The organism is Halalkalibacter sp. HAAS-P014 (assembly GCF_056619965.1).
In genome coordinates this window covers 1-56664 of sequence record NZ_JBWQTV010000026.1, presented here as the reverse complement: position 1 = coordinate 56664, position 56664 = coordinate 1, and the positions used below count along the sequence as shown (strand labels likewise).

Sequence of the window (56664 nt, the reverse complement as noted above, 5' to 3'; positions counted from 1 at the left end):
GATGGGAGAGTAAATAAAATGGAACTACAGGTTTAAAATGTTGCTCAACATTTGCTTTGAGATCTTTCAAAGACAAGCTCTTTAAAAGCTTGCGTTCAAATTTCCATTGCTTCTCTCTGCGTATATCTGACAGCACAGTTACACTCATTACTTTCCTCTCCTTTCATACGTTTTCTTTTCCTTTAGTATGACTTCCATCAAATCTAAGCATGCAGTGGAAAAGCTTCCGAAATTGTCCAAGTAAACTTAAGCGTAAGCTTGATTTAATAACTTGAATAATATCAACACTCGGGAACACACTAAAAACGGCAACACTAGTAGATATTTCAAATTACAATGTATACCTAATTTCTAAATGAGGTTTCTATCCAGGAGGAAAAAATTATCTAGAATCAAACGCAAACGAATTACTAAAGAGATTATAGACGTCAAAAATGAAGAGCTGTCCACAAACATTGACGATAATCTACATAACATTAAACAGTATCCAAGTAGCGACCATTTTCTATGATCCAGCCTACTTACTAGTAAGGCAAATTAGAGTTACCGATTTCCTAGATCGAATGGATATTATCATAGCAGCACTTTGGATTCCTACTATTTTTGTCAAAATAGTCTTTACTCTTTTTGTAATTTGCAAGGGGATAGAAAAATTGTCTACAAATATCTCTGGAAAATTACTAGTTCCTCCAGTTGGAGTTTTTAGTTTTGTGTGCAGTATATGGTTTTTCGAGTACTCTACTCAACTCATTCACTTCGACAGAGTTAAGCCCTTATTCATTCTGATTACGGCTTTTATCATTCCACTGTTTCTTTATTTCTATTTAGATAAAGCTAAGCAAGCTACACCAACTACTAAAAGTGTATAAACACGTCACTTATCCTATCTACTACTATCTAGTAGATAGGATTTTTCATTCAAAACAAACACAAAAAAAGACCCCCAAGTATATAGCCTTGAGAGCCTTCCAAACGCAAGTATATTAACGTTTTGAGAACTGAGGTGCACGACGTGCTGCTTTAAGACCGTATTTCTTACGCTCTTTCGCACGTGCATCACGAGTTAAGAAGCCTGCAGATTTAAGAGCAGGACGGTTATCAGGGTCTACTTGAAGTAGAGCACGAGCAACACCATGACGGATAGCACCCGCTTGTCCTGTGTAACCACCACCATCTACATTAACGTTTACGTCATATTGACCTTCTACGCCAATCTCAACAAGTGGTTGTTTAACAATAAGCTTTAAAGTTTCAAGATTAAAGTATTCATCTAATTCGCGACCGTTAATAACGATACGGCCGTCACCTGGTAATAGGCGTACGCGAGCAACAGAGTGCTTACGGCGACCTGTACCATAATATTGTACTTGTGCCAAAATAATACCCTCCTATCGATTAACCACGAAGTGTGTAAGCTTCTGGTTTTTGTGCTTGATGTTTGTGTTCGTTACCTGCATATACATGAAGTTTCATACCTTGTGCGCGTCCAAGAGTGTTCTTTGGAAGCATACCTTTGATTGCAAGCTCAAGCATGCGCTCTGGCTTGTTAGCACGCATATCAGCAGCTCTAGTTGCTTTAAGACCACCTGGGTGCATTGTGTGACGGTAGTAAATCTTATCATTTAATTTATTACCTGTTAATTGAATTTTCTCAGCGTTAATGATGATAACATGATCACCAGTGTCAACGTGAGGAGTAAAAGTTGGCTTGTGCTTACCACGTAAGATTGAAGCAACTTCTGAAGATAAACGACCAAGCGTTTGGCCTTCAGCGTCTACTACATACCACTTACGCTCAACTTCATTTGGCTTTGCCATATATGTTGTACGCATGAATTTCCCTCCTAAAAAACGATCACTTTCGTATTTTCAATCATTCAAATCTAAAAAAATTTAAAACCAATGTCTAATGTAACATTCCGAACCCGGGGCTAGTGGGTTTTGGAATTACCGTCTATCATCATATAATATTCAAACCGTAATGTCAACAAAATGTTACACGAGGCCTCGTTGTCATATCATGTTTTTTTAAAATAAATTGTTTCCCTCTAATACAACTCGCTAAAAATGGATGAGTCATAGGATACTCTCCATAAGTATAACCCTTTTCCTGGTGCTGTTTTCCCAGCAACTGTCCGGTCTTTTGCCTCTAAAATTGTCGCAAGTTCACCTATTTCTCGTTTCCCAGCTCCAATTTCAAGCAATGTTCCTACAATAATACGAACCATATTATATAAGAAGCCATTTCCTACTAATTTAAATACCAGTTCATCCCTATCAAGCTCTATCGAGACATCATATATCGTTCGAACTTTATCGACCACACTCGTATTGGCAGCACAAAAGGAAGAAAAATCATACGTTCCTATTAAAGAGCGCGACGCTTCTTGCATCAATACAATATTAACAGGAGTCGCTACATGATGGGTCAAGTTACGCCTAAATACATCACCTTTTGCATTTAATAAAACACGATAGTGGTATTCCTTTTGAACGGCATGATAACGAGAATGAAAGTCTTCAGTCACATAGTTAGCTTCATTAATACGAATATCATCAGGAAGACACGCATTTAATGCTTTGGGCCACCGATCTACTGGAATCGTCAATGTCGAGTCAAAGTGCACGACTTGTCCTCTAGCATGGACTCCCGCATCTGTACGCCCGGATGAATGAATTCGAATATGCGTGCCCTTATGAATCCTAGAAAGAGCCTTCTCGATTTCTTCTTGAACGGTTCGGCCATTTGGTTGAACTTGGTATCCAGAGAATTGCGTACCATCATAGCTAACCCATAAAGCAACTCGTTTCATCTTCAACATCCTTTCATAGGAAACGTAACACGACAATTACAGCACCAAATAGAAAACTGACAAATAAAGCAAGAAAATCTTTCACGCCCCAAATAAGCTGTCTATATTTTGACCTTCCTTCACCACCACGATACCCTCGTGACTCCATTGCAAGGGCAAGGTCTTCGGCTCGATTAAAGGCACTAATAAACAACGGTATAAGTAGTGGCAATAACGCTTTAATCCTTTGTCTCCATGGCCCTGTTGTGAAATCAACTCCGCGTGCCATTTGAGCTTTCATGATCTTTTCAGTTTCTTGCATAAAGGTCGGTATAAATCTAAGCGCGATTGACATCATTAATGCTAGTTCATGCGCAGGAAGTCCCACCTTTTTTAACGGGGTAAACAAACTCTCTAAACCATCTGTTAAATCAATAGGTCTAGTTGTTAGAGTTATGAGCGATGTTAGTAAAATAATCGTAATCAAACGAATTGCGATCATTACCCCTTGCCGAAGTGCTTCCTCATAAAGAGTGAAAAAACCAAACTGAAAGAGAATATCCCCTTCTCGTGTTAAAAATAAGTGCAAGATAAATGTAAATAAAACCAACCATAAAATCGGTTTAATCCCTCTATATATGAACGATAAAGGAATTCTCGATAAAACGACCATTGCTATCGTAAACAAGACAATAAAAGCATTTGCTAACCAATTATCGGCAAGAAATATAACAATAACTAATAGAAATACACCTACTAGTTTTGAACGTGGATCTAAACGATGTAATAACGAAGAAGTAGATACATATTGTCCAATGATGACATTTTGTAACATCGATCTACTCCCCTTTTTGCTTAATAAGATTTCCTAAGAAACGGGATGTGCCAGTCAGATCAAATTCCATAGGTACCTCGTTAAGACCAAACTTTGCTTTAACGTTCTCTAAGAAGCGCACGGAGTTAGGCAAATCTAGGCCTATTTCTTTCAGACGTGAAGCCCTCTCAAAAATCAGCTCTCTACCACCTATCATCTCAACACTTCCTTCATGCAGAACGATGATTTGATCAGCGTATTTCGCCGCATCTTCCATATGGTGAGTCACGAGTACAGTAGTTGTCCCATTATCCTTGTGGTAGTTATAAAACAAATTCATCATTTGTTCACGACCCTCAGGATCAAGACTCGCAGCAGGTTCATCTAAAACTAAAACAGAAGGTCGAACAGCAAGTACACCAGCTATGGCAACTCGTCGCATTTGGCCTCCACTTAATTGAAAAGGAGAAGAAGACAAGACCTCTTCGTTTAATCCAACAAGTGGCAATAATTCTTTTGCTCTTTTCACCGCTTTTTCTTTTGGAAGCCCGAAATTAATTGGGCCAAAACAAATGTCTTTTTCAACCGTTTCTTCAAAAAGCTGATGTTCAGGATACTGAAAAACTAACCCAACCTGCTGACGCAAGGCCTTTAAATTTGTTTTCTTTTCTCCAGCTTTAATTTCATACTTCCCAACCTTAACTGAACCTGTTGTTGGACGGAGTAAGCCATTTATATGCTGGATAAATGTTGATTTCCCCGAGCCTGTATGACCAATAACTGCAGTGAAAGAACCCGATGGAATCGTTACGGAGAAGTCATTTAACGCAACCTTCTCAAACGGACTGCCTAGCATATAACAATGACTCACTTTTCTAAATACAATGTCCATAATTCATTGATCAGCTCCTCTTCTGTTAGGCACGTTTTCGATAATGAAACCCCTATCTCCTCAAGCTGTTGCTGTAAGGCAATCGAAAAAGGCAAAGACAAACCCACATCACGTAACGTCTCTACTTGAGAAAAGATATAGGATGGTGGCCCTTCTAAAGCGAGGGTTCCATTTTGAAAAATAAGAAGCCGATCTGCTAAAACAGACTCATCCATATCATGCGTTATAGAAATAATCGTTACGCCACGTTTATGCAGCATTTGAATGGTATCAAGCACTTCTTTTCTTCCAACAGGATCTAACATTGATGTTGCTTCATCAAAGACAATTACCTTTGGTTCCATTGCCATGATTCCAGCAATGGCAACTCTTTGTTTTTGGCCACCAGATAAGCGATGTGGTTCTGCTTCTAACAGATGAGTAACTCCTATTAATGATGCGTACTTCGTAATTCTTTCTTCCATTACCTCACGATCAAGTCCTAAGTTCTCTAAACCAAAAGCAAGGTCGTCTCGAACGGTTGTTGCGACGAATTGATGATCTGGATTTTGAAAAACCATTCCTACCATTTTTCGAATTGGCCATACATCTTCCTCATTATGAGTAGAAAAGCCATCAATGACAACCGTACCCTTTTCTGGTAACAGTAATCCGTTTAATAAACGACCAAAAGTAGATTTTCCAGAACCATTTCGACCTAACACAGCAATCCATTCATTAGAATTAATTGAGAGAGTGATGTCCTCTAATGCAGGAACTTTCGTATTTTCATATTGAAAAGTCACGTGTTGCAATGCGATTAAAGCTGACAAAGACTCACCCCCATAAATAGAAAAGTATAGAAGCATCAAGAGTTGAAAGAAAAAATAGGCAAACAAAAAAGGGCCCAGAGTCAGAGCATACGTGCTCAGATCTGATTTGCCCTTTGTCGCCTCATCTATTCACTCATGTATCAATTCAATTATACAAGTTCAATAATAGCCATAGGTGCACCGTCACCACGACGAGGACCTACTTTAAGGATACGTGTATAACCACCTTGACGCTCTTCATAACGAGTTGCAATATCAGAGAAAAGTTTTTGGATAGCGTCTTCGCCAGTTTCTTCGTTTGCTACTTCTCTACGGATGAATGAAGCAGCTTGACGACGTGCATGTAAGTCACCACGCTTACCAAGTGTAATCATTTTCTCAACGATTGAACGAAGCTCCTTAGCTTTCGCTTCAGTTGTTTCGATACGCTCGTTAATGATAAGATCTGTTGCTAAATCACGGAATAGAGCCTTACGACCAGCGCTATCACGACCTAATTTTGCGTATGCCATGTTCGTTTCCCTCCTTTGTTACCTGCTCGTATATCGAGCAACAATATTAACCGTAAAAGAAAAGTAAGGGGTAGAACTATTCTTCATTACGAAGACCAAGTCCTAATTCACCAAGCTTCTCTTGTACTTCTTCTAATGACTTACGACCAAGGTTCCGAACTTTCATCATGTCTTCTTCAGACTTATGAGTTAATTCTTGAACAGTATTAATACCCGCACGCTTTAAGCAGTTGTAAGAACGAACTGATAGATCAAGTTCTTCAATCGTCATCTCAAGAACTTTTTCTTTCTGATCTTCTTCCTTTTCAACCATAATTTCAGCATTTTGAGCTTGATCTGTCATTCCAACAAAAATATTTAAATGCTCAGTTAAGATTTTAGCACCTAAAGAAACAGCTTCTTCAGGACGGATGCTTCCGTCAGTCCAGACATCAAGAGTTAGTTTGTCATAGTTGGTTACTTGACCGACGCGTGTATTCTCAACTTGATAATTTACACGAGATACAGGTGTGTAAATCGAATCAATAGGAAGAACTCCGATTGGTTGATCGTCATTCTTATTGCCCTCTGCTAGGACATAGCCACGACCACGTTTAGCAATAAGACGCATACGAAGATGTGCACCTTTTGCAAGTGTTGCAATGTGAAGATCTGGATTTAAAACTTCAACATCACTGTCATGTGTTAAATCATTAGCCGTAACAACACCTTCACCTTGGAAATCGATCTCAAGGGTCTTCTCTTCATCTGAATAGACTTTAAGAGCAAGCTTTTTTAAGTTCAAAATGATTGTTGTTACATCTTCTACAACACCTTCGATAGTAGAGAACTCATGTAACACAGAATCTATTTGAACTGATGTTACAGCAGCGCCTGGTAAAGAGGAGAGAAGAATACGACGTAAGGAGTTTCCTAATGTGGTACCATACCCACGTTCAAGTGGTTCTACCACAAATTTCCCATACTTAGCGTCTTCACTTACTTCAACCGTTTCAATATTTGGCTTCTCAATTTCTATCATTTAACAAACCCTCCTTCAAAACGTCGAACTCCGGTAGACTGCAAGGATTGCCTAACCGGATAACCAGCAGGCAATACCTAAGCTTTACACCAATTTTGCCAACAGGACTGTTATCGCTCTATCCAGTATTGACAAGGTCAGGAAAATCTATACAAAGATTATTTTCCGTTATACTCTACGACGTTTTGGCGGACGACAACCGTTGTGAGGAACTGGAGTAACATCTTTAATCATGTTAACTTCAAGGCCTACTGCTTGTAACGAACGGATTGCCGCTTCACGACCAGCTCCAGGTCCCTTAACAGAAACCTCGATAGTCTTCATACCGTGCTCCATAGCAGTCTTCCCAGCTGTTTCAGCAGCCATTTGAGCAGCAAAAGGAGTTGACTTACGAGAGCCTTTGAATCCTAATCCGCCAGCACTAGCCCAAGAAATTGTATTACCATGCGTATCTGTAATTGTCACGATCGTGTTGTTGAAAGTTGAACGAATGTGAGCAATTCCAGCCTCAACATTTTTACGTTGACGACGCTTTGGACGAGTATTCGTTTTCTTAGCCATCTTTTATGCGACCTCCTTTACTATTTTTTCTTGTTTGCTACTGTACGACGAGGACCTTTACGCGTACGAGCATTGTTTTTAGAATTTTGTCCACGAACAGGTAGACCACGACGGTGGCGAATACCACGATATGAACCAATTTCAATTAGACGTTTAATATTTAGTGAAACTTCACGACGAAGGTCACCTTCTACTCTATAACCTTCAACTGCTTCACGAATGCGTCCTAATTCCTCTTCAGTTAGATCACGAACGCGAGTATTTTCAGATACTCCAGCCTTCGCTAGAATTTCAGACGACTTAGCTTTACCGATACCATAGACATACGTAAGTGAAATCACAACTCGTTTGTCACGTGGAATATCGACGCCTGCAACACGTGCCATGTACAGCACCTCCTTGTTAATTAACCTTGTTTTTGCTTGTGTTTAGGGTTTTCACAAATTACCATTACCGTTCCCTTACGGCGAATTACTTTACACTTTTCACAAATAGGCTTGACTGATGGTCTTACCTTCATTATTTTTACCTCCTATATGGTACGGAGTGCACCGATTAGAGTCCTAATCAGATTAAAGCAGGACAATCCGAAATTATCTTGCTAGTCGCTCTCGCAACGTATTATTTGTATCGATATGTGATGCGACCACGTGTTAAGTCATAAGGCGATAACTCGACTGTCACCTTATCACCAGGGAGAATTCGAATGAAATGCATACGAATCTTTCCAGAAACGTGGGCAAGAATCTTATGACCATTTTCTAGTTCAACACGAAACATTGCATTTGGGAGTGGTTCAATAACTGTACCTTCTACCTCAATAACATCTTCCTTAGCCATGGGTTCACTCTCCTTCCTTCAGTAAATCAGAGTGTTGCTCCAAAAAATTCGTTAACGCGTAACGTAACTTTCCGTTAGTAACACGTCCTGTTTCTATAAAGCTGTTGCGAACTTCATCAGCAATGTAATCAATTAAATCTAAGTGACTAATGTTCTTTCTCTTCATCCGGTCAACTTTACGTTTATCACCATCAGCGATTTTTACAAATCGATCGTCGATTAACTCGACTATAATTCCTAACTGACCTTGGTCACGGCCTTTAGTAACTACAACGACTTGACCAATCTCCGGGGTAGAACCAGAGTCTTGCATAGACATCATCACCTACATTTAAGCTTTTGTTAAGATTTCATAACCTGAATCCGTAATAGCAATTGTATGCTCAAAGTGTGCACAATTCTTCCCGTCAACAGTTACAACAGTCCAGTTGTCGGAAAGAGTCCGTACATAACGTGTACCAGCATTAATCATCGGTTCAATTGCCAAAACCATTCCTGGTTTTAGTCTTGGGCCCTTTCCAGGTGGACCATAGTGAGGAATTTGTGGGTCCTCATGCAAGTCTTGCCCAACACCGTGCCCAACATACTCCCGAACAATTGAATAGCCAAATGGCTCTGCATATGTTTGGATTGCATGAGATATATCAGATAAACGATTGCCAGGTTTAGCAAACTCTAACCCTTTGAAAAGAGAAGCTTCTGTAACATCAAGTAATTCTTGATCTTTCTCACTAATCTTTCCGACCGCATACGTCCAAGCTGAATCCCCATGATAACCATTATAATAAGCTCCGATGTCTAAGCTAATGACATCCCCTTCTTTAAGCACTCGCTTCCCAGGAATCCCGTGTACTAATTCCTCATTTACCGAAGCACAGATGCTACCTGTAAACCCATTATAGCCTTTGAATGAAGGAGTTGCGTCATGTGAACGAATCACCTTTTCTGCAATCTCATCCAATTCTGCAGTTGATATACCGGGTTGAATATGTTCTTTAATCGCTTGATGCGTTAATGCAACAATCTTCCCAGCTTCTCTCATAATTTCAATTTCTCGTTCTGTCTTACAAATGATCATGTACGAAGTCCTTTCAATAACTGATCGATATCTTCGAACACTTTATTTATATCCTGATCACCGTTCACTTCACGTAAGTAGCCTTTCTCAGTGTAGAAATCAATGAGTGGCTTCGCTTGTTTTTGGTTAACCTCAAGACGTTTTTTAACCGTTTCTGGCTTATCATCATCGCGTTGGATTAACTCTTTTCCGTCGACATCACAAACCCCTTCCACTTTAGGTGGGTTAAAGATTACATGATATGTTCTTCCAGAAGTAGGAGAAACACGGCGTCCAGTTAAACGATCCATTAATAGCTTTTCAGGAACATCAACATTAAGCACATAGTCAATTTTGCGTCCCAATGAATTAAGTAAATCTTCTAGTGCTTCTGCTTGAGCAACTGTTCGTGGGAAACCATCTAACAAGAAGCCTTTTTCACAATCGTCTTCTGCTAAACGCTCGCGTACGATTCCAATAGTCACTTCATCAGGGACTAACTCCCCAGCATCCATAAAAGACTTTGCTTTTAAACCAAGTTCAGTTTCGCCTTTAATTGCCGCACGAAACATATCGCCTGTTGAAATATGAGGAATCTCATACTTCTCAACAATTTTCTCAGCTTGTGTACCTTTACCAGCACCGGGTAACCCCATTAAAATTAGATTCATTCCAATCTCCCTCCATCGCTCCGATTTAACAACAGAAGGCGAACGGGAAGTACTACTTCCCAGATCCCCTTGCTACTTAATAAACCCTTTATAAGAACGTTTAATTAGCTGACTTTCAATTTGCTTCATCGTGTCTAATGCTACACCAACAACGATTAATAATCCAGTACCACCTATTTGAACAGCAGGAGGTAATCCCATCCAGGCTGTAAAGAAAACAGGTATTATGGAAACAGTAGCTAGGAAGAGTGCACCAACAAACGTTAATCGATATAAAATGCGTGTTAAGTATGTCTGTGTTGTCTTACCGGGACGAATGCCTGGAATGTACCCACCTTGCTTTTTAAGGTTGTCGGCCATTTTTTCAGGATTAACTTGAATGAACGTATAAAAATACGTAAATCCAATAATTAAAAGTGCATAAACAACCATTCCGATAGGCTGAGTATAATCAAATACTCTTGTCACCCAAGCTGCAATCTCATTATCTGTTCCAAAGAAACCAGCAACGGTAGGTGGAAAGATGAAAAGAGAAAGTGCAAAGATGACCGGAATAACACCAGCAGCATTAACTTTTAATGGCAGGTGCGTGGATTGGCCACCAACAGGACTGCGTCCTACTAAACGCTTAGCATATTGTACAGGAACTTTTCTTAATGCTTGTTGAACGAAGATAACTACTACAATAATGGCTAATACAGCAAGTGCAATAAGAAGGACTGTAACAATACTTAAGAATAGCTGTTCACCAGCACCTTCAATTTGAGTAGCGTAAAGCTGATTGATTCCACCAGGGATCCCTGCAGCAATACCTGCAAAGATTATAATAGAAATACCATTTCCAACACCCTTAGCAGTTATTTGCTCACCAAGCCACATTAAGAAAGCTGTACCTGCAGTCAATACTAGAGCAATAAACAAATATGTTGGAATACTAGGATTTGGAATTAACCCCGGAAACAAAGAGTTAAAACCAATAGACATTCCTAACGCTTGAATAAAACCTAACACAATAGTTCCGTAACGGGTAAACTGAGCTAATTTCCGTCGACCAGCTTCCCCTTCTTTTGCCCATTCTGCAAACTTCGGTACTACATCCATTTGCAATAACTGCACCACGATAGAAGCAGTGATGTATGGCATAATACCCATTGCGAAGATCGAAAAGTTCCCTAAAGCTCCACCACCAAACGTATTTAAAAATCCAAATGCATTTGCTTGATCATAGAAATTTAGTACATCCTTGTTCGAACCTGGAACAGGAATAAAACTTCCGATACGAAACACAATGAGCATAAGGAGGGTGAATACAACCTTTTTGCGTAAATCACCCACTCGAATAATGTTGGAGATAGTCCGGAACATTAAATCACCTCAGTTTTTCCGCCAGCAGCTTCGATTGCTTCTACTGCAGACACTGAAAACTTATGTGCTTTAACAGTTAAGTTTTTATCAAGTTTGCCATTACCTAGGATCTTAATTCCATACTTTACGTTTTTCACAGTACCTGATTCGATAAGAAGTTCTGGAGTAACCTCTGTTCCCGCATCAAAGCGGTTAAGTGTTTCAAGGTTCACTACTGTAAACTCCTTACGAGTTGGATTTGTGAAACCACGTTTAGGTAAACGACGGTATAATGGGTTTTGACCACCCTCGAATCCTGGACGTACTCCACCACCAGAACGAGCGTTTTGCCCTTTATGTCCTTTTCCAGCTGTCTTTCCGTTACCAGATCCGATACCACGTCCTACACGGTTACGTACTTTACGTGATCCTTCTGCAGGTTTCAACTCATGAAGTTTCATGTCGACACCTCCTCGTATTTAAAATTAATCTATTACGCTTCGATTTCTTTAACAGTTACAAGGTGAGAGACCTTGTTTACCATACCGCGGATCGCAGCGTTATCTTGTTGAACAACCGATTGGTGCATTTTACGTAGACCAAGTGTGTTAACAGTAACGCGTTGGTCCTCCGGGCGTCCGATAAGACTACGAGTGAGGGTAATTTCTAATTTCTTAGCCATTTACTTTCCCTCCTTAACCTAACAGTTCTTCCACGGATTTGCCGCGAAGTTTAGCAACCTCTTCAGCACGTTTTAAACCCTTTAATCCTTCCATAGTTGCACGAACCATGTTGATTGGGTTATTTGAACCAAGAGATTTTGATAGAATATCGTTGATACCAGCAAGTTCTAATACCGCACGAACTGGTCCACCAGCGATAACCCCAGTACCTTCAGAAGCATTCTTTAATAGAACGCGACCAGCACCAAAGTGTCCAACAATCTCATGTGGAATTGTTGTGCCAACAACAGGTACTTCAATAAGATTTTTCTTTGCATCTTCTACAGCCTTACGAATAGCTTCAGGTACTTCTTGAGCTTTACCCATACCGAATCCAACGTGGCCATTTTTATCGCCAACAACAACTAATGCAGCAAAGCGGAAACGACGTCCACCTTTAACTACTTTTGCTACACGATTGACAGCTACTACTTTTTCTTCAAGTTCCAACGTATTAGGGTCAATACGACGCATTCGTTTTCCCTCCTTTGTTTCTTAGAATTGTAAACCAGCCTCGCGGGCTGCTTCAGCAAGTGTTGCTACACGTCCGTGATACAAATAACCACCACGGTCAAATACAACTACTTTGTGTCCATTTTCGATCGCACGCTTTGCTACGAGTTCACCTACAAGCTTTGCCGCATCTGTTTTCGTTGCATCATTAGCAACTTCTGAGTCTAGCGTAGAAGCAGAAGCAAGTGTTACACCATTTACATCATCAATTAATTGAGCGTAAATATGTTTAGATGAACGGAAAACGTTAAGACGAGGACGTTCAGGAGTTCCTGTAATCGCACGACGAACATGTGCATGTCGCTTCTTACGAGCTACGTTTTTATTACGCTTCGTAATCATTGAACGTCATTCCTTTCCGTGAGTTAGTGATTATTTACCAGTTTTACCTTCTTTACGACGAATATATTCGCCTTCATAACGGATACCTTTTCCTTTATAAGGTTCAGGTAAACGAACCGAACGAATGTTAGATGCAATCGCACCTACTCGCTCTTTATCAATTCCTTTAACAGTTACTTTTGTGTTAGAAGGAACATCGATCTCAATTCCTTGCTCAGGAACGATTTCAACAGGATGAGAGTAACCAACGTTTAGAACTAACTTCTGACCTGACTTAGTAGCACGGTAACCGACACCGACAAGCTCAAGTGTACGTTCAAAACCTTTTGTTACACCTTCAACCATATTGTTAATTAGACTACGAGTTGTACCGTGAAGTGCACGGTGTTCCTTGTTATCAGAAGGACGCTCAACTGTAACTAAATTCTCTTCGATACTTATTTTCATATCTTCGTGAAGATTACGCTTGAGTTCGCCTTTTGGACCTTTCACAGTCAATAGCGTACCATCAAGTGTAATTGTTACTCCACTTGGAACTTCTACTGGTTTTTTACCAATACGAGACATTCTTGTACACCTCCGTTCAATTCAAGGATCTTACCAAACGTAAGCTAATACTTCGCCACCAACTTGTTGTTGACGCGCATCCTTGTCTGTCATTACACCTTTAGATGTTGAAACTAATGCGATACCAAGACCACCTAATACGCGAGGTAGTTCACCAGCTTTCGCGTAAACGCGAAGACCAGGTTTACTAATACGCTTAAGTCCAGTAATTACACGCTCATTTGTAGCACCATATTTTAAGAAGATGCGGATTACACCTTGCTTGTTATCTTCAATATATTCGTAATCACGGATGAAACCTTCACGTTTAAGGATATCAGCGATTTCTTTTTTCACCTTTGAAGCAGGTAACTCAAGCTTCTCATGGTGTACCGTGTTAGCATTACGAATACGAGTAAGCATATCTGCAATTGGATCTGTCATGACCATAATATTTACCTCCTTCCCGTTCTTGGGATTACCAACTAGCTTTTTTCACACCAGGAATTTGCCCTTTGTGAGCAAGTTCTCTGAAGCAAATTCTGCAAAGTTTAAACTTACGTAATACTGAATGAGGACGACCGCAACGTTCACAGCGTGTATATTCTTGTACTTTATACTTTTGTGTGCGTTGTTGCTTTGCAATCATTGATTTCTTCGCCAACGTTTTCCCTCCTCTTCGAAACGACTTCGATTATTTTTGAAATGGCATTCCCATTTGAGTTAAAAGTTCACGAGCTTCTTCATCCGTGTTAGCAGTTGTTACGATAACAACGTCCATCCCACGAACTTTGTCGACTTTATCATAATCAATTTCAGGGAAAATTAATTGTTCTTTTACACCAAGTGTGTAGTTTCCGCGACCGTCAAATGCTTTCTTCGAAACACCACGGAAGTCACGTACACGTGGTAGTGATACCGAGATTAGTTTATCAAGAAACTCATACATACGCTCACCACGAAGTGTTACTTTCGCACCAATCGGCATACCTTCACGTAATTTAAATCCTGCGATTGATTTTTTTGCTTTCGTTACTAAAGGTTTTTGACCTGTAATTTCAGCTAATTCTTCAACAGCTTTATCAAGTGCTTTCGCATTCGATACAGCATCACCAACACCCATGTTCACAACGATCTTTTCAAGTTTTGGAACGCCCATTACTGATGAATAGTTAAACTTCTCAACAAGAGAAGGAACGATTTCAGTTGAATACTTTTCTTTTAAACGACTCATACGGTTGACCTCCTTTCACACTCTGACTACTTATCTAAAGCTTCGCCAGACTTCTTAGCAATACGTACCTTTTTACCGTTATCTACCTTATATCCTACACGAGTAGGTTCACCAGACTTAGGGTCGATCGGCATAACGTTTGAAGAGTGAATTGGTGCTTCTTGGTTCAAGATTCCACCTTGTGGATTATCTTGAGAAGGTTTAGCATGCTTTTTCACAATGTTTACACCTTCAACAAGTACGCGACTCTTCTTTGGAAATGCCTCAAGGATTACTCCTTGTTTCCCTTTGTCTTTACCAGAGATGATCTTTACAGTATCACCTTTTTTGACATGCATATTTGCCATGTTCGCACCTCCTTGACAGGGCCTTTCAATAATCTTCTATTAAAGAACTTCAGGAGCAAGAGAAACAATCTTCATGAACTGATTTTCACGAAGTTCACGTGCAACTGGTCCGAAAATACGAGTACCACGAGGACTCTTATCATCACGAATAATTACTGCAGCATTCTCGTCAAATTTGATATATGAACCATCTTTACGACGAGCACCGCTCTTACTACGTACAATAACAGCTCTTACAACGTCACCTTTCTTGACAACGCCACCTGGTGTTGCTTGTTTTACCGAACAAACAATAACATCACCAATATTAGCTGTTTTACGACCAGAACCACCTAGTACTTTAATACAAAGTACTTCACGAGCACCAGAGTTATCAGCAACTTTTAAACGGGATTCTTGTTGAATCATACAAACTTACCTCCCTTCAAACCATTCTTCTATTAGATAATAATCGCTTCTTCTACGATTTCTACTAAGCGGAAACGTTTGTCTTTAGAAAGCGGACGAGTTTCCATAATTTCTACGATATCGCCAGTTTTAGCGCTATTGTTCTCATCATGAGCTTTCAATTTCTTAGAGTACTTAACGCGCTTTCCGTATAGACGATCTTTCTTATAAGTTTCAACAAGAACAGTGATTGTTTTGTCCATTTTGTCAGAAACAACACGTCCTCTGTAAACTTTACGTTGGTTGCGTTCCATTTGAGCAAACCTCCTTTTTAGCCGTTGTTAATTCCAAGCTCACGTTCACGCAAAACTGTTTTCGCGCGAGCAATTGCTTTACGAACTTCACGAATACGGGCTGGATTATCCAATTGACCAGTCGCTAGTTGAAAGCGAAGGTTAAACAACTCTTCTTTAAGTGATTTCGTCTTTTGCTCAATTTCAGCAGTGGTTAAGTTACGAATATCATTAGCTTTCATTTGCGTCACCACCCACTTCATCGCGTTTTACGAATTTACATTTAACTGGTAATTTATGAGAAGCTAGACGTAAAGCTTCACGAGCAACTTCTTCTGAAACACCAGAGATTTCAAACATAATCTTTCCAGGTTTGACAACTGCTACCCATCCTTCAGGAGCACCTTTACCAGAACCCATTCGAACTTCTAAAGGTTTAGCTGTGTATGGCTTAGAAGGGAAAATTTTGATCCAAACCTTACCACCACGCTTCATGTAACGAGTCATCGCAATACGAGCAGATTCGATTTGACGGTTTGTAATCCAAGAAGCATCAACCGCTTGTAAACCATATTCACCGAAATGTACTTCAGTACCGCCTTTCGCACGACCGCGCATGTTTCCACGGTGTTCGCGACGATATTTAACACGTTTAGGCATTAACATAATTAGTTGCCTCCTTCCTCATTTTTCGTTCCTTTCGTTGGAAGGACTTCACCACGATAAATCCAGATTTTGATACCTAGCTTACCGTATGTTGTATCAGCTTCAGCTGTACCATAGTTGATATCAGCACGAAGTGTGTGAAGTGGAACAGTTCCTTCGCTGTAATGTTCTGCACGAGCAATATCAGCACCACCAAGACGACCAGATACTTGAGTTTTGATACCCTTAGCACCAGCACGCATTGTACGTTGGATAGCTTGCTTCATCGCACGACGGAACGAAATACGATTTTCTAATTGACGAGCAATATTCTCAGCAACAAGCTTCGCATCTAAGTCTGCTTGTTTAATTTCAAGAATGTTAATATGAACTCTCTTACCTGTCAAAGCATTAAGAGCTTTACGTAACGCTTCAACTTCTGAACCGCCTTTTCCGATCACCATACCAGGCTTAGCAGTAGAAATTGTAATGTTAACGCGGTTTGCAGCACGTTCGATTTCTACTTTAGAAACAGAAGCATCTTTTAAACGTTTTTCTACATAATCACGAATTTTAATATCTTCGTGTAATAAATCAGCGTAATCTTTATCTGCGTACCATTTTGACTCCCAGTCTTTAATGACACCAACTCGAAGTCCAGTAGGATTCACTTTTTGACCCACGTTTTATCCCTCCTTCTTTTCAGTTACAACTAATGTAATATGACTAGTACGTTTGTTGATACGGCTTGCGCGTCCCATTGCACGTGGACGGAAACGTTTTAACGTTACACCTTCATCTACATACGCCTCGCTAATTACAAGGTTGTTTGGCTCCATTTCATAGTTGTGCTCAGCATTCGCAATTGCAGAGTTTAAAAGCTTTTCTACAACTGGAGAAGCAGCTTTTGGTGTGTGACGTAGAATAGCAACAGCCTCACCAACTTGCTTTCCGCGAATTAAATCAACAACTAGACGTACTTTACGAGGAGCAATACGAACTTGTTTTGCTACCGCTTTAGCTTGCATAGGATTGACCTCCTCTCTTACTCACCTATTAACGTCTTGTTTTCTTATCATCAGCAGCATGACCTTTATACGTACGAGATGGTGCGAATTCACCTAGTTTGTGACCAACCATGTCCTCAGATACATATACAGGTACGTGCTTACGGCCATCATATACCGCGATTGTGTGACCAATGAACTCAGGGAAAATCGTTGAACGACGAGACCAAGTTTTAATAACTCGCTTATCGTTAGTTTCGTTCATTGCTTCAACTTTTTTCATCAAGTGATCATCGACAAAAGGTCCCTTTTTCAAACTACGACCCATGAGAAAACCTCCCTTCGTGATTACCCACGGTTCTAATTAGAACCGTAGTGCAACCCCGTTATTTTTTACGACGACGTACAATATACTTATCAGAAAGCTTGTTTTTCTTACGAGTTTTGTAACCAAGAGTTGGTTTACCCCAAGGTGACATTGGTGACTTACGTCCGATAGGTGATCTACCTTCACCACCACCGTGTGGGTGATCGTTAGGGTTCATTACAGAACCACGAACCGTAGGACGTTTACCTAACCAACGAGAACGACCAGCTTTACCGATGTTAACTAGTTCGTGTTCAATATTACCAACTTGGCCAATTGTAGCACGGCAAGTTGCTAAAATGTAACGAGTTTCGCCAGAGTTAAGACGTACAAGTACATAGTCGCCTTCTTTACCTAATAGTTGTGCTTCAGTACCAGCAGAACGGACTAATTGTCCACCTTTGCCAGGCTTAAGCTCGATGTTATGAATTACAGTACCAACTGGGATGTTTTTAAGTGGTAAAGCATTACCAACTTTAATATCCGCTTCTGCTCCTGATTCAATCATCATATCAACTTTAAGTCCTTTTGGTGCTAAGATGTAACGTTTTTCTCCATCAACATAGTTGATAAGAGCGATGTTCGCCGAACGGTTTGGATCGTATTCGATCGTAGCAACGCGTCCTGGAATTCCATCTTTGTTACGTTTGAAGTCAATCACACGATATTGACGTTTGTGACCGCCACCTTGGTGACGTACAGTTAATTTACCTTGGTTGTTACGTCCACCTTTTTTGTGTAATGGTGCAAGTAACGATTTTTCCGGTTTATCCGTTGTGATTTCTGCATAGTCTAATACAGACATACCACGACGACCGGCACTGGTTGGTTTATACTTTTTAATCGCCATTTTCAGTTCCCTCCTTCGCTAGTATTTTTTATACACCTTCAAAGAACTCAAGTTCTTTGCTCTCAGGTGATAATGTAACGATCGCTTTTTTACGACGAGCAGTGTAACCCGTGTAACGACCAAAACGTTTTGATTTTCCTTTGTAGTTCATTGTGTTTACACGATCAACTTTCACTTCAAAGATTTCTTCAATCGCATCTTTGATTTGAGTTTTGTTAGCACGAACATCCACTTCAAAAGTGTAACGTTTTTCACTCATTAGATCAGTTGAACGTTCAGTAATCACAGGGCGCTTAATGATATCACGAGCGTTTGACATTACGCAAGCACCTCCTCTACCTTTTCAACGGCATCTTTCGTAATAACAAGTTTATCATGCTTAAGCACATCAAGCACGTTTACACCTTGAGCTGTAACGAACGTTACACCAGGTAGGTTACGCGCAGATAGAGCAACAGCTTCATTATAATCAGCCGTCACAACTAATGCTTTACGGTCAGCAGATAGACCAGAAAGAACTGCAGCCATTTCTTTAGTCTTTGGCGTCTCAAATGCTAAGTTATCTAAAACAACGATTTCCTCAGCTTGCACTTTACTAGAAAGAGCAGATTTGATTGCTAATCGACGAACTTTTTTAGGTAGTTTGTAGCTGTAGCTTCTTGGTGTTGGACCAAAAACTACACCACCACCAACCCATTGAGGTGAACGGATCGACCCTTGACGTGCACGACCAGTTCCCTTTTGACGCCATGGTTTACGACCACCACCACGTACTTCAGAACGTCCTTTTGTTTTGTGTGTTCCTTGACGAAGAGATGCTTGTTGCATAACTACTGCGTCGTGAAGCACACTTTCGTTTGGTTCAATTCCAAATACAGAATCATTTAGTTCGATATCTCCAACTTGAGAACCTGTTTGGTTAAATAATGCTACTTTCGGCATGATGTGTCCTCCTTTCTTTTAATCTTTATTTTACTTTAATCGCAGATTGGATAGACACATAACTCTTCTTAGCACCAGGTACGTTACCTTTTACTAATAGAAGATTACGTTCTGTATCTACTTTTACGATTTCAAGGTTTTGAACTGTGATTGTTTCTCCACCCATACGTCCAGGAAGTAATTTCCCTTTGAATACACGGTTTGGAGCAACAGGACCCATTGAACCTGGGCGACGGTGGTAACGAGAACCGTGAGACATTGGCCCACGTGCTTGGTTATGGCGTTTGATAGCACCTTGGAAACCTTTCCCTTTAGATGTTCCTGTTACATCTACTACATCACCTTCAGCAAATGTATCTACCTTAACTTCTTGACCTACCTCATACTCGTCAAGATTTACGTTACGGATTTCCTTGATGAAGCGCTTAGGAGCCGTATTCGCTTTTGCAGCGTGGCCTTCAGCTGGTTTGTTGAAGTTTGCTTTCTTTTGGTCAGCAAATCCAACTTGGATTGCTTCGTAACCGTCAGAATCAACAGTTTTCTTTTGAAGAACAACGTTAGGTTCCGCTTCAATTACTGTTACTGGGATTACTTCACCGTTTTCAGCAAATACTTGAGTCATACCAATTTTTCTACCTAAGATTCCTTTGGACATCCGTTACACCTCCTAATAAAAATCATATTTTTATGCCATTTTTCATATCATAATAATGAGCCATTGCTCATTAGTTTAAATTAAATGTAAGTACTAAAGCTTAATTTCGATATCGACACCAGATGGTAAATCCAAACGCATTAAAGCATCCACTGTTTGTGGTGTTGGATTCACAATGTCGATTAGACGCTTGTGAGTACGCATTTCGAACTGTTCACGAGAATCTTTGTACTTGTGAACCGCGCGAAGAACTGTATATACAGACTTTTCAGTTGGAAGTGGTATCGGACCCGATACACTAGCACCTGAACGTTTTGCTGTTTCTACAATCTTTTCTGCAGATTGATCAAGGACTCTATGATCATATGCTTTCAAACGAATGCGAATCTTTTGCTTTGCCATTATAGCCCCTCCTTTTTCGTCCATTTTGATAAACAGACATACTCCGTAGAAATTTCCTACACCCTGCCATGGCAATGGGGCCGGGTGTGTCAGCAACCTTCTACTTCATCGCTGTCAATGACCAACATTCCACATTATACACAAAAAGAAAAATCAGTGCAAGTGGAATACCTACGCTGATCACACTTTTACTATTATATAGGTCTTTTTATTAAAAATCAACTTCTTTATTTAATCTCTTATACTTATTCCTATAGAAAATGTTGTAAACTATGAATTAGCAATATGTTATATCTTTATAGGAGGATTTATGTCACAACCAAACCGTTTATTATGGACACTTGCTTTAGCACAATTCTTAGTTATGCAAGTCTGGTTCAATTATTCTTCTATTATTCCTATAATAGAAGCTGAATGGAATTTAACATCTAGTGAGTCTGGTTTTATATTAGCTTTTTTCCATTTAGGATATGTTATAGCTATCATCTTTTATAGTTTTTTAATCACAGCATATAATCCAAAGTATTCCTTTGTATTTGGAGCTTTGCTTGCGGGCGGTTCCGGGGTCGCATTTGCATTATTTGCTGAAGGTTTTGTATCTGCTTTATTTCTCAGAACTTTATCGGGCATTGGCGTCGCAGGGATTTACGTACCAGGAATGAAAATGGTTGCTGAACTCTTCCCAGTTGAAAGGCGAGGAAGGGCTCTTGGTATCTATGTTGGTTCCTTAGTCGTCGGTTCAGGAAGCTCCTTATTAGTTTCTGGTTTATTTATTAATTTGGTAGGCTGGCAGGGAATCATTTTGCTAACTTCTTCATTCAGTATACTTGCAGCCGTACTAATTATAGTAACACCCATTCCTCCTTCGATTAAAATAAAAGGTACTACGCTGACATTAGAAAAGCTAAAAAATGTTTTTAAAAAGAGAAATTTGTTAATCAATGGAGGTTATACTGGTCACTGCTGGGAATTATATGCAATGTGGTCATGGATTGGTCCATTTTTAGTGTTCTATTTCAGCACTCATGGTTTTGAAGGAGACAACGCTATTCAACTAGGGAACATGACAGGTGCATTAATTATAATTATTGGTGGTATTGCCACTTATATTGGTGGTCGTCTTTCTGATAGATTTGGTCGCAGTCAAACGGCGACAGTTTTTCTTTTTATTAGTATTACATGTTCGCTTTTAATTGGTTGGCTTACATTTGTACCTATTATAATCATGTTGGTTATATCGTTCGTTTATGGTTTTTCTATTGTAGCAGATTCTCCTATTTACAATACTGCCATCAGCGAGGTGACAGATCCTGAATTATTAGGAATCGCTCTAGGCATTCAGTCAGTATTGGGATTTAGTGCAACCATTTTTGCTCCACTTATTTTTGGAATTTTATTAGACTACTACTCCTGGGGAATTGCATTTTCAACTGTTGGTATTATAACGATAATTGCACCGATCTGTATGCTTGTTTTAGTTAAAGATCGAAAAAATAAGGATGCTTACATTAGCTGAATAAAAAGCCGTTCATATGGATTTTGGAGAATCTTAAAGGGAGGTTGGTGCTTTCCTTTATACAGCATACCTCCCTTTACTCTTTCACTACACTCAAACACTATGATTAATGAAATCTATAAAACGGTATATAATCCTAAAAAACCACCTTGGAATTTCCAAGGTGGTTTGATATGTTATTTATTACTTTTGGATTGATGCAACAACGCCGGCACCAACAGTACGTCCACCCTCACGGATAGAGAACTTAGTACCTTCTTCGATAGCGATTGGAGCGATAAGCTCAACAGTCATCTCGATGTTGTCACCAGGCATTACCATCTCAACGCCTTCTGGAAGTTGAACGATTCCAGTTACGTCAGTTGTACGGAAGTAGAACTGAGGACGGTAGTTTGAGAAGAATGGAGTGTGACGTCCACCCTCTTCTTTTGAAAGAACATAAACTTCAGCTTTGAAGTTAGTGTGTGGAGTGATAGTACCTGGCTTAGCAAGTACTTGTCCACGTTGTACTTCATCACGAGCAACCCCACGAAGAAGTGCACCAATGTTATCGCCAGCTTCAGCATAGTCAAGAAGCTTACGGAACATTTCTACTCCAGTACAAGTAGTAGATTTAGGCTCTTCAGTGATACCGATGATGTCGATAGTGTCACCAACGTTAAGTTGTCCACGCTCAACACGACCAGTAGCAACTGTACCACGACCAGTGATTGAGAATACATCCTCAACTGGCATCATGAATGGCTTTTCTTTATCACGCTCTGGAGTTGGGATGTACTCATCAACAGCATTCATAAGCTCGATGATTTTTTCTTCCCACTCAGCTTCTCCTTCAAGTGCTTTAAGAGCAGAACCTTGGATAACTGGAACGTCATCACCAGGGAAGTCATACTCAGAAAGAAGGTCACGTACTTCCATTTCTACTAATTCAAGTAGCTCTTCATCGTCTACCATGTCACATTTGTTTAAGAATACAACAAGGTAAGGTACACCTACTTGACGAGATAATAGGATGTGCTCACGAGTTTGTGGCATTGGACCATCAGCAGCAGATACTACTAAGATACCACCATCCATTTGTGCAGCACCAGTGATCATGTTTTTAACATAGTCAGCGTGTCCTGGGCAGTCAACGTGTGCATAGTGACGGTTATCAGTTTCATACTCAACGTGTGCAGTTGAGATTGTGATACCACGCTCACGCTCTTCTGGAGCACCATCAATAGCGTCATACGCCATTGCAGCACCTTTACCAGATTTCTTAGCTAATACTGTAGTGATTGCAGCAGTTAAAGTTGTTTTACCGTGGTCAACGTGTCCAATTGTACCAATATTGGCATGTGTTTTGGAACGGTCGAATTTTTCTTTAGCCATGATTCATTTCCTCCCTTAATTGAACATAAGTATAATTTAAGTATTTTTTATGGATAAGAAAGGTGTACTACCCATACAAGCTTAACACCTTCCTTAGCTTACAACAAAATATTATCAGAAACAATTACTAACAAATATTATTGTCCAGTTTGTTTCTTAATAATTTCTTCAGCTACGCTCTTAGGAACTTCTTCGTAGTGATCAAAGAACATAGAGTATGTTCCACGTCCTTGAGTACGAGAACGAAGTGAAGTCGCATAACCAAACATTTCAGCAAGTGGAACAAATGCTTTAACGATTTGAGCGTTACCACGAGCTTCCATACCTTCAACGCGTCCACGACGTGCTGTAACGTCACCCATAACGTCACCCATGTACTCTTCAGGAACTACTACTTCAACTTTCATTAGTGGTTCAAGAAGTACTGGACTACATTTTGTTTTCGCGTTCTTAAGTGCCATTGAAGCGGCAATTTTAAACGCCATCTCACTTGAGTCAACATCATGGTATGAACCATCATAAAGTTTAGCTTTAATGTCAATTACTGGGTAACCAGCAATCATACCATTTTGCAATGATTCTTCGATGCCTTGTTCAACAGAACCGATGTATTCACGAGGAACTGAACCACCGACAATTGCATTTGTAAACTCAAAGCCTGCTCCTTCTTCATTAGGAGAGAACTCAACCCATACGTGACCAAATTGTCCACGACCACCAGATTGACGAACGAACTTACCTTCAACCTGTGCAGTTTGACGAATTGTTTCACGGTATGATACTTGAGGAGCACCAACGTTAGCTTCAACTTTGAACTCACGCTTCATACGGTCAACAATGATATCAAGGTGAAGCTCACCCATACCAGAAATAATTGTTTGACCAGTTTCTTCGTTAGTCTCAGTACGGAACGTTGGATCTTCTTCTGCAAGCTTCGCTAAAGCCATACCCATTTTATCTTGGTCAGCCTTAGATTTCGGCTCAACAGATAAAGAGATAACTGGCTCTGGGAATTCCATAGATTCAAGAATTACAAGATTCTTTTCATCACATAGAGTATCACCAGTTGTCGTATCTTTCAAACCTACTGCAGCAGCAATATCCCCAGAATAAACTGTAGAGACCTCTTCACGAGAGTTTGCATGCATTTGTAGGATACGTCCAACACGCTCACGCTTGCCCTTTGTAGAGTTCTTAACATATGAACCTGAATCTAATGTACCAGAGTACACACGGAAGAATGTTAGCTTACCAACGTAAGGGTCAGTCATAACTTTGAATGCTAACGCAGAGAATGGAGCTTCGTCGCTAGATTCACGAGTTACTTCCTCTTCAGTTTCAGGGACAATACCGTTAATTGCAGGAACATCTAAAGGGGATGGTAAGTAATCAAGAACAGCGTCAAGCATAAGTTGAACACCTTTGTTCTTGAATGCAGAACCACAAATTACAGGATAGAATTCAACGTTACAAGTTCCTTTACGGATTGCAGCCTTGATTTCTTCTATTGTTAATTCTTCACCTTCAAGATATTTCATCATTAATTCTTCATCAAGTTCAGCTACTGCTTCAACAAGTTGCTCATGTAATTCTTGAGCTTTCTCTTTATACTCAGCTGGAATTTCTTTTGCTTCCGTACGAGTACCAAGATCATCCTCATAGAAGTATGCAACCATTTCGATTAAGTCAATGATACCATTGAATTCATCTTCAGCCCCAATTGGTAATTGGATTGGGTGTGCGTTCGCTTGAAGACGATCACGTAATGTACCAACTGAATAAAGGAAATCTGCACCTGTCTTGTCCATTTTGTTAACAAATACAACACGTGGTACACCGTAAGTAGTAGCTTGGCGCCAAACTGTTTCTGTTTGAGGCTCAACGCCAGATTGAGCATCAAGTACTGCTACAGCTCCGTCCAATACACGTAATGAACGTTCTACTTCTACTGTGAAGTCTACGTGTCCAGGTGTATCGATGATATTAATACGGTGATCTTTCCATGCAGCTGTTGTTGCAGCAGAAGTGATTGTGATACCACGCTCTTGCTCCTGTGCCATCCAGTCCATTTGAGATGCACCTTCATGAGTTTCACCAATCTTGTGGATACGTCCTGTGTAGAAAAGAACACGTTCAGTTGTTGTTGTTTTACCGGCATCAATGTGAGCCATGATGCCGATATTACGTGTATCTTTTAAGGAGAACTCTCTTGCCATAGGGTATTTCTCCTTCCTATTAAAAACATTTTATTTAGTATGATATTGATCTTACCAACGATAGTGAGCGAATGCTTTGTTCGCTTCCGCCATCTTGTGTGTGTCTTCACGCTTTTTAACAGAAGCACCTGCATTGTTCGCAGCATCAAGAATTTCATTAGCTAGACGTTCTTCCATCGTCTTTTCACCACGTAGACGAGAGTAGTTTACTAACCAACGTAGACCTAATGTAGTACGACGTTCAGGTTTTACTTCGATTGGTACTTGATAGTTTGCACCACCAACACGGCGAGCTTTAACTTCAAGCACAGGCATGATATTCTTTAATGCTTGATCGAAAACTTCCATAGGGTCATTCCCACTACGTTCTTTCACTAGTTCAAATGCATTATAAAGAATTGTTTGAGCTTTACCACGCTTTCCATCCTCCATAATACGGTTGATTAAGCGTGTAACAAGTTTAGACTTGTAAATCGGATCTGGTAATACATCGCGACGAGCGACTGGTCCTTTACGAGGCATAATTCACCCTCCTTTCAACATTAAATTTAATTATTTTTTAGGGCGCTTAGTTCCATACTTAGAACGGCCTTGCATACGGTTTTGTACTCCTGCAGTATCTAACGCTCCACGTACGATGTGGTAACGAACCCCTGGTAAATCTTTTACACGTCCTCCACGGATAAGAACAACACTGTGCTCTTGAAGGTTGTGACCAATCCCTGGGATATATGCAGTTACCTCGATTTGGTTAGTTAAACGTACACGAGCATATTTACGAAGTGCTGAGTTTGGCTTCTTAGGAGTCATTGTACCAACACGAGTACATACACCACGTTTTTGTGGAGATGAAAGGTTAGTTTGAGACTTCTTAAAGCTGTTAAACCCTTTGTTAAGAGCTGGTGAATCAGACCCCTTAACTTTAGCAACACGACCTTTACGGATTAATTGATTAATTGTAGGCATTTTGTTTCCTCCTCTCTTTGAAATTTTAAGACCACTGGTCCTGGTGGTTCATCTTTAGGCAAAAGGAAAGTTTTTGCCAAGCGGTTTTGCACCGAATGGCAAAAACGAAATTATTTCCTTAAAGCTACAGTGGCTGCGCCGACTTCAATTCCACAAGCTTTTCCAAGCTTCTTCATTGAGTCAACATATAAAAGTGGTATATCCTTGGCTTTCGCTAATGCTTCTACTTTGTATATAACACGGTATTCTGCATCTTTTGCTATTAAAACCTCAGAAACACTACCATCATCAAGCGCCTTAAGTGTTTGTTTCGTACCTATTACTAGGTCTTTTGCCTGTAAAACTTTTTCATAAGACATCGTTCATCCTCCAAAGCAACAGGATTCTCAGGCACACTTTGATATACTATCACTCTTGAAACACACTGTCAACTTTTTTTAAAAATTTACTCGTGAGTAAGTACTTCTTCTACCATTGGATCATCCGAAGACTCTGCTTCAACCTGATCGTAATCAGATGTGATATTCAGATGACGGTATCTAGGCATACCCGTTCCTGCAGGTACAAGCTTACCGATAATAACATTCTCTTTTAATCCTAGCAATTCATCGCGCTTACCTTTAATTGCAGCATCAGTTAAGACACGTGTTGTTTCTTGGAATGACGCAGCCGATAAGAATGAATCTGTCTCTAGAGATGCTTTGGTTATACCAAGCAATACTGGTTTACCTGTTGCTGGGCGTTCTTTTTCCAGAAGAACTTTCTTATTTTCATCATTAAATTGTTGAATTTCAATAAGAGAACCTGGTAATACATTCGTTTCACCGGCATCAACTACACGCACTTTACGAAGCATTTGACGAACCATAACCTCAACGTGCTTATCGCCAATTTCTACCCCTTGCATACGGTAAACTTTTTGTACTTCACGTAATAGGTATTCTTGAACACCGTTCATACCTTTAACTTTTAGAAGCTCTTTTGGATCTATTGAACCTTCCGTTAATGGGTCACCCGCATTGACGAAATCACCAATCGCAACTTTCAAGCGAGATCCATATGGAATTGCGTAGTTCTTTGCTTCCATTTCACTCTTAACAGTAACCTCGCGCTTATCTCCTTCTTTGAAGTCGATAACCTCACCATCAATTTCAGTGATCACCGCTTGACCTTTCGGATTACGTGCCTCAAATAGCTCTTGGATACGTGGCAAACCTTGAGTAATATCGTCTCCGGCTACCCCACCTGTATGGAATGTACGCATCGTAAGCTGAGTTCCTGGCTCCCCGATTGATTGGGCCGCAATAATACCAACTGCTTCTCCAACCTCTACATCGCTTCCAGTAGCCAAGTTGCGTCCGTAACATTTCTTACAAACCCCATGTCTTGTGTCACATGTGAAGACGGAACGGATGGTAACTTCTTCAACACCTGCATCAACAATTTGTTTTGCAATATCTTCGTCAATAAGCTCATTTTTCTTAATTAAAGCTTCACCAGTCTCAGGGTGCTTCAATGTTTTAAACGCTACACGACCAACAAGTCGATCATAGAGATTTTCAATAATTTCATTTCCTTCTTTAATTGCTTGAACAGCTAAACCACGATCTGTCCCACAATCATCAGAGCGAACAATAACATCTTGGGCAACGTCAACAAGACGACGCGTTAAGTAACCTGAATCGGCAGTCTTCAAGGCTGTATCAGCAAGACCTTTACGCGCACCGTGTGTAGAGATAAAATACTCGAGTACGGTTAGACCCTCACGGAAACTTGATTTGATCGGTAACTCAATAATTCGACCAGACGGGTTAGCCATTAGACCACGCATACCAGCTAACTGAGTAAAGTTAGATGCGTTACCACGGGCACCAGAGTCACTCATCATAAAGATCGGGTTACTTCTATCAAGTGTACCCATTAATTTATTCTGGATAATATCCTTCGCTTCACTCCAAACAGAAATTACGCGATCATAACGTTCTTCCTCGGTAATTAAACCACGACGGAATTGCTTAAGGATCTTTTCGACTTTTTGTTCTGCTTCAACAAGAATCTCTTTCTTCTCCGCTAATACAACAATGTCAGCTACCCCAACGGTAATACCGGCTCTTGTTGAGTACTTAAAGCCTAATTCCTTCATGCGGTCTAACATTTTAGATGTTTCAGCAATTGCAAACTTCTTAAATACTTCAGCAATAACATTTCCTAAGAAGCCTTTTTTGAAAGGTAGAACAAGTTCATTACTTTCAAAATGCTTTCTTACATCCGTTGAACTTGGAACAATATATTTTTCCGGTGTCTCTTGCTCTAAGTTATACCCTGTTGGCTCATTAATGTATGGGAAAGTCTCCGGTAAAATCTCATTGAATATCAACTTTCCAACAGTCGTTAACAACAATTTATCTTGTTGATCTTCACGGAATGTTGGCTTGCCAAGTGAAGCGACAGGGATTGCGATACGAGAATGCAAATGTACATACCCATTTTGATAGGCAATCAATGCTTCATTTGTATCCTTGAAGATGGAACCTTCGCCCTTTGCATCTACTCGCTCCATTGTTAAGTAATAGTTACCAAGAACCATATCTTGTGATGGAGTAACAACTGGCTTACCATCCTTAGGATTTAGGATGTTTTGTGCAGCAAGCATTAAAATACGCGCTTCAGCTTGCGCTTCAGCTGAAAGTGGTACGTGAACAGCCATTTGGTCACCGTCAAAGTCAGCATTATAAGCTGTACATACTAGTGGATGTAGCTTAATCGCACGACCTTCAACAAGTGTCGGTTCGAAAGCCTGAATCCCTAAACGGTGAAGGGTAGGTGCACGGTTAAGAAGAACTGGGTGTTCACGAATAACTTCTTCCAAAACATCCCAAACCTCTGGTTGTACTTTCTCTACCTTACGTTTTGCACTCTTAATATTATGAGCAAGACCTTTCGATACAAGCTCCTTCATTACAAAAGGTTTAAAGAGCTCAAGAGCCATTTCTTTCGGGAGTCCACACTGGTACATTTTCAAGTTTGGACCTACTACGATAACGGAACGTCCTGAGTAGTCAACACGTTTACCAAGTAGATTTTGACGGAAACGCCCTTGCTTCCCTTTTAACATATGTGAAAGAGATTTTAATGGGCGGTTACCTGGTCCCGTAACAGGACGACCACGACGACCATTATCAATTAGAGCATCTACTGCTTCTTGTAGCATACGTTTCTCATTTTGAACAATGATATTTGGTGCGCCTAAGTCAAGAAGACGCTTCAAACGATTATTACGGTTAATAACCCGACGGTACAGATCATTTAAGTCAGACGTCGCAAAGCGGCCACCATCAAGCTGTACCATTGGACGTAATTCAGGTGGAATAACCGGAAGCACATCAAGAATCATCCAAGATGGTTCATTTCCTGAATGACGGAAAGCTTCTAATACTTCAAGGCGTTTAATTGCACGTGTACGGCGTTGACCTTGTGCTGTAACCAGCTCTTCTTTAAGTAATCCAACTTCTTTTTCTAGGTCAATGTCAGCTAGAAGCTTACGAATCGCTTCTGCTCCCATTTGAGCATTGAAAGACTGACCGTACTTATCACGGTATGTACGATACTCTTTTTCAGAGAGAAGTTGCTTCTTCTCTAGTGGAGTGTCACCTGGATCTGTTACTACATAAGAAGCAAAATATATAACTTCTTCAAGTGAACGAGGTGACATATCTAGAACAAGACCCATTCGACTTGGGATCCCTTTAAAATACCAAATATGAGAAACTGGTGCAGCTAGTTCAATGTGACCCATGCGTTCACGGCGAACTTTCGCACGTGTTACTTCGACGCCACAGCGATCACAGACAACACCCTTATAACGAACACGTTTGTATTTTCCACAATGACATTCCCAGTCTTTTGTTGGACCGAAAATCCTCTCGCAGAAAAGGCCATCCTTTTCCGGCTTTAACGTACGATAATTGATTGTTTCAGGCTTCTTAACTTCCCCTCTTGACCAAGAGCGGATCTTATTTGGTGAAGCAAGACCAATTTTCATATATTCGAAGTTGTTTACATCTATCAAGGGGCTAACCTCCCTTTTCGTTTCCTGTCTAATTCAGAGAATAATCGGGTCTTTTTTTTATAAGAAAGCTTTAGGGAACTAGCTTCTTACTAGCTCCCAAGCTTTTATTACACGTTTGATTCACTTGATTCGAAGTTCAAATTAAGTTTTTCACTCGTTTGATCATCTTCATCATCAAGTTCTCTCATCTCAATCTCTTCTTCGTTACTCGATAACATCTTAACATCCATACCTAAAGATTGAAGCTCTTTAATTAGAACCTTAAATGACTCAGGGACACCAGGTTCAGGAACATTCTCTCCTTTTACAATCGCTTCGTACGTTTTTACACGTCCAACGACATCATCGGATTTGACCGTAAGGATTTCTTGAAGTGTATAAGCTGCCCCATACGCCTCAAGTGCCCAAACTTCCATCTCACCAAAGCGCTGTCCACCAAACTGCGCCTTACCGCCTAATGGTTGTTGCGTTACAAGTGAGTATGGACCTGTTGAACGAGCATGTAACTTATCGTCAACCATGTGAGCAAGTTTGATCATATACATGATTCCAACTGACACACGATTATCGAACGGTTCACCCGTACGTCCATCATAAAGGATTGTCTTTCCATCTCGAGCCATTCCCGCTTCTTCAATCGTACCCCAAACATCTTCCTCGTTGGCACCATCAAAAACAGGTGATGCAACATGAATACCAAGTTTACGTGCAGCCATACCAAGATGAAGCTCAAGTACCTGCCCAATGTTCATACGAGATGGTACCCCTAGTGGATTTAACATGATATCAATCGGTGTACCGTCTGGTAAATACGGCATATCCTCTTCAGGAAGGATACGCGAGATAACCCCTTTGTTACCATGACGGCCGGCCATCTTGTCTCCTTCGTGGATTTTACGTTTTTGAACGATATAAACACGAACAAGTTGGTTCACACCAGGAGGTAGTTCATCGCCATCTTCACGATTGAAAATTTTAACATCAAGGACAATCCCGTCGCCACCATGTGGTGCACGAAGTGATGTATCACGTACTTCACGTGCTTTTTCACCAAAGATTGCATGCAAAAGACGTTCTTCAGCAGTTAGTTCTGTTACCCCTTTTGGTGTAACTTTCCCAACTAATATATCTCCATCTTTCACTTCTGCCCCAACACGGATAATCCCACGTTCATCTAGGTTCTTAAGCGCATCTTCCCCAACGTTTGGAATATCACGTGTAATCTCTTCAGGTCCAAGCTTCGTATCACGAGCTTCTGATTCATATTCTTCAATATGGACAGATGTATAAACATCATCTTTCACAAGACGCTCACTTAAAATAATAGCATCCTCATAGTTGTATCCGTCCCATGTCATGAAACCAACCATAACGTTACGCCCTAATGCCATTTCACCTAGCTCCATTGAAGGGCCGTCAGCTAGGATTTCACGTTTTTCAACAACGTTTCCTTCTGCAACGATTGGACGTTGGTTATAACTAGTTCCTTGGTTAGATCGAATAAACTTTTGAAGATTATATTTATCAAGGTCGCCTTTAACTTCTTGACCATCTACCTCTTCAAGTCTACGAACCCAAATTTCTTTCGCAGTAACACGTTCAACGATTCCTCTATACTTCGAAACGATTGCAGCACCTGAATCTCTAGCAGATACATGCTCCATCCCTGTACCAACAATCGGAGATTCTGGTACAAGTAACGGCACGGCTTGACGTTGCATGTTCGCTCCCATTAATGCACGGTTAGAGTCATCATTTTCTAAGAAAGGAATACAAGAAGTCGCAGCAGATACAACTTGTTTTGGCGATACATCCATATAATCTAGACGCTCACGTGGTACAACTGTGTTTTCCCCACGGAAACGAGCGATGATATTATCATCGACGAACGAGCCGTCTTCATCAAGTCTTGCATTTGCTTGAGCAACTACATAGTTATCCTCTTCATCAGCTGTTAAGTAATCAATTTGAGAAGTTACTTTTCCAGTTTCTGGGTCAACTCTGCGATATGGAGTTTCCATAAAGCCAAACTCATTCACCTTAGCAAATGATGATAGTGAGTTAATCAGACCAATGTTTGGACCCTCTGGCGTTTCAATCGGACACATACGACCATAGTGAGAGTAGTGAACGTCACGGACCTCAAATCCTGCACGCTCACGAGTCAGACCACCAGGTCCTAACGCAGAAAGACGACGCTTATGTGTTAATTCAGCAAGCGGATTCGTTTGATCCATGAACTGTGACAACTGTGAGCTTCCAAAGAACTCTTTAATCGATGCAATCACAGGGCGAATATTGATTAACGCTTGTGGTGTTATCATGTTCGGATCTTGAATTGACATACGCTCACGGACAACACGCTCCATACGAGATAACCCAATTCTAAATTGGTTCTGAAGGAGCTCACCTACAGAGCGAAGACGACGATTACCAAGGTGGTCAATATCATCTGTGTCCCCTACACCATGTAATAGATTAAAGAAGTAGTTAATAGAAGCAATAATATCTCCTGGTGTTATATTTTTCACATCGCGCCCTACCATTGCATTCCCAATAACACGGATCGTTTTTTCGCCATCTTGATCATCTGGAGCATAGATTTGAATTGATTGCAAGTCAATTTCCTCTTCATCAACAACTCCACCAGAAGCGTGTACTTTACGGAACCCTACGTTGTTTTCAAGATAAGGTAAAATACGATCTAAAGTACGACGATCTAGTAATGATCCCTCTTCAGCAATAACTTCTCCTGTTTCAGGGTCAACCAATGTTTCTGCAAGACGTTGATTGAACAAGCGATTTTTAATATGAAGTTTCTTATTAATCTTATAACGACCAACATTCGCTAGATCATATCGTTTCGGATCAAAGAAACGTGAATCTAAAAGACTTTTTGCATTTTCAACAGTCGGTGGTTCTCCTGGACGAAGGCGTTCATAAATTTCCAATAACGCTTTCTCCGTACCATCCGTATTGTCTTTTTCTAACGAATTACGAAGATATTCATCTTCGCCTAGTAAATCAATGATCTCTTGATCAGATCCAAAACCTAATGCACGCAAAAGAACCGTCACTGGTATTTTTCTGGTGCGGTCGATACGAACGTAAACGATATCTTTGGCATCTGTTTCAAGCTCCAACCACGCCCCACGGTTTGGAATAACTGTAGCTGTGAAACCTTTCTTACCGTTTTTATCCGTTTTTTGACTGTAGTATACACTTGGTGAACGAACAAGCTGAGATACAATGACACGCTCTGCCCCATTGATCACAAACGTTCCTGTCTCAGTCATTAATGGGAAATCACCCATAAAGACTTCCTGTTCTTTAACTTCTCCAGTTTCCTTGTTAATGAGACGAACCTTTACACGCAGTGGTGCAGCAAACGTCACATCACGCTCTTTCGATTCCTCTACTGGATATTTCGGTTCGCCAAGACTATAGTCAATGAATTCTAGAACCAAGTTTCCTGTGAAGTCTTGTATAGGAGAAATATCTTGGAACATCTCTCTAAGGCCCTCATCAAGAAACCACTGATAGGATGCTGTTTGAATCTCAATTAGATTCGGCAGCTCCAATACTTCGTTAATCCTTGCATAGCTTCTTCGCTGGCGGTGGCGTCCATACTGAACTAGTTGACCTGTCAACTGATTCACCCCTCAAATCTCGCGTTATAGTATCTAAAAATGCAATTCTAGCTACTTCAACAAAAGTTAAAAGCAGAACTAGAGTCAACATTTTTATAGATTAAGAAAACTCGCACACTAATTATGTACGGACGTTAAAAGAAAGCTCGATTTCTTTCTCATAACGAAAAATAGGTAGTTACCTATCCGAAAAACATTCGATTATTACAGTATAACCACTATACCAGAACGTTATTCAAATATTTCCTCTTGACTTTATTTGAGTATTCGATCTAAAAATAGGTAGTTATACGCATTAAATAACAATATCACAAAAGACAAGCTGGGTCAAATCTTTTTTGCTTTTATGATAAAATATCCTTTTTTCTTCGTGACCACTTCCACATGCTGAAACAAGGATTCTAGCTTTTCGATCGTAGAAGGCGCACCTTGTTTCTTCTGAATAACAACCCATAGTTCACCTTGAGGCTTCAGATGTTTAAACGACTGTTCATAAATCGTGTGAACCACCTTTTTCCCTGCTCGAATCGGTGGGTTTGTTACAATTGCAACAAAATCAGATTTCGAAACACTCTCCAAAGCATCGCTTTTATAGACGCAAACGTTATCAATAGAATTACGCTCAGCATTACGTTTCGATAATGAGATCGCCCTTTCATTAACATCAACCATATGAATTTGACGACTCTTAGCCTCGAGAGCTAAAGATAACCCAATTGGGCCATACCCACAACCTACATCTAGTATATCGCCTTCTAAATCAGGAAAAGAAAAGGAATCAATTAATAACTTACTACCAAAATCTACTTCACTTTTCGAAAATACTCCACGATCAGAATAAAAGCGAAAGGACTTCCCCCGCAATGTATAGGTCCAATCTCTTTCTTCACTATCTACCCCTGGATTTTCCGAATAGTAATGCTCCGACATACAATCGCCCCTTTTTTGAATGGTCATTCTATTATATACGAATAGAATCCAGAAACAAAAAGGACCCGCAAAAAGCGAGTCCTTACTAGTAGGCTATTACTTAACTTCTACAGATGCGCCAGCTTCTTCAAGCTTAGCTTTGAATTCTTCAGCCTCATCTTTAGAAACGCCTTCTTTAATTGGAGCAGGAGCACCATCAACAAGTGCTTTTGCTTCTTTAAGACCAAGGCCTGTGATTTCACGAACAACTTTGATAACGTTGATTTTAGAACCACCAGCTGCTTCAAGAACAACGTCAAATTCAGTTTGCTCAGCGCCACCAGCATCTCCACCAGCTGCAGCTACAGCTACAGGAGCAGCAGCAGTTACGCCAAACTCTTCTTCAATTGCCTTAACTAGGTCGTTAAGCTCTAAAACTGTCATTTCTTTAATCGCTTCAATGATTTGATCTTTACTCATTTTGTAAATCCTCCCTGTTATCGTTTTGATTTATTTTATTGAATTCGCTCAATTATCTTTGTATATCATCATACAAAACTTATCTCATCTACGCGATTGCGAGATTGAGATCAAGCAATATTAAGCACCTTGTTCTTCTTTTTGTTCTGCAACAGCTTTTGTAGCCAATGCGAACTGACGAACTGGAGCTTGAAGTACATTTGCAAGCATTGAAAGTAGACCTTCGCGCGATGGAAGTTCTGCTAGAGCTTTAACTTCTTCTACAGAAGCAACTGCTCCTTCAATGACACCCGCTTTGATTTCAAGTGCTTCATGTTCCTTAGCGAAGTTGTTAATAACTTTCGCAGGAGCAATAACGTCATCTGTACTAAATGCGATCGCTGTAGGGCCAACTAACTGCTCATCAAGTTCAGTAAGTTCAGCCTCAGCAGTTGCACGACGAGCCATTGTGTTTTTGTACACTTTGAACTCTACACCAGCTTCACGAAGTTGCTTACGAAGTTCAGTTACTTCAGCAACTGTCAATCCACGATAGTCAACAACAACTGTCGATTTACTTTCACGTAGTTTCGTAGCAATATCTGAGACGATTTGCTTTTTTTGTTCTAATACGCTCATCCTTACACCTCCTATGGTTTTCTCCATACCGTTTAAGAAGCATATAAAAAGCCCCCATGTAGACATGAGGGCATACAAACACAGTTTTCGTTCCTGTATCTATTGCTTACCTCGGTAGGAAATTAAGTCTTGCGACACCTACTGTCTACGGTATGACATTTAATTTATAACGCATCCTGTAAGACACTCTTACGAGTATACAGACATTGCGACTAAAAGTCAATTATTATTTTGCAAACGCAGTTGCATTTACACGAACTCCAGGTCCCATAGTAGAAGCAATTGCTACGTTTTTCATGTACGTACCTTTTGCTGCTGCTGGTTTAACCTTAACAAGAGTTTCAATGATTGTCTTGAAGTTTTCAATAAGCTTGTCTGTTTCAAAAGAAACTTTTCCGATTGGCACGTGGATGTTACCAGCTTTATCAACACGGTATTCTACTTTACCAGCCTTGATTTCGCCAACAGCCTTTGTAACATCAAATGTTACAGTACCAGTCTTAGGGTTCGGCATTAAACCTTTCGGTCCAAGCACTCGACCTAATTTACCAACTTGAGCCATCATGTCTGGTGTTGCAACGATCACATCAAACTCGAACCAACCTTGGTTGATCTTGTTAATGAAATCCTCATCACCTACATAATCTGCTCCAGCAGCTTCTGCTTCTTTTGCTTTTTCGCCTTTTGCGAAAACAAGCACACGTTGTGTTTTACCAGTTCCGTTTGGAAGTACAACAGCACCACGAATTTGTTGGTCTGCTTTCTTAGGGTCAACACCAAGGCGTACAGCCACTTCAACTGTTTCATCGAACTTCGCTGTCGCAGTTTTCTTTACTAACTCAATTGCTTCTTCAACTTGGTACGCTGTTTCGCGGTCAACAAGTTTAAGAGCATCTGTATATTTTTTACTTTTCTTAGCCATGCTATATTTCCTCCTCGAATGTGGTTTTAGCGGTAATACCTCCCACTATTAAAGGTTGCGAACCTAGTAACTAGGCAAAGAGGGTCATACCTCATCGCAACCTCCGAAAAACTTACCAATTAGTCTTCAATCACAATACCCATGCTGCGAGCAGTACCTTCTACCATACGCATAGCCGCTTCAACATCAGCTGCGTTAAGATCTGGCATTTTCGTCTCAGCAATCTCGCGTACTTTATCACGTTTTACTGTAGCAACCTTCTTAACGTGAGGCTCTCCAGAACCTGACTCGATACCAGCAGCTTTCTTTAAAAGAACAGCAGCAGGTGGAGTTTTCGTGATGAATGTAAACGAACGGTCTTCAAAAACCGTGATTTCAACCGGGATGATAAGACCCGCTTGGTCTGAAGTACGAGCGTTGAATTCTTTACAGAATCCCATGATATTTACACCTGCTTGACCTAATGCAGGACCAACTGGTGGCGCTGGATTAGCTTTTCCAGCAGGAATTTGTAACTTAACCATTTTAATTACCTTTTTAGCCACGTGACACACCTCCTTAAAGTCCGTGATGTGGTTATCCGGGTGTTAATATTTGCACCCTCCCACTCAAAAAACGGATGCAATGCATATGCATCCGATGGCTCATTTACTGAAACCATAGTCAACCATGAAGATTCTATCACTTTCAACAAAAGATAGCAAGTTTTTTCTTGATTTAAATCTTTTCTACTTGATTAAAGTCCAATTCCACAGGTGTTTCACGACCAAACATATTAACATGAACTTTGACCTTTTGCTTATCTATTTGAATCTCTTCAATCGATCCGATAAAGTTGGCAAACGGACCTTCTTTCACCTTAACAGATTCTTTAATTTCAAAATCAATATCCGCTTTCGGCTCATCGACTCCTGCTTGTTTCAACAGAGACTCTACCTCTTCCGGAAGCAACGGTGTCGGTTTTGACCCCGCACCTGAAGAACCTACGAATCCGGTTACACCTGGTGTGTTTCTTACCACATACCAAGAGTCATCTGTCATAATCATTTCGACAATCACATAACCAGGAAACACTTTTTTTGTTACAGTCTTACTCTTGCCATTTTTCACTTCTGTTTCTTCTTCAACAGGCACAAGAACCCGAAAAATCTTATCGGTCATTTCCATTGACTCAACGCGTTTTTCGAGATTCGTCTTTACTTTATTTTCGTAACCTGAATACGTATGAAGCACATACCAATTTTTCTCCATTTTTAATAGGACGGTTTTGTCCTTCCCTCCTCTTCATGATAGAAGCTGTTCTAACGATCATAATAGACTAACCGAGTAGAATGCGAACAAGCTCTGAAATCCCGTAATCCACTACAAAGAAGAAAACAGAAATAAAAGCTACCGTTCCTAAAACAACCCATGTATAACGCGTTAACTCCTTACGCGTAGGCCAAGAAACTCGTTTCATCTCTTGTCCAACATCTCGTAGGAATTTCACAACATTGCCTTTTTCACCAGCCACAAAGACACCTCCAGCATCAATCAATATAGACAAATAAGAGTTTATCTATTCGAAATTATCACAATGTATATTAGTCACGTTGAAATTGTCTCTTTACTTTGTTTCACGATGAAGGGTATGTTCTTGGCAAGTTTTGCAGAACTTCTTCATCTCAATGCGGCCAGTGTGCGACTGTTTGTTCTTTTCAGTAACATAGTTTCGAGAATGACAAACCTCACATGCTAGTACAACTTTCGTTCGCACAACGCACCTCCAGCGTTCAAAGTACACACTAAGTAAATCTATCATACGCAACTTTTCGTGTCAATTATCAGAATAGTATGTACTATCTTTCAGGGCATTAAAAGAGAGTGACTTGACATAGACCTTCTCTAACCAGATAAAAGACTCATGCTCTAAGCCTTTTATCTAACAGAGAAATACTACCTTGCCACCCTCTACGAAACTATGATATTGATACCCCTCTAAGTTCAACATAACGTTCTAACTTTCTCTTGACACGCTGCAGAGCATTATCAATGGATTTCACATGACGATTTAAATCTACAGAAATTTCTTGATATGACCTGCCATCCAAATAGAGCATTAGCACTTGCCTTTCAAGATCACTAAGAAGCTCTCCCATCTTCAATTCGATGTCTGCAAACTCTTCTTGATTAATCAATAATTCCTCAGGATCCGTTACACGTGTACCACAAATAACATCCAACAACGTACGATCAGATTCCTCATCGTATAAAGGCTTGTCCAATGAAACATAGGAATTCAAAGGAATATGCTTTTGTCTAGTTGCTGTTTTAATTGCAGTAATAATCTGTCTCGTAATACATAGTTCAGCAAACGCTTTAAAAGAAGACAGCTTCTCCCCGTTAAAATCACGGACCGCTTTATAAAGACCAATCATTCCTTCTTGAACAATATCTTCATGATCTGCACCAATCAAAAAATATGATCTTGCCTTGGCACGAACAAAATTCTTATATTTATTGATCAAGAACTCTAGTGCCCCGCTATCTCCATTTCGAACAAAAACGACTAACTCATCATCTTCCACATTCTCATAAATAGGCTTGCGTTTCATTTCTTGAAGGTCCATGCTCACGACAATCCCTCCGACCTTGGCTGTTGTCCAAATTTATAGACCCATTATATAGCACAGATTTCCAGCCGGTCAACCACACATCAGCGCTGTCGACGCCATTTTTCAAAAATTTCAGCAATTTCTTTTGTAAGCGGAATTTTTGTCGAAATTTTCGTCGTTTGCGTTTTTTGGACTTCTTTGTCGATTCCCTTTTCTGTTGATTCTACTTCAATTAATAACTCTCTTGCTGATTTACGTAATGCACCACTTCCAAAGATCATTGACTGTTCTGTAAAGTCTGATGTGGCAACATGAATTCTCGTATCAACTCGCTTTAATTCTTTTACTAGTTTTTCAATACGCTCATCTGCCGTTTCTTTCTTGCGTGTGTACAATACATCAATACGATGGTTATGATATTTCTTTCCGATTCCGTCCACCATATGGGCGTCAAAGATTACGATAACACGATAACCTGTATAGGCTTGGTACTCAGCCATCATTTCAACAAGACGGTCCCTTGCTAAACTGAGATCTTTCTCCTTTAGCTCGCATAGTTCTGGCCAAGCCCCAATCATGTTGTATCCATCCACGAGCAATATATCCTTCATCTCACTCACTACCTACTTGGTGGCGTCTCCGAAACACCTCATACATAAGTAAACTTGCTGCAACTGACGCATTTAATGATGTTACTTGTCCTACCATTGGAATACGAATTAAAAAGTCGCACTTCTCTTTTACTAAACGGCTAATTCCTTTTCCTTCACTACCAATAACAAGCCCAATTGGCAGATCAAAGGAAGCTTGACGATAGTCTTCTTTACCTTTTGCATCTGTACCAGCAAACCAGATTCCACGTTTTTTTAGATCATCCATTGTTCTAGCTAAATTAGTTACTCTAACTACAGGAATATACTCAATTGCCCCCGTAGAAGATTTCGCAACTGTTTGCGTTAACCCTACAGCTCTTCGCTTTGGAATAATCACACCGTGCGCTCCAACTGCATCAGCTGTACGCAAAATAGAACCAAGGTTATGTGGGTCTTCTACTTCATCTAGCAAAAGAAAGAAAGGATCCTCGTCTCTTTTTTCTGCTGCTTGAAATAAGTCATCTATCTCGGCATACTCATAGGCTGCAATTGAAGCAACAACCCCTTGATGATTATCCGTATCAGCAAGTTGCGCTAACTTCTTTTTCGGAACATGCTGTATGAGCACACCATGTTCCTTTGCAAGCTGCACTACTTTTGTCATTTGTCCTTTTTGCGATCCTTCTGCAATCCAGATTTTATTAATGGAATGTCCTGATTTTAGCGCCTCTATTATTGGGTTCTTCCCTACTATAAACTCTTGACTCATTCTGGTTTCCTCCTTCCTGTTGCTTTGTTTTCCACAATTTCAATTGCCCGATTCATGATTTCATCAAGCCGTTTTTGTTTCCCTTGAAAGTAATGAAAGCCTAATAATGCTTCAAATCCAGTTGAATACCGATATGTATTCAAATCGGTATTCTTAGGAATTGAGCCAGACTTTGCATTTCTCCCACGCTTAAAGATTGCAATTTCATCTTCTGTTAAAAAATCGTCTTCCATTAGTTTACCCATAATAAAGGCTTGTGATTTCGCCGAAACATAATTCGTAGCCTCAACATGAAGACGGTGTGGTCTAACCGTCCCCTTGGCAATTAAATAGTATCTTACATACATATCTAGGACCGAATCACCCATATAGGCGAGCGCTAATGCATTTAACTGCTTCAAGTCTGTTTGAGCTTCAATAATCTTCATCCTAACCTCGCTTCCAACGGACGCCCTGCGCTGTATCCTCAAGCACAATTCCTTGTTCCTTTAACTCATCACGAATTTGGTCGGCGAGTGCAAAGTCCTTTTGTTTTCTCGCTTGATTACGCTTTTCAATCAGTTCCTCTATCTCAGCATCTAATAATTCCTCTTGTTGCTGCAATGTAATACCTAATACGCCAGCGAATTCTTGGAACTGTTGTATGAAAGCCTTTAATACTTCTTTCGATGTTTGTTCCTCGCGCAAATAACGATTGGCTTCTTTCGCAAGGTCAAAAAGAACTGCAATTCCATTTGCACTATTAAAGTCATCATCCATCTCTTCTATAAAACGTTTCTCTAGAGCATTGATTCTTTCAAGCCATTCTCCTGTTTCCCCAAAACCGGCTGACTCATTTAATCGATGTTCCAAACTAGCCACAGCCGTTTTCAACCGCTCAAGGCCACTTTTTGCTCCCTCTAACAATTCATCACTAAAGTTAATCGGACTACGATAATGGGCTGTTAACATGAAAAAACGTACAACTTCTGCTGAATGTTGTTGAATAATGTCTTTTGCCAAAACAAAATTCCCGAGTGATTTCGACATTTTTTCGTTATTTATGTTAATAAAACCGTTATGAAGCCAATAATTTGCCATTGGTTTTCCTGTTAATGACTCAGATTGAGCAATTTCATTTTCATGATGAGGAAATGTTAAATCTTGACCACCTGCATGAATATCAATTGTATCGCCTAAATATTTTTTTACCATTGCTGAGCATTCAATATGCCAGCCTGGCCTTCCGGCACCCCATGGACTTTGCCATGAGACTTCGCCCTCTTTCGCTGCTTTCCAAAGCACAAAATCTAAGGCATCCTCTTTCCGTTCATCAACTTCGATTCTTGCCCCTGAACGTAAATCATCAATAGATTGAGAAGAAAGTTTGCCGTAGCCTTCAAATTTTCTGGTTCTAAAGTAGACATCACCTTTTGCTTCATAGGCATAACCTTTTTCAATTAAAGCCTCAATAAATGAAATAATTTCTGGAATTGTTTCCGTTACACGTGGGTGAAGATCTGCTTCTTTTACACCCAGTGCACATGTGTCATGATGATAAGCTTCAATAAAGCGATTGGCTACTTTAAATACATCTTCACCAAGCTCATTGGCTGCACGGATGATTTTATCATCTACGTCTGTAAAATTAGAAATGAATGTAACATCATAGCCACGGTATTCTAAATATTTTCGAATCATATCATATACAATTGGTGGTCTGGCATTACCGATGTGAATGTAATTGTAAACTGTAGGTCCACATACATACATCTTCACTTTTCCTTCTTCAATCGGTATAAAGCTCTCTTTCTTTTTCGTTAAACTGTTATACACCTGAATAGTCATCTCACCCTACCCCTTCTTTCAATTTGTAACATACTATGCAATAACCCTATATTATGAAAAAACTCCGATAAGAAAATGCATCCCTATCGTTCTAATTACTTGCTGATTTTTCCACTTTCTCTTTTTCCGCTTTTAAAACTTTAATTTCTTCTTCTAATTCTTTTAACTTATCAGCGATCGGATCAGGCAATAAATGGTGATTAAGCCCGTGCTCTACTTTCACTCCGTCTTGAACCACAATCTTACCAGGAATACCCACAACGGTTGAGTTAGCAGGCACTTCTTTTAAAACAACTGAACCTGCTCCTACACGTGCATTTTTACCGATTTTGAAAGAACCTAATATTTTTGCTCCTGAGGCAATGAGCACTCCATCTTCCACTGTCGGATGGCGTTTCCCTTTTTCTTTACCAGTTCCCCCAAGTGTAACACCTTGATAAATCGTCACATCGTCTCCAATTTCACAGGTTTCACCAATTACAACACCCATTCCATGGTCAATAAATAAACGCTGACCAATTACTGCACCTGGATGTATTTCAATACCTGTAAAAAAACGGCTAATCTGGGAGATTAGTCGAGCTACAAAAAACAACTTTCGGCGCCAAAACCAGTGCGCTAAACGATGAGCCCAAATTGCATGAACTCCTGAGTATGTGAAAATAACTTCAATTCTACTTCTAGCAGCTGGGTCTTGCTCGAATACTACATCCACATCATTTTTCAACGTCTGAAATCTCTTCCCCATATTCTCCTCCCCCTTATGTACTTGTTCTCTCTAAACTTACTTACAATAAAAAGCGCCTCTGTGCATTATTAATGCACAGAGGCGCTCATGCGCGGTTCCACTCTGCTTAGAGAAGATAACCTTCCCATCTTTATAGCTTATAACGTAGCTACTCGCTCTTTCCTACTTTATCGTTTCAAAAAGAGGCTCAAGGGTGCATTTCAAAGCGAATATACCTAAACCACTCTCAGCTAATGTGGTTCTCTCTGGAAGGAGTCTTCACTTCTACTTTTCCCTTTCAACGCGATAACATTATTGAGTTACTAAGCTTTGTAAACGAGCAAGAACAACGTCTTTTCCAATTAATTCAATTGAATCAGGTAGATCGCGCCCGTGCGTCTGTCCTGTTGTCGCCACACGGACTGGCATAAACAACTTCTTCCCTTTATGACCAGTAGCTTTTTGAACCGCTTTAATAGCAGCTTTGATGTTCATAGATGTAAACTCTTCAACTGTTTCTAGTTCCTGAATGAATTGACTCAATACTTCAGGTACTTGCTCTTCATTTAAAACGGTTAATGCTTCCTCATTATACTCAATTTCTTTCTTAAAGAAAAGCTCTGTCAACTCAACGATTTCTGCACCATATTGCATTTGCTCCTGGTACAAGCCGATCAAACGCTTCGCCCAATCTTTTTGCTCTGCTGTCATATCTTCTGGGAGCTTACCAGCCTTCACTAAGTGAGGTAAGGCCAAGTCAACAACGGTATCCAGCTCTGCATTTTTCACATAATGATTATTCATCCAAGCTAGCTTTTCCATATCGAAGACAGCAGGAGCTTTGGATACTCGATCTAATGAAAATTGTTGTCCCAACTCATCAATTGAGAAAATTTCTTCTTCCCCAACAGGAGACCAACCCATTAAGGCAAGGAAATTGACCAAGGCTTCGGGTAAATAACCTAATTCTTTATATTGTTCAACAAATTGAATAATCGACTCATCACGCTTACTCATTTTCTGACGGTCTGGATTTAAAATTAAAGATGCATGAGCAAATTTCGGTACATCCCATCCAAATGCCTCATAAAGCATCACTTGTCTAGGCGTATTTGACAAGTGCTCTTCACCCCGGATAACATGGGAAATCTTCATGAGGTGATCATCAATCACAACCGCAAAATTGTACATTGGAATTCCATCTTTTCGGGCAATAACAAAATCACCAATGCCATCTGATTCAAACTGAACATCTCCACGGACAGCATCATCAATCTCAATCATTTTCCCTTCAGGAACACGGAAACGTACAACAGGCTTAAGCCCTTTTTCTTCAAAAGCTTTTCGTTGCTCTTCTGTTAAATCACGATCACGGCCACTGTATTTTGGTGTTTCACCACGTGCCTTTTGCGCTTCACGCTCTGCCTCTAACTCTTCTTCGGTCATATAACAATAGTATGCTTTTCCTTCATCAAGAAGCTGTTGAATATACTCTTTATATAACCCAAGACGTTCCATACAGCTATAAGGGCCATACTCCCCACCTACATCTATACTCTCATCCCAATCCATGCCAAGCCATTTTAAGCTTTCTAATAACTTCTCTTTAGCTTCCTCAACATTACGAGCTTGGTCGGTATCTTCAATCCGTAAAATAAACTTCCCACCTTGGCTTTTTGCAAACAAGTAATTAAATAGTGCAGAACGAGCACCACCAATATGTAAATGCCCCGTTGGACTTGGAGCAAATCGAACACGAACGTCACTTCCCATATTTAACACCTTCCATTTCTATCAATACGATATGTCTTGTTATTTGTTCCTATTTTATAACCTAACACACTACTTAGGTCAAATTTATCTTTTTAGCCACTTTTTTCTGTTAACAGAATTACTGCTTGAGAGGCTATTCCTTCTCCTCTGCCTGTGAAACCTAATTTTTCTGTTGTTGTTGCTTTAATGTTTACTTGAGTAACATCAGCTTCTAATAATTCTGCAATTCGTTTTCTCATCGTCTCAATATGAGGAGCCATTTTCGGCTTTTGCGCAATAATCGTACAATCAATATTCCCTAACTGATATCCTCGCTTTTTTATGATCTCCCATACATGAGTTAGAAGTACTGCCGAGTCTGCATCCTTAAATGCATCATCTGTATCAGGAAAATGCTTCCCTATATCTCCTTCTCCAATTGCACCTAATGCTGCATCGGCGATCGTATGCAATAAAACGTCGGCATCAGAATGACCCAATAATCCTTTTTCATAAGGAATTGTAATACCACCAAGTATTAAAGGCCTTCCTTCTACTAATTGATGAACATCAAAACCTTGTCCAATTCTCATCATTGTCGTAACTCCCTCTCCTTAAAGATCGCTTCAGCAAAGAACATATCATCAGGGGTTGTCAGCTTAATATTTTGATAATCCCCTTCAATAATTGCAACGTCTAGGCCTAACCACTCAATAAGACTAGCATCGTCTGTACCTATCATGTTAGCTTCCTCTGCCTTAGCATGTGCTTCTTTTAGTACCGATAATTGAAACGATTGAGGTGTTTGAATCTGCCACAGCTCGGCTCTATTTAATGTTTCAATAACCTTATTATCTTGTACTCGTTTAATCGTGTCCTTCACTGGAACAGCAACAGTCGCTGCTCCGGTTTCTTCGGCTTTTTTTACAAGACTATGAATGACTTCCTGTGTAATAAATGGCCTTGCTCCATCATGTATAAGTACAATTTGTTCGCCTTCTAATGAATCAACTCCATTTTTTACACTTTGCTGTCTTTCATCTCCACCTTCAATAATAGCACTTACCTTATGTATACGATGCTCCTTAGCTAAGCTCATCATCATCCCTTGCTCTTGCTTGTTTGCAACTAGCACAATTTGCTTACACCACGGATCTAGTTCAAACAATCGCAACGTATGTACAATAAGCGGCTCCCCTTTCAATTCGAGGAACTGTTTATTCTTTCCAGCTTTCATTCTTTTGCCCTGACCAGCAGCAGGTATGACAACAGTGTACATCATTTTCTTCTCTCCTATAGTAACAAACGTTCAACTTGGAGCTTATCTTAAATAACTCGATTCATCCCAATTATTTTAGCATGTTCTATCGACGAATGGGATAGGTTTTGTTTTAAGTAGCGTTTATCCTTTTATTTGACAAAAGATAAGCGCTAACCTTCAAATAGAAGTATAGCGCTTATAGAGTAATAATTTAAAGAATACGAGTAAAAGCAAAAAGGTGTAAACCAACCTTTTTGCTCCGGGTGGCAATCGCTTCTCTCGCTGCGCGTTGATTAGGAGAAAACCACTCCTTATCAACTTTAAAGACTGCAGCGGCTTCGCTGATTGCTACGAGTAAAAGCAAAAAGGTGAAAACCAACCTTTTTGCTTTTACTCTACAGGGCTTTTTCTAGGAGTTTGGGTTTGGCGAAGATCATTCGGCCGGCACTTGTTTGGAGTACACTTGTTACGACAACATCGATTTGTTTCCCAATATGATCGCGTCCACCTTCAACAACAATCATCGTACCATCATCAAGATAGGCAACTCCTTGGTGTTGTTCTTTCCCATCTTTGATTACTTGAACATTTAATTCCTCACCTGGTAGTACGACTGGCTTTACTGCGTTTGCTAAATCATTAATGTTTAATACAGAAACTCCTTGAAGTTCGCAAACTTTATTCAAGTTAAAATCGTTCGTGACAACCATACCAGACATTAGTTTTGCTAATTTAATTAATTTGCTGTCCACCTCAGATATATCGTCAAAGTCACCTTCATAAATCTCGACATTAATAGGAAGCTCCTTTTGAATCTTATTTAAAATGTCGAGTCCACGCCGGCCACGATTACGCTTTAGTACATCCGACGAATCAGCAATATGCTGAAGTTCTTCTAATACAAAGCCAGGAATAACGAGTGTTCCTTCTAAGAATCCTGTTTTACAAATATCTGCAATACGCCCATCGATAATTACACTTGTATCTAGAATTTTCAATTGGTTTTTTGGAGCTACTTCTGCCTCTTCATCTTCTTTTTTCTTATTTCTCGTTAGTGTAAATAAATTAATAAGTTCGTCACGCTTTTTAAACCCAATTTGAAAACCTAAATACCCAACAAAGATCGTTACAAAAATTGGAACAACTGCACTGATAAAAGGGATGTTAATGGCATTTAATGGGATACCGATTAGATAAGCTACGATAAGTCCAACTATTAACCCCATTGTCCCAAATAAAACATCTGTTACCGGAGCCCGTACAATGGCTTCTTCTAATAGCTTCATGACATTAACAATATAATCAGCAAGCCAAAAAGTTGCAATAAAGAAAATAATAGCACCGATAATAGCACCAACATACGAACTCGTAGCCCAATTAGGCAATTCACCAAAATTTAATATATGGATAAGTTCAGGGATAAAGATAAAGCCTAATGCCCCTCCAACTAGAACGAAAAAAAGCTGTACGATTCGCTTTAGCATCCATATTCACCTCCTTTTACTATTATAGACAAAAATACAAATTCAAAACCTAGCAAACTGTATTTCACATAAATTCTCACGTTTGTTTAACTTCTTTAACAAAATATATATATAAGTTCTTTTTGAATTCATAAAACTTTAAATATGTCGATCTACGAACAATTGTTCTTGTATGCGATTAAGCCCATCTTTTATCATTTTTGCTCTCGGTTCCCCAATTCCTTCAACTTCATCTAAATCATGAATACTAGCAGACATGATAGCAGACAAGTTACCATACTTTTCTATTAGGTTTTCGATGATCGCTGGCGGAAGTCTAGGTATCCGGTGAAGGACACGGTAACCCCTAGGAACAACCGCTTGCTCGGTGATATTGATATTCTTCCCATATCCTAGTGCCTTTACAATCTCTTGTTCATCAAATAAATCCTGTGACTGAAACCTCGTTAGCTCCCTTAATAGTTCATAAACATTTTGACTACGATCTTTCACATAATCTTTTAACAACAAAATGGCTTCTTTCTCTGTGTTGGCAACTAGCTCATTCAACTGCATCGTAATCAATCTACCTTCGTTTCCTAGCTCATTTATATAATTAAGGATTTCACGCTCTATTCTTAAAACCATCTGCACACGATGAATAACCTGCGTGACTTCATGGAAAGTGACCAATTGTTCAAACTCCAATGCACCTAAATTTGTAATACCTTGATCAAGAACAACTTTATATTTTTCCAAAGTTTGAATGGCTTGATTAGCCTTTGTAAGAATCACTCCAATATCCTTTAATGAATAGCGGTGCTCTCCTTGATATAACGTAATAACGTTACGACGCTGCGATATCGATATCACCAAATTCCCCGTTTGTTTCGCAACTCTTTCGGCAGTTCTGTGACGTATACCCGTTTCATTTGAAATGATTCCATTGTTTGGTACAAGCTGCGTATTAGCATATAAGATTCTTTTTCCATCTTCACTTAAAATAATAGCACCGTCCATTTTTGCTAACTCATATAAATAGGCAGGAGAAAAATCACAATTAATAAAGAATCCACCATCTACAATCGGAATCATCGCGTTGTCATAACCGAGGACAATCAATCCCCCTGTTTTGGCTCTAAGGACATTATCAATCCCTGCTCGTAAATCAGTGCCAGGAGCTACTAACTTCAAGACACTTTGGATAAAAGCTGTACGCCTTTTCCCTTCACTCATTGACTAACCTCCTAATCCGACTTCTAACGCCCTTTCTAATGTTGGAACACCTATAACGTCAATGTCATTTGGGTATGTCCACCCCCCTAAATTCTTCTCAGGTATAATGACCCGTTTGAAACCTAGTTTTGCTGCTTCATTCACTCTTTGTTCAATTCTCGATACACGTCTAATCTCACCGGTTAACCCTACTTCACCAATTGCTACATCAGTGGGACTTGTCACTTGATTACGAAAGCTTGATGCGATACTAAGGACAATTGCTAAATCAATTGCTGGTTCATCTAATCGAATTCCACCGGCAACATTTATATAGGCGTCTGAATTTTGCAAAAGCAATCCAACTCGCTTTTCAAGCACTGCCATTAATAAGGAAACACGGTTATGATCGACCCCTGTTGCCATCCTCCTCGGGTTCCCAAAACTTGTCGGAGATACTAATGCTTGTAATTCAACAAGAACCGGCCTTGTTCCTTCCATAGAAGCAACTACAATTGATCCTGCAGCTCCTTGTGACCGTTCTTCTAAGAAGATCTCAGAAGGATTTAATACTTCTGTAAGCCCCGTTTCCTTCATTTCAAAAATACCCATTTCATTTGTGGATCCGAAACGGTTTTTGACGGCACGCAAAATGCGAAAGGTGTGATGACGCTCTCCTTCAAAATAGAGAACGGAATCAACCATGTGTTCAAGTAGTTTCGGTCCTGCAATTGACCCTTGTTTTGTAACATGGCCTACAATAAAAATAGCAATCCCCTTTGTTTTTGCAATTCTCATAAAAGCAGCTGTACATTCTCTAACTTGTGCAACACTTCCGGGTGCTGAGGTGATTTCTTCTTGGTAAACCGTTTGAATAGAGTCAATAATAACTAACGTTGGTTGTACTTCATCGATCGCTCGTTCAATAAAGGTAAGATCTGTCTCTGCTAACACATACAGATCTTGCGATGACACCCCTAAACGCTCAGAACGTAACTTTGTTTGTTTAACCGATTCTTCTCCAGAAATATATAAGACCTTTTGCTTTGTTTCCGCTAACTTAGACGAAAGCTGTAACAAAAGTGTAGACTTTCCAATCCCGGGGTCTCCCCCTACAAGCACAAGAGATCCAGGAACAATTCCTCCACCGAGAACACGGTCAAGTTCTGTCATCGTTGTACTTATCCTAGCCTCTGTCTCGCTTTTTACTGTAACAATTGACTGTGGCTTTGATCCTGTTGTTGCTGAAGTGACATAGCTGCGACTAGACTGTTTCGCACTCTGCTCGAATTCTTCAATCATTGTGTTCCAATTTTGACAACCTGGGCACTTTCCCATCCACTTGGCTGATTCATATCCACATTCTTGGCAGACGAACTTTGTTTTTTTCTTAGCCATATGCTTATTCCCCCCTACCTATAAACTCTATTGTAACATTGTAGGAAGAAAAAAGTTTCTTATCAAAACTGACATACGTAAGACAATTTAAGCTACTGAGTTATTTATTTACCACATCAGCATTTAACCGAATAAGTACACTGATTGATCAGTTAAACCAATGTATAGGATTTGTTTAACTACTTCTACTATATGGCAAAAAGCCAGGGGATTATGACTCTCCCCTGGCTTTTGTTCATTTAGAGCCTACGATGTATGTGTTTTTTGTTTATACTTGTAAATTTTCTCTTGTATCTTCTGTTAGGACAAACAGCTCACCATCTTTGACATCAATGATTGCTTTTTGCCCCTTTGAAATCGTTCCTTTTAGTAATTCTTCTGACAAACGATCCTCAACTTGCTTTTGCAAAGCACGACGTAATGGACGAGCACCATATTCAGGATCATATCCTAGGTCCGTGATCTTATCTTTTGCTGCTTCTGTAAGCTCGATATCAACACCTTGCTCCACTAAACGTTTCTTCAGTTGATCAGCCATTAACGTGATGATTTCACGAATATGCCTCTTCTCTAGTGAGTGGAAGACAATCAATTCATCGATACGGTTAAGAAACTCAGGACGGAAGCTACGTTTTAGTTCTGTCATTACTTTATCTTTCATATCGCTGTGCTCGCGTTCTTCCCCTTCTGCTGCAAACCCTAAGAATTTGCTACGCTTTAATTCACTTGCTCCAACGTTTGAAGTCATAATGATCGCTGTATTTCGAAAGTCAACCGTTCTTCCTTTTGAATCCGTTAAACGGCCATCCTCTAATACTTGAAGAAGAATGTTAAATACTTCTGGGTGAGCTTTTTCAATTTCATCTAGTAGAATAACGGAATATGGCTTACGACGGATTTTTTCTGTTAACTGTCCACCATCATCATGCCCAACATACCCAGGAGGTGAACCAACGAGACGGCTGGTCGTATGTTTTTCCATGTACTCAGACATATCAATACGGATAACAGAATCTTCATCACCAAAGAGTGTTTCAGCAACGGCTCTAGCAAGCTCCGTCTTTCCGACCCCAGTTGGCCCTAAGAAAATAAATGAACCAATTGGTCGCTTCGGATCTTTCAATCCTGCACGTGCACGGCGAATCGCTTTTGAAATAGATTGAACCGCTTCTTCTTGACCAATTACACGTTCATGGAGAATAGATTCCATTTTAAGCAAGCGATCTGTTTCCTCTTCTGCAAGTTTCGAAACTGGAATTCCCGTCCAACTTGCAACAACTTGAGCGATATCTTCAGAGGTCACTTCAGTATCTTCTTGACCTTGATTTTTCTTCCACTCATTTTTCATCTCTTCTAACTCTTCACGTAAACGTTGTTCCGAGTCACGTAATGAAGCTGCCTTTTCAAATTCCTGGCTTTGAACAGCAGCATCCTTTTCTTTCCTTGTTTCTTCTAAACGTTGTTCAAGCTCTTTCAAGTTTGGTGGTGCTGTATATGATTTTAAACGAACTTTTGAACCGGCCTCGTCAATCAAGTCAATTGCTTTATCTGGTAAGAAGCGATCTGAAATATAACGGTCAGACAGCTTAACAGCAGCTTCAATTGCATCATCGGTTATCGTTACACGATGGTGTGCTTCATAACGATCACGAAGGCCTTTTAAAATTAGCTCTGACTCATCTAATGTAGGTTCATTAACTTGAATTGGTTGGAAACGACGTTCAAGCGCTGCATCCTTTTCAATGTATTTACGGTACTCATCAAGAGTTGTCGCACCAATACATTGTAATTCTCCACGAGCAAGAGATGGCTTCAAGATGTTCGATGCATCAATTGCACCTTCTGCTCCACCTGCACCAATCAATGTGTGCAGCTCATCAATGAACAGAATGACATTACCCGCTTGGCGGATTTCATCCATAACCTTTTTCAAGCGATCTTCAAACTCACCACGATATTTTGTACCAGCAACAACCGTACCCATGTCAAGCGTCATTACTCGCTTGTTACGAAGCGTCTCTGGCACCTCATTAGCAATGATTGCTTGGGCTAAGCCTTCTGCAATAGCTGTCTTACCGACCCCTGGTTCACCGATTAAAACAGGGTTATTTTTGGTTCTACGGCTTAATACTTGAATTACCCTTTCAATTTCCTTGCTACGGCCAATGACTGGATCAAGAGTTTCTTCTCTTGCTACAGCTGTTAAATCACGAGCTAAACTATCAAGTGTCGGTGTATTAGCATTTGCATTACCTGTACTTTGACCTGAAGAACTTCCGACTTCATTGCTACCAAGTAACTGTAACACTTGTTGACGTGCTTTATTTAAGCTAACGCCCAAGTTATTTAGGACACGTGCTGCTACTCCTTCTCCTTCACGAATTAACCCTAGTAAAATATGTTCTGTCCCCACATACGAATGACCTAACTTTCTAGCTTCATCCATTGAAAGCTCAATCACTTTCTTTGCTCTAGGAGTATAGTGAATCGTTTTAGAACCTTCTTGGCCTTTGCCAATTAACGACTCTACTTCTTTTTGGATTTTCTCTGAACCTAGTCCTAGTGCTTGAAGAGCCTTAGCAGCAATTCCTTCTCCTTCACGGATTAACCCAAGTAAAATGTGCTCAGTACCAATGTTATTATGCCCCAACCTTACTGCTTCTTCTTGTGCCAATGCTAATACTTTCTGTGCTCTTTCTGTAAAACGTCCAAACATCATTGACGTCCACCTCCATGATTATTCGTTCGTTTCTTCCTCTAATTTTAACCGTTCCCGAATTAATGTAGCGCGTCTTTCATCACGCTGTTCAGGAGATAAAACTTCGCCAGCATATTGCTGGAGAAAACCTGGCTGGGTCAAGATCATTAACTCATTTAAGATATTCCCTGACAGACCCTTAATCAAACCCAAATCAATACCTAATCTAACATTGGATAAACGTTGAGTCGCTTCTTTTGATTCAATTAAGCGACTATGCGCTAAAATTCCATATGAACGATGAACACGATCTTCTAGTTGAATTCTAGATTGGTCTAGAAGACTTTCTCTAGCTGCTCGCTCTTGCTGAATAAGTTGCAAAACAACCCCTCGCAGATCCTCAACGATGTCCTCTTCTGATTTTCCTAGTGTTATTTGATTGGAGATTTGAAATAGGTTACCTAAAGCTTCGCTACCTTCCCCATAAATTCCTCTAACAACTAAACCTAATTGATTAATTGCAGGTAAAATTCTATTAAGTTGCTGAGTTATAGCAAGTGCCGGTAAGTGCATCATCACTGATGCTCGCAACCCTGTCCCAACATTGGTTGGACAACTTGTTAAGTACCCTCTCTTTTCATCAAATGCATAGGTTAACCGTTGCTCGATCCAATCATCAATTTGGTTTGCTTTCTCAAGTCCCTTTCCTAGCTGAAAACCAGGAAGCAAACATTGAATGCGAATATGATCCTCTTCATTTACCATAATACTTACTGCTTCATCTGTATCGAGTAGTACAGCTCCATGCTTCGAATGATCTGCTAGATTAGGGCTAATGAGATGCTTTTCAACTAACACACGTTTTTCATTCGCTTTCATATCGTCTATCCGTAACAACTCAAGCGCCCCAACTTGTTGGAACTCTTCTTGAGTTAATGCCTCTCCTATATGTTTTGAAGTGGCATAAGACTCCTCCATTGAAGATAATAATGGGAATTTATATTCTTCAAGGTTTCTAGCTAATCTTATTCGACTACTTAGCACAATATCCGAATCTGGGCCATCTTTTTTCATCCATGGACTTAAAGCTTCTGAAATAAATTGTTGGAGTGACATAAATTAGCCCTCCTTTTGCTCATTCTTTTGTTTTTCTAACAACCTGATTTCATCACGAAGTTCAGCTGCCTTTTCGAACTCTTCTTCCTCAATTAAACCTTTTAATGTCCCTTTTAATGAATCGATTTGACGTTGTAGTTGTATCCCCCCGCCAATTCTTTCTGGAAGCTTACCTGAATGGGTATGATTGCCACTATGAACTCTCTTCAAGATTGGTGTTAGTTTTGCTTCGAAACTTTTATAGCAGTTTGCACACCCAAACCTACCTACTTGGGTAAATTGCTCGTAAGTCATGCCACATTTGTCACATGAATGTTTTATTTCTTGTGCTTCAGCTTTCATTGGTTGCTCAAAGTTTAACAATCCGGATAAGAGCTGATGAATTGAAAAGCTATTAGATCCTGGGAAGTACTCACCCTTTTCTTTTGCACATTGTTCACAAATATGAAATTCAGTCTTCTCACCATTTATGATTTTAGCAAAATGCAAACTAGCTTTTCTCTTATTACATTCCTGACAAATCACAAAATTTCCTCCTCTCTATGATAACTCTTTATACTTTAGCGTTTCTAACATAGCAATTAAAATATTGGCACGAACCTCATCTCGATGACTAATATTCGCATTGTATAATGTACGGTCAATTACACTAATCATTAAATTCGCTTCTCTTTTTGTAATAGCCTCTTCATCAAATAAACGTAAAATGATATTCTCAGCTGTTTGTTGATCAATCCTCTTACCGATAATTTGAATCATTTGTTCAAACAAATCTAAATGATCGTGAGGACTAATTTTTATGATACGAATATATCCACCGCCACCTCTTTTACTTTCAACTTGATACCCCTTTTCTAACGTAAATCTCGTTTGAATAACATAGTTAATTTGTGAAGGTACACATTGAAACTTCTTAGCAATTTCACTTCTTTTAATCTCTAAGGGGTCATCTCCACTTTTATTGAGGGTGGCTTTCAAGTATTCTTCAATGATGTCAGATATATTTCTCAATACTTGCCCTCCCTTCGCCATTTGACTTTGACTATCTTTGACTTTATAAACATTATATGCGTTTCAATTAAAAAGTGCAATATATGAGGTTGCTGTTGAGAATCGGCCTTGCATATGTTTGTTGATTTTATGTATACGTATTATCAGTATAACCAGGCTTCTTTAGTTGATAACCTTTTATTATTAGATATTTTCACCAATTTATTTATTAATTCGATTTATTTTTTCAAAAACAGGTTAAATTCAGCTAATATTTTAAGTTGTTAAAGTAAAAAGTACTATATTATGTATTCTAACTAGAGCTTATACATTCCTTCTTATCCTGCTTTTTAATCCTACTTTTTCTTATGTGGCAACTTAAACTTGCTAGCTTCCTCAAAAGGTAGTTTAACCAATTTGCCCTGATAAGAAGTTAGTTATAGACTCTTGTCATTTATATCTACTCTAGTTAATTAGTTGTCTAAAATTATATAATGTACGTACTATCAAAGTATATCTTGAGCTAAACTCCAGAGCTCTTTATGCTTTGAGCGTAACGTTTAAGCGCACTAAAAAAACACAATCCTATCGGAATGTGTTTTTTCTGATTGCAACGTCCTTGCAGACTATTCCCTCCTACGAGGAAAACATTCATGAGCTCATTCTAAAGAGGAATATTGTTGTTCTACGAAGAGAAACAGTTCTTCTCACAGGGGACTTGCTGTATAGAGGGTTGCTCATTCACAATGCTCCATCGACTCATCCGATCCTTTAGACCAGAGGCCTTCTACGCTTTGAGTGTGACATTTATGCAAAAAAACACAACCCTATCGGATTGTGTTTTACTGCTTTAAAGCCTGGCAACGTCCTACTCTCACAGGGGGAAGCCCCCAACTACCATCGGCGCAAAAGAGCTTAACGACCGTGTTCGGCATGGGAACGGGTGTGACCTCTTCGCTATCGCCACCAGACT

The 56664-nt window shown here is 39.9% G+C and carries 72 protein-coding genes, 1 rRNA gene and 2 other annotated features (1 of these 75 only partly in view); of the genes, 2 read left to right on the top strand and 71 right to left on the bottom strand.

Annotated features, from left to right (window positions below; genetic code table 11):
* Positions 1-148: the 5' portion of a DUF2521 family protein gene (locus AC1FXZ_RS20115; protein ID WP_480056984.1), read on the bottom strand. It extends 287 nt beyond the left edge of the window; 148 of the gene's 435 nt are visible here — the first part of the coding sequence; the start codon lies at positions 146-148; its stop codon lies beyond the left edge, outside the window.
* Between the two features lie 286 nt (positions 149-434).
* On the opposite strand from AC1FXZ_RS20115, the gene AC1FXZ_RS20110 reads away from it, so the two are divergent.
* Entirely contained in the window at positions 435-869 is a 435-nt protein-coding gene (locus AC1FXZ_RS20110) for a GerAB/ArcD/ProY family transporter (protein ID WP_480056982.1), read from the top strand.
* 114 nt (positions 870-983) lie between these two features.
* On the opposite strand, the gene rpsI is transcribed toward AC1FXZ_RS20110, so the two are convergent.
* From rpsI to rpsJ, 37 genes are all read right to left on the bottom strand, one after another.
* Positions 984-1376 (bottom strand): 30S ribosomal protein S9, encoded by a 393-nt coding sequence (gene rpsI / locus AC1FXZ_RS20105; protein ID WP_480056980.1) that lies wholly within the window; start codon positions 1374-1376, stop codon positions 984-986.
* Between the two features lie 19 nt (positions 1377-1395).
* The gene (rplM, locus tag AC1FXZ_RS20100) at positions 1396-1833 is read right to left on the bottom strand and encodes a 50S ribosomal protein L13 (protein ID WP_480056978.1); all 438 of its coding nucleotides are present in this window, start codon (positions 1831-1833) and stop codon (positions 1396-1398) included.
* Between the two features lie 215 nt (positions 1834-2048).
* Entirely contained in the window at positions 2049-2813 is a 765-nt protein-coding gene (gene truA, locus AC1FXZ_RS20095) for a tRNA pseudouridine(38-40) synthase TruA (RefSeq protein WP_480056976.1), read from the bottom strand.
* Between the two features lie 13 nt (positions 2814-2826).
* Positions 2827-3627: an energy-coupling factor transporter transmembrane component T family protein gene (locus AC1FXZ_RS20090; RefSeq protein WP_480056974.1), complete on the bottom strand. Its 801-nt coding sequence runs from the start codon at positions 3625-3627 to the stop codon at positions 2827-2829.
* A gap of 4 nt (positions 3628-3631) precedes the next feature.
* A complete protein-coding gene (locus tag AC1FXZ_RS20085) occupies positions 3632-4498 on the bottom strand; it encodes an energy-coupling factor ABC transporter ATP-binding protein (RefSeq protein ID WP_480056972.1) in 867 nt (288 codons plus the stop codon).
* Entirely contained in the window at positions 4474-5346 is an 873-nt protein-coding gene (locus AC1FXZ_RS20080; protein ID WP_480056998.1) for an energy-coupling factor transporter ATPase, read from the bottom strand. The genes AC1FXZ_RS20085 and AC1FXZ_RS20080 overlap by 25 nt, the downstream gene beginning before the upstream one ends.
* A gap of 113 nt (positions 5347-5459) precedes the next feature.
* Positions 5460-5822, bottom strand: a complete 363-nt coding sequence (gene rplQ, locus AC1FXZ_RS20075; RefSeq protein ID WP_480056970.1) for a 50S ribosomal protein L17 — start codon at positions 5820-5822, stop codon at positions 5460-5462.
* A 76-nt stretch (positions 5823-5898) separates the two neighbouring features.
* Positions 5899-6843 (bottom strand): DNA-directed RNA polymerase subunit alpha, encoded by a 945-nt coding sequence (locus AC1FXZ_RS20070; protein ID WP_480056968.1) that lies wholly within the window; start codon positions 6841-6843, stop codon positions 5899-5901.
* Between the two features lie 168 nt (positions 6844-7011).
* Positions 7012-7404 (bottom strand): 30S ribosomal protein S11, encoded by a 393-nt coding sequence (gene rpsK, locus AC1FXZ_RS20065; protein WP_480056966.1) that lies wholly within the window; start codon positions 7402-7404, stop codon positions 7012-7014.
* A 20-nt stretch (positions 7405-7424) separates the two neighbouring features.
* Positions 7425-7790, bottom strand: coding sequence for a 30S ribosomal protein S13 (gene rpsM / locus AC1FXZ_RS20060; RefSeq protein ID WP_480056964.1), 366 nt, complete (start codon positions 7788-7790; stop codon positions 7425-7427).
* Between the two features lie 20 nt (positions 7791-7810).
* Positions 7811-7924 (bottom strand): 50S ribosomal protein L36, encoded by a 114-nt coding sequence (rpmJ, locus tag AC1FXZ_RS20055; protein WP_003322638.1) that lies wholly within the window; start codon positions 7922-7924, stop codon positions 7811-7813.
* A gap of 101 nt (positions 7925-8025) precedes the next feature.
* The gene (gene infA, locus AC1FXZ_RS20050) at positions 8026-8244 is read right to left on the bottom strand and encodes a translation initiation factor IF-1 (protein ID WP_010896341.1); all 219 of its coding nucleotides are present in this window, start codon (positions 8242-8244) and stop codon (positions 8026-8028) included.
* A 4-nt stretch (positions 8245-8248) separates the two neighbouring features.
* The gene (locus tag AC1FXZ_RS20045; RefSeq protein ID WP_480056958.1) at positions 8249-8557 is read right to left on the bottom strand and encodes a KOW motif-containing protein; all 309 of its coding nucleotides are present in this window, start codon (positions 8555-8557) and stop codon (positions 8249-8251) included.
* Between the two features lie 18 nt (positions 8558-8575).
* Positions 8576-9322, bottom strand: coding sequence for a type I methionyl aminopeptidase (map, locus tag AC1FXZ_RS20040; protein WP_480056956.1), 747 nt, complete (start codon positions 9320-9322; stop codon positions 8576-8578).
* Positions 9319-9972, bottom strand: coding sequence for an adenylate kinase (locus AC1FXZ_RS20035; RefSeq protein ID WP_480056954.1), 654 nt, complete (start codon positions 9970-9972; stop codon positions 9319-9321). The genes map and AC1FXZ_RS20035 overlap by 4 nt, the downstream gene beginning before the upstream one ends.
* A 72-nt stretch (positions 9973-10044) precedes the next feature.
* Positions 10045-11337: a preprotein translocase subunit SecY gene (gene secY, locus AC1FXZ_RS20030; RefSeq protein WP_480056952.1), complete on the bottom strand. Its 1293-nt coding sequence runs from the start codon at positions 11335-11337 to the stop codon at positions 10045-10047.
* Complete coding sequence (rplO, locus tag AC1FXZ_RS20025; RefSeq protein WP_480056950.1) at positions 11337-11777, bottom strand: 50S ribosomal protein L15; 441 nt, start codon at positions 11775-11777, stop codon at positions 11337-11339. The genes secY and rplO overlap by 1 nt, the downstream gene beginning before the upstream one ends.
* 32 nt (positions 11778-11809) lie before the next feature.
* Positions 11810-11998 (bottom strand): 50S ribosomal protein L30, encoded by a 189-nt coding sequence (gene rpmD, locus AC1FXZ_RS20020; RefSeq protein WP_480056948.1) that lies wholly within the window; start codon positions 11996-11998, stop codon positions 11810-11812.
* Positions 11999-12011: 13 nt separating this feature from the next.
* Entirely contained in the window at positions 12012-12512 is a 501-nt protein-coding gene (gene rpsE / locus AC1FXZ_RS20015) for a 30S ribosomal protein S5 (RefSeq protein ID WP_480056946.1), read from the bottom strand.
* 21 nt (positions 12513-12533) lie between these two features.
* On the bottom strand, positions 12534-12893 hold the full coding sequence (gene rplR, locus AC1FXZ_RS20010; protein WP_480056944.1) for a 50S ribosomal protein L18: 360 nt from the start codon (positions 12891-12893) through the stop codon (positions 12534-12536).
* 30 nt (positions 12894-12923) lie between these two features.
* Positions 12924-13460, bottom strand: a complete 537-nt coding sequence (gene rplF / locus AC1FXZ_RS20005; protein WP_480056942.1) for a 50S ribosomal protein L6 — start codon at positions 13458-13460, stop codon at positions 12924-12926.
* 30 nt (positions 13461-13490) lie between these two features.
* A complete protein-coding gene (rpsH, locus tag AC1FXZ_RS20000) occupies positions 13491-13889 on the bottom strand; it encodes a 30S ribosomal protein S8 (protein WP_480056940.1) in 399 nt (132 codons plus the stop codon).
* Between the two features lie 28 nt (positions 13890-13917).
* Positions 13918-14103, bottom strand: coding sequence for a type Z 30S ribosomal protein S14 (locus AC1FXZ_RS19995; RefSeq protein WP_480056938.1), 186 nt, complete (start codon positions 14101-14103; stop codon positions 13918-13920).
* 30 nt (positions 14104-14133) lie between these two features.
* On the bottom strand, positions 14134-14673 hold the full coding sequence (gene rplE, locus AC1FXZ_RS19990; RefSeq protein ID WP_480056936.1) for a 50S ribosomal protein L5: 540 nt from the start codon (positions 14671-14673) through the stop codon (positions 14134-14136).
* Between the two features lie 26 nt (positions 14674-14699).
* On the bottom strand, positions 14700-15011 hold the full coding sequence (gene rplX, locus AC1FXZ_RS19985) for a 50S ribosomal protein L24 (protein WP_480056996.1): 312 nt from the start codon (positions 15009-15011) through the stop codon (positions 14700-14702).
* A 48-nt stretch (positions 15012-15059) separates the two neighbouring features.
* Positions 15060-15428, bottom strand: coding sequence for a 50S ribosomal protein L14 (gene rplN, locus AC1FXZ_RS19980; RefSeq protein WP_480056934.1), 369 nt, complete (start codon positions 15426-15428; stop codon positions 15060-15062).
* 32 nt (positions 15429-15460) lie between these two features.
* A complete protein-coding gene (gene rpsQ / locus AC1FXZ_RS19975; RefSeq protein ID WP_480056932.1) occupies positions 15461-15721 on the bottom strand; it encodes a 30S ribosomal protein S17 in 261 nt (86 codons plus the stop codon).
* 17 nt (positions 15722-15738) lie between these two features.
* On the bottom strand, positions 15739-15942 hold the full coding sequence (gene rpmC, locus AC1FXZ_RS19970; protein ID WP_003322618.1) for a 50S ribosomal protein L29: 204 nt from the start codon (positions 15940-15942) through the stop codon (positions 15739-15741).
* On the bottom strand, positions 15932-16366 hold the full coding sequence (gene rplP, locus AC1FXZ_RS19965) for a 50S ribosomal protein L16 (protein ID WP_480056930.1): 435 nt from the start codon (positions 16364-16366) through the stop codon (positions 15932-15934). Before rplP ends, rpmC begins: the two co-directional genes overlap by 11 nt.
* A gap of 2 nt (positions 16367-16368) precedes the next feature.
* Positions 16369-17028 (bottom strand): 30S ribosomal protein S3, encoded by a 660-nt coding sequence (gene rpsC, locus AC1FXZ_RS19960; RefSeq protein WP_480056928.1) that lies wholly within the window; start codon positions 17026-17028, stop codon positions 16369-16371.
* A 3-nt stretch (positions 17029-17031) separates the two neighbouring features.
* Positions 17032-17373 carry a 50S ribosomal protein L22 gene (rplV, locus tag AC1FXZ_RS19955; RefSeq protein WP_480056926.1) on the bottom strand — a complete coding sequence of 114 codons (342 nt, stop codon included), beginning with the start codon at positions 17371-17373 and terminating at the stop codon, positions 17032-17034.
* Positions 17374-17401: 28 nt separating this feature from the next.
* Complete coding sequence (gene rpsS / locus AC1FXZ_RS19950; protein ID WP_480056924.1) at positions 17402-17680, bottom strand: 30S ribosomal protein S19; 279 nt, start codon at positions 17678-17680, stop codon at positions 17402-17404.
* Between the two features lie 58 nt (positions 17681-17738).
* Positions 17739-18569: a 50S ribosomal protein L2 gene (gene rplB / locus AC1FXZ_RS19945; protein ID WP_480056922.1), complete on the bottom strand. Its 831-nt coding sequence runs from the start codon at positions 18567-18569 to the stop codon at positions 17739-17741.
* A gap of 28 nt (positions 18570-18597) precedes the next feature.
* Entirely contained in the window at positions 18598-18888 is a 291-nt protein-coding gene (rplW, locus tag AC1FXZ_RS19940; RefSeq protein WP_480056920.1) for a 50S ribosomal protein L23, read from the bottom strand.
* Entirely contained in the window at positions 18888-19511 is a 624-nt protein-coding gene (rplD, locus tag AC1FXZ_RS19935; protein ID WP_480056918.1) for a 50S ribosomal protein L4, read from the bottom strand. The genes rplW and rplD overlap by 1 nt, the downstream gene beginning before the upstream one ends.
* A 25-nt stretch (positions 19512-19536) precedes the next feature.
* A complete protein-coding gene (rplC, locus tag AC1FXZ_RS19930) occupies positions 19537-20166 on the bottom strand; it encodes a 50S ribosomal protein L3 (RefSeq protein WP_480056916.1) in 630 nt (209 codons plus the stop codon).
* A 93-nt stretch (positions 20167-20259) separates the two neighbouring features.
* A complete protein-coding gene (gene rpsJ, locus AC1FXZ_RS19925) occupies positions 20260-20568 on the bottom strand; it encodes a 30S ribosomal protein S10 (protein WP_035345210.1) in 309 nt (102 codons plus the stop codon).
* A gap of 310 nt (positions 20569-20878) precedes the next feature.
* On the opposite strand from rpsJ, the gene AC1FXZ_RS19920 reads away from it, so the two are divergent.
* Entirely contained in the window at positions 20879-22084 is a 1206-nt protein-coding gene (locus tag AC1FXZ_RS19920) for an MFS transporter (protein WP_480056914.1), read from the top strand.
* 183 nt (positions 22085-22267) lie between these two features.
* Here AC1FXZ_RS19920 and tuf read toward each other — a convergent pair whose 3' ends face one another.
* From tuf to rrf, 33 genes are all read right to left on the bottom strand, one after another.
* A complete protein-coding gene (tuf, locus tag AC1FXZ_RS19915; protein WP_480056912.1) occupies positions 22268-23458 on the bottom strand; it encodes an elongation factor Tu in 1191 nt (396 codons plus the stop codon).
* Between the two features lie 137 nt (positions 23459-23595).
* Positions 23596-25674 carry an elongation factor G gene (gene fusA, locus AC1FXZ_RS19910; RefSeq protein ID WP_480056910.1) on the bottom strand — a complete coding sequence of 693 codons (2079 nt, stop codon included), beginning with the start codon at positions 25672-25674 and terminating at the stop codon, positions 23596-23598.
* A gap of 51 nt (positions 25675-25725) precedes the next feature.
* Positions 25726-26196 carry a 30S ribosomal protein S7 gene (gene rpsG / locus AC1FXZ_RS19905; protein ID WP_480056908.1) on the bottom strand — a complete coding sequence of 157 codons (471 nt, stop codon included), beginning with the start codon at positions 26194-26196 and terminating at the stop codon, positions 25726-25728.
* 30 nt (positions 26197-26226) lie between these two features.
* Entirely contained in the window at positions 26227-26640 is a 414-nt protein-coding gene (gene rpsL / locus AC1FXZ_RS19900) for a 30S ribosomal protein S12 (RefSeq protein WP_480056907.1), read from the bottom strand.
* A 110-nt stretch (positions 26641-26750) separates the two neighbouring features.
* Positions 26751-26999 (bottom strand): 50S ribosomal protein L7ae-like protein, encoded by a 249-nt coding sequence (locus AC1FXZ_RS19895; RefSeq protein ID WP_480056905.1) that lies wholly within the window; start codon positions 26997-26999, stop codon positions 26751-26753.
* 86 nt (positions 27000-27085) lie between these two features.
* Positions 27086-30709, bottom strand: a complete 3624-nt coding sequence (gene rpoC / locus AC1FXZ_RS19890) for a DNA-directed RNA polymerase subunit beta' (protein WP_480056903.1) — start codon at positions 30707-30709, stop codon at positions 27086-27088.
* A gap of 107 nt (positions 30710-30816) precedes the next feature.
* On the bottom strand, positions 30817-34359 hold the full coding sequence (rpoB, locus tag AC1FXZ_RS19885; protein WP_480056901.1) for a DNA-directed RNA polymerase subunit beta: 3543 nt from the start codon (positions 34357-34359) through the stop codon (positions 30817-30819).
* A gap of 327 nt (positions 34360-34686) precedes the next feature.
* The gene (locus AC1FXZ_RS19880) at positions 34687-35289 is read right to left on the bottom strand and encodes a class I SAM-dependent methyltransferase (RefSeq protein WP_480056899.1); all 603 of its coding nucleotides are present in this window, start codon (positions 35287-35289) and stop codon (positions 34687-34689) included.
* A 96-nt stretch (positions 35290-35385) separates the two neighbouring features.
* Positions 35386-35748, bottom strand: coding sequence for a 50S ribosomal protein L7/L12 (gene rplL / locus AC1FXZ_RS19875; RefSeq protein ID WP_480056897.1), 363 nt, complete (start codon positions 35746-35748; stop codon positions 35386-35388).
* Positions 35749-35868: 120 nt separating this feature from the next.
* The gene (rplJ, locus tag AC1FXZ_RS19870; protein WP_480056895.1) at positions 35869-36366 is read right to left on the bottom strand and encodes a 50S ribosomal protein L10; all 498 of its coding nucleotides are present in this window, start codon (positions 36364-36366) and stop codon (positions 35869-35871) included.
* A gap of 35 nt (positions 36367-36401) precedes the next feature.
* Positions 36402-36535, bottom strand: a sequence feature (ribosomal protein L10 leader region).
* Between the two features lie 57 nt (positions 36536-36592).
* Positions 36593-37288 (bottom strand): 50S ribosomal protein L1, encoded by a 696-nt coding sequence (gene rplA / locus AC1FXZ_RS19865; protein WP_480056893.1) that lies wholly within the window; start codon positions 37286-37288, stop codon positions 36593-36595.
* Between the two features lie 119 nt (positions 37289-37407).
* Entirely contained in the window at positions 37408-37833 is a 426-nt protein-coding gene (gene rplK / locus AC1FXZ_RS19860; protein ID WP_034745189.1) for a 50S ribosomal protein L11, read from the bottom strand.
* A gap of 172 nt (positions 37834-38005) precedes the next feature.
* Positions 38006-38539: a transcription termination/antitermination protein NusG gene (nusG, locus tag AC1FXZ_RS19855; RefSeq protein WP_480056891.1), complete on the bottom strand. Its 534-nt coding sequence runs from the start codon at positions 38537-38539 to the stop codon at positions 38006-38008.
* A 67-nt stretch (positions 38540-38606) separates the two neighbouring features.
* Positions 38607-38801: a preprotein translocase subunit SecE gene (secE, locus tag AC1FXZ_RS19850; protein ID WP_480056889.1), complete on the bottom strand. Its 195-nt coding sequence runs from the start codon at positions 38799-38801 to the stop codon at positions 38607-38609.
* Positions 38802-38894: 93 nt separating this feature from the next.
* A complete protein-coding gene (rpmG, locus tag AC1FXZ_RS19845) occupies positions 38895-39044 on the bottom strand; it encodes a 50S ribosomal protein L33 (protein WP_480056887.1) in 150 nt (49 codons plus the stop codon).
* A 202-nt stretch (positions 39045-39246) separates the two neighbouring features.
* Positions 39247-39903: an RNA polymerase sporulation sigma factor SigH gene (gene sigH, locus AC1FXZ_RS19840; RefSeq protein ID WP_480056885.1), complete on the bottom strand. Its 657-nt coding sequence runs from the start codon at positions 39901-39903 to the stop codon at positions 39247-39249.
* 80 nt (positions 39904-39983) lie between these two features.
* Positions 39984-40493, bottom strand: coding sequence for an NYN domain-containing protein (locus AC1FXZ_RS19835; protein WP_480056883.1), 510 nt, complete (start codon positions 40491-40493; stop codon positions 39984-39986).
* A gap of 1 nt (position 40494) precedes the next feature.
* Entirely contained in the window at positions 40495-41244 is a 750-nt protein-coding gene (rlmB, locus tag AC1FXZ_RS19830; RefSeq protein WP_480056881.1) for a 23S rRNA (guanosine(2251)-2'-O)-methyltransferase RlmB, read from the bottom strand.
* The gene (locus tag AC1FXZ_RS19825) at positions 41241-41672 is read right to left on the bottom strand and encodes a Mini-ribonuclease 3 (RefSeq protein ID WP_480056879.1); all 432 of its coding nucleotides are present in this window, start codon (positions 41670-41672) and stop codon (positions 41241-41243) included. Before AC1FXZ_RS19825 ends, rlmB begins: the two co-directional genes overlap by 4 nt.
* 1 nt (position 41673) lies before the next feature.
* Positions 41674-43071 (bottom strand): cysteine--tRNA ligase, encoded by a 1398-nt coding sequence (gene cysS / locus AC1FXZ_RS19820; RefSeq protein ID WP_480056877.1) that lies wholly within the window; start codon positions 43069-43071, stop codon positions 41674-41676.
* A gap of 91 nt (positions 43072-43162) precedes the next feature.
* On the bottom strand, positions 43163-43819 hold the full coding sequence (cysE, locus tag AC1FXZ_RS19815; protein WP_480056875.1) for a serine O-acetyltransferase: 657 nt from the start codon (positions 43817-43819) through the stop codon (positions 43163-43165).
* A gap of 74 nt (positions 43820-43893) precedes the next feature.
* Positions 43894-44109: a binding site (T-box leader), on the bottom strand.
* A gap of 1 nt (position 44110) precedes the next feature.
* Positions 44111-45571, bottom strand: coding sequence for a glutamate--tRNA ligase (gene gltX, locus AC1FXZ_RS19810; RefSeq protein ID WP_480056873.1), 1461 nt, complete (start codon positions 45569-45571; stop codon positions 44111-44113).
* 92 nt (positions 45572-45663) lie between these two features.
* Complete coding sequence (gene ispF, locus AC1FXZ_RS19805; RefSeq protein ID WP_480056871.1) at positions 45664-46146, bottom strand: 2-C-methyl-D-erythritol 2,4-cyclodiphosphate synthase; 483 nt, start codon at positions 46144-46146, stop codon at positions 45664-45666.
* Positions 46143-46832 carry a 2-C-methyl-D-erythritol 4-phosphate cytidylyltransferase gene (gene ispD / locus AC1FXZ_RS19800; protein ID WP_480056869.1) on the bottom strand — a complete coding sequence of 230 codons (690 nt, stop codon included), beginning with the start codon at positions 46830-46832 and terminating at the stop codon, positions 46143-46145. The genes ispF and ispD overlap by 4 nt, the downstream gene beginning before the upstream one ends.
* Before the next feature lie 190 nt (positions 46833-47022).
* Positions 47023-47175: a hypothetical protein gene (locus AC1FXZ_RS19795; protein WP_480056867.1), complete on the bottom strand. Its 153-nt coding sequence runs from the start codon at positions 47173-47175 to the stop codon at positions 47023-47025.
* A 31-nt stretch (positions 47176-47206) separates the two neighbouring features.
* A complete protein-coding gene (locus AC1FXZ_RS19790) occupies positions 47207-48295 on the bottom strand; it encodes a PIN/TRAM domain-containing protein (RefSeq protein ID WP_480056865.1) in 1089 nt (362 codons plus the stop codon).
* A gap of 138 nt (positions 48296-48433) precedes the next feature.
* On the bottom strand, positions 48434-49510 hold the full coding sequence (gene disA, locus AC1FXZ_RS19785; RefSeq protein ID WP_480056863.1) for a DNA integrity scanning diadenylate cyclase DisA: 1077 nt from the start codon (positions 49508-49510) through the stop codon (positions 48434-48436).
* Between the two features lie 3 nt (positions 49511-49513).
* Positions 49514-50887 carry a DNA repair protein RadA gene (gene radA, locus AC1FXZ_RS19780; protein WP_480056861.1) on the bottom strand — a complete coding sequence of 458 codons (1374 nt, stop codon included), beginning with the start codon at positions 50885-50887 and terminating at the stop codon, positions 49514-49516.
* A gap of 268 nt (positions 50888-51155) precedes the next feature.
* Complete coding sequence (gene clpC / locus AC1FXZ_RS19775) at positions 51156-53606, bottom strand: ATP-dependent protease ATP-binding subunit ClpC (RefSeq protein ID WP_480056859.1); 2451 nt, start codon at positions 53604-53606, stop codon at positions 51156-51158.
* Positions 53607-53624: 18 nt separating this feature from the next.
* A complete protein-coding gene (mcsB, locus tag AC1FXZ_RS19770; protein ID WP_480056857.1) occupies positions 53625-54701 on the bottom strand; it encodes a protein-arginine kinase McsB in 1077 nt (358 codons plus the stop codon).
* A gap of 3 nt (positions 54702-54704) precedes the next feature.
* Positions 54705-55226 carry a protein-arginine kinase activator protein McsA gene (mcsA, locus tag AC1FXZ_RS19765; protein WP_480056855.1) on the bottom strand — a complete coding sequence of 174 codons (522 nt, stop codon included), beginning with the start codon at positions 55224-55226 and terminating at the stop codon, positions 54705-54707.
* A 15-nt stretch (positions 55227-55241) separates the two neighbouring features.
* A complete protein-coding gene (locus AC1FXZ_RS19760; protein WP_480056853.1) occupies positions 55242-55712 on the bottom strand; it encodes a CtsR family transcriptional regulator in 471 nt (156 codons plus the stop codon).
* 834 nt (positions 55713-56546) lie between these two features.
* Positions 56547-56662, bottom strand: a 5S ribosomal RNA gene (rrf, locus tag AC1FXZ_RS19755).
* Between the last annotated feature and the right edge of the window lie 2 nt (positions 56663-56664).

Coding starts and splice junctions, on each gene's coding strand:
- AC1FXZ_RS19835 (WP_480056883.1), bottom strand. CDS start 40,493: ATGAAGGATATATTGCTCGTGGATGGATACAACATGATTGGGGCTTGG.
- rplD (WP_480056918.1), bottom strand. CDS start 19,511: ATGCCGAAAGTAGCATTATTTAACCAAACAGGTTCTCAAGTTGGAGAT.
- rplQ (WP_480056970.1), bottom strand. CDS start 5,822: ATGGCATACGCAAAATTAGGTCGTGATAGCGCTGGTCGTAAGGCTCTA.
- ispD (WP_480056869.1), bottom strand. CDS start 46,832: ATGATGTACACTGTTGTCATACCTGCTGCTGGTCAGGGCAAAAGAATG.
- rpsM (WP_480056964.1), bottom strand. CDS start 7,790: ATGGCACGTGTTGCAGGCGTCGATATTCCACGTGACAAACGAGTTGTG.
- rpmC (WP_003322618.1), bottom strand. CDS start 15,942: ATGAAAGCTAATGATATTCGTAACTTAACCACTGCTGAAATTGAGCAA.
- AC1FXZ_RS20085 (WP_480056972.1), bottom strand. CDS start 4,498: ATGGACATTGTATTTAGAAAAGTGAGTCATTGTTATATGCTAGGCAGT.
- AC1FXZ_RS19895 (WP_480056905.1), bottom strand. CDS start 26,999: ATGTCTTATGAAAAAGTTTTACAGGCAAAAGACCTAGTAATAGGTACG.
- AC1FXZ_RS20090 (WP_480056974.1), bottom strand. CDS start 3,627: ATGTTACAAAATGTCATCATTGGACAATATGTATCTACTTCTTCGTTA.
- AC1FXZ_RS20070 (WP_480056968.1), bottom strand. CDS start 6,843: ATGATAGAAATTGAGAAGCCAAATATTGAAACGGTTGAAGTAAGTGAA.
- secY (WP_480056952.1), bottom strand. CDS start 11,337: ATGTTCCGGACTATCTCCAACATTATTCGAGTGGGTGATTTACGCAAA.
- mcsB (WP_480056857.1), bottom strand. CDS start 54,701: ATGTCACTCCAACAATTTATTTCAGAAGCTTTAAGTCCATGGATGAAA.
- rplV (WP_480056926.1), bottom strand. CDS start 17,373: ATGCAAGCTAAAGCGGTAGCAAAACAAGTTCGTATTGCTCCTCGTAAA.
- map (WP_480056956.1), bottom strand. CDS start 9,322: ATGATCATTTGTAAGACAGAACGAGAAATTGAAATTATGAGAGAAGCT.
- AC1FXZ_RS20080 (WP_480056998.1), bottom strand. CDS start 5,346: ATGCTTCTATACTTTTCTATTTATGGGGGTGAGTCTTTGTCAGCTTTA.
- AC1FXZ_RS19825 (WP_480056879.1), bottom strand. CDS start 41,672: ATGAAGATTATTGAAGCTCAAACAGACTTGAAGCAGTTAAATGCATTA.
- rplF (WP_480056942.1), bottom strand. CDS start 13,460: ATGTCTCGTATTGGTAAAAAACCAGTAGAAGTTCCAAGTGGAGTAACA.
- AC1FXZ_RS20110 (WP_480056982.1), top strand. CDS start 435: ATGAAGAGCTGTCCACAAACATTGACGATAATCTACATAACATTAAAC.
- rpsG (WP_480056908.1), bottom strand. CDS start 26,196: ATGCCTCGTAAAGGACCAGTCGCTCGTCGCGATGTATTACCAGATCCG.
- AC1FXZ_RS20045 (WP_480056958.1), bottom strand. CDS start 8,557: ATGCAAGACTCTGGTTCTACCCCGGAGATTGGTCAAGTCGTTGTAGTT.
- disA (WP_480056863.1), bottom strand. CDS start 49,510: ATGAGTGAAGGGAAAAGGCGTACAGCTTTTATCCAAAGTGTCTTGAAG.
- rplX (WP_480056996.1), bottom strand. CDS start 15,011: ATGCATGTCAAAAAAGGTGATACTGTAAAGATCATCTCTGGTAAAGAC.
- gltX (WP_480056873.1), bottom strand. CDS start 45,571: ATGGGAAGTGACGTTCGTGTTCGATTTGCTCCAAGTCCAACGGGGCAT.
- cysS (WP_480056877.1), bottom strand. CDS start 43,071: ATGACTATTCAGGTGTATAACAGTTTAACGAAAAAGAAAGAGAGCTTT.
- AC1FXZ_RS19880 (WP_480056899.1), bottom strand. CDS start 35,289: ATGTCGGAGCATTACTATTCGGAAAATCCAGGGGTAGATAGTGAAGAA.
- AC1FXZ_RS19920 (WP_480056914.1), top strand. CDS start 20,879: ATGTCACAACCAAACCGTTTATTATGGACACTTGCTTTAGCACAATTC.
- rplL (WP_480056897.1), bottom strand. CDS start 35,748: ATGAGTAAAGATCAAATCATTGAAGCGATTAAAGAAATGACAGTTTTA.
- rplC (WP_480056916.1), bottom strand. CDS start 20,166: ATGTCCAAAGGAATCTTAGGTAGAAAAATTGGTATGACTCAAGTATTT.
- rplB (WP_480056922.1), bottom strand. CDS start 18,569: ATGGCGATTAAAAAGTATAAACCAACCAGTGCCGGTCGTCGTGGTATG.
- rplR (WP_480056944.1), bottom strand. CDS start 12,893: ATGATTACGAAGCGTAATAAAAACGTAGCTCGTAAGAAGCGACATGCA.
- infA (WP_010896341.1), bottom strand. CDS start 8,244: ATGGCTAAGGAAGATGTTATTGAGGTAGAAGGTACAGTTATTGAACCA.
- clpC (WP_480056859.1), bottom strand. CDS start 53,606: ATGATGTTTGGACGTTTTACAGAAAGAGCACAGAAAGTATTAGCATTG.
- rpmJ (WP_003322638.1), bottom strand. CDS start 7,924: ATGAAGGTAAGACCATCAGTCAAGCCTATTTGTGAAAAGTGTAAAGTA.
- rplP (WP_480056930.1), bottom strand. CDS start 16,366: ATGTTAATGCCTAAACGTGTTAAATATCGTCGCGAACACCGTGGAAAC.
- rplO (WP_480056950.1), bottom strand. CDS start 11,777: ATGAAACTTCATGAGTTGAAACCTGCAGAAGGATCACGTAAAGTACGT.
- cysE (WP_480056875.1), bottom strand. CDS start 43,819: ATGGGGAAGAGATTTCAGACGTTGAAAAATGATGTGGATGTAGTATTC.
- rplA (WP_480056893.1), bottom strand. CDS start 37,288: ATGGCTAAGAAAAGTAAAAAATATACAGATGCTCTTAAACTTGTTGAC.
- truA (WP_480056976.1), bottom strand. CDS start 2,813: ATGAAACGAGTTGCTTTATGGGTTAGCTATGATGGTACGCAATTCTCT.
- ispF (WP_480056871.1), bottom strand. CDS start 46,146: ATGATGAGAATTGGACAAGGTTTTGATGTTCATCAATTAGTAGAAGGA.
- rlmB (WP_480056881.1), bottom strand. CDS start 41,244: ATGAGTCAAGAGTTTATAGTAGGGAAGAACCCAATAATAGAGGCGCTA.
- AC1FXZ_RS20035 (WP_480056954.1), bottom strand. CDS start 9,972: ATGAATCTAATTTTAATGGGGTTACCCGGTGCTGGTAAAGGTACACAA.
- rpsQ (WP_480056932.1), bottom strand. CDS start 15,721: ATGGAACGCAACCAACGTAAAGTTTACAGAGGACGTGTTGTTTCTGAC.
- radA (WP_480056861.1), bottom strand. CDS start 50,887: ATGGCTAAGAAAAAAACAAAGTTCGTCTGCCAAGAATGTGGATATGAA.
- rpsJ (WP_035345210.1), bottom strand. CDS start 20,568: ATGGCAAAGCAAAAGATTCGCATTCGTTTGAAAGCATATGATCATAGA.
- rplM (WP_480056978.1), bottom strand. CDS start 1,833: ATGCGTACAACATATATGGCAAAGCCAAATGAAGTTGAGCGTAAGTGG.
- rpsE (WP_480056946.1), bottom strand. CDS start 12,512: ATGCGTCGTATTGACCCTAATACGTTGGAACTTGAAGAAAAAGTAGTA.
- rpmD (WP_480056948.1), bottom strand. CDS start 11,998: ATGGCTAAGAAATTAGAAATTACCCTCACTCGTAGTCTTATCGGACGC.
- fusA (WP_480056910.1), bottom strand. CDS start 25,674: ATGGCAAGAGAGTTCTCCTTAAAAGATACACGTAATATCGGCATCATG.
- tuf (WP_480056912.1), bottom strand. CDS start 23,458: ATGGCTAAAGAAAAATTCGACCGTTCCAAAACACATGCCAATATTGGT.
- rpsS (WP_480056924.1), bottom strand. CDS start 17,680: ATGGGTCGTAGTTTGAAAAAGGGACCTTTTGTCGATGATCACTTGATG.
- rpsL (WP_480056907.1), bottom strand. CDS start 26,640: ATGCCTACAATTAATCAATTAATCCGTAAAGGTCGTGTTGCTAAAGTT.
- rplW (WP_480056920.1), bottom strand. CDS start 18,888: ATGTCAAACGCTCGTGATATCATTAAGCGCCCTGTGATTACTGAACGT.
- rpsK (WP_480056966.1), bottom strand. CDS start 7,404: ATGGCTAAGAAAACGAATACTCGTCCAAAGCGTCGTCAACGTAAAAAT.
- rpsH (WP_480056940.1), bottom strand. CDS start 13,889: ATGGTCATGACAGATCCAATTGCAGATATGCTTACTCGTATTCGTAAT.
- rplN (WP_480056934.1), bottom strand. CDS start 15,428: ATGATTCAACAAGAATCCCGTTTAAAAGTTGCTGATAACTCTGGTGCT.
- nusG (WP_480056891.1), bottom strand. CDS start 38,539: ATGGAGAAAAATTGGTATGTGCTTCATACGTATTCAGGTTACGAAAAT.
- rplE (WP_480056936.1), bottom strand. CDS start 14,673: ATGAGTCGTTTAAAAGAAAAGTATTCAACTGAAATCGTTCCTTCTCTT.
- AC1FXZ_RS19790 (WP_480056865.1), bottom strand. CDS start 48,295: ATGCTAAAGCGAATCGTACAGCTTTTTTTCGTTCTAGTTGGAGGGGCA.
- rplJ (WP_480056895.1), bottom strand. CDS start 36,366: ATGAGCGTATTAGAACAAAAAAAGCAAATCGTCTCAGATATTGCTACG.